This is a genomic window from Bradyrhizobium sp. IC4060, assembly GCF_020193715.1.
GTDB lineage: Bacteria > Pseudomonadota > Alphaproteobacteria > Rhizobiales > Xanthobacteraceae > Bradyrhizobium > Bradyrhizobium yuanmingense.
Map to the genome: position 1 here is coordinate 230,686 of NZ_JADYVJ010000003.1, position 55,032 is coordinate 285,717.

Sequence of the window (55,032 nt, forward strand, 5' to 3'; positions counted from 1 at the left end):
GAAAATAGCGATGCGAGCACTGCGCTGCATGCCGCGCGCGTGATTAATCTTTCAAGCGGGGAAGCGAATGAGGATGGAATTTTTCTGCACGCGAATGTGAGAGCTCCACGGATTTGGTCGAGCGGTCTTTGGCGCGAAACATAAAACGCGAAAACAACCCCATGCACAGTAGACGAGACGTGCAAGATCAACGACTTACGAATTATCCGAAATTTGTTTGACCTGTCGGGCAAAACAGCGGCAGAATGGCACGATTGCAGCCTTGGGGGAGAGGCTCCTTACCGGCCTATTGCTCCCACCTCACCGGCAGATTCTGCAGCCCGCGGAAGGCCCAGCCGCCGATCCGCACCTCTTCGTCCTCGGCGAGCTCGATGCGCGAGGCCCGCGCGAACAATGTCGGCAGCGCGACGTCGGCGATCATGGCGCGCGAGGCGAAGGCGCCGGCGCAGAAATGCGGGCCCGCGCCGAAGGCGACGCTCTTGGAGGTGTCGCGCCGCACGTTGAACTGGTCCGCGCGCTCGAAATGCTTCTCGTCGCGGTTGGCGGAGCCGAACATCAGGAATACGCGTTCGTCGAGCTCGAACGCCACATCGCGAATGGTCCAGGGTTTTGCGATGCGGCGCGGCGACATGCCGATCGGCGAGATCCAGCGGGCATATTCCTCGAAAGCCTGCAGCCAGGACACCTCGCCGCGCAGGACCAGATCGAGCTGGTCGGGATGGGTCAGCAGCGCCCAGACCGTGCCGGCGATCGCCTTGCGCGGCTCGTTCTGGCCGCCGGAGATGGCAAGCTTGACGTTGGCGCGCACGCTCTCCATCGGCATGTCCGAGGCGAGCAGCACGCCCAAAATGCTCTGGTCGGGATGCTTGCGCATCACCGGCAGGACGTCGTCGATCGCGGCGTCGATGCCCGCGGTTGCTGCATGACAGCGCGCCTCGACCTCAGGGTCGCCGGCATAATTGGCGATGCCTTCGATCATGCCTTGCGACCACGCGTCCATGTCCTGAAAGCCGATATTGGTAAGGCCGGTGATCGACTTCAGGCATTCGCCGGAGAACGGCAGCGCGAAGTCGCGCATGAGATCGATCCGGCCCGGTTCGAGTGAAGCGATGATGCGATCCGCATGGGCCTGGAACTGTGCGGTCCAGTAGCCCTTCACCGTCTTCGGTGAGACCGTCGGAAACATCGCCCGGCGCTCGACGAGATGCGCCTCGCCATCCTTGCGCATCATGTTGTGGCCCATCAGCCGGTTCATCAGGCCGGCGGGCTGGTGCGAGGAGAACACGTCGATCTGCTTCTCCGAGATCGAGATGTCGTCGCGGCTCGTCAGCAGCGTCGAGCCGAGCTGCGGCACGAAGGCGATCGGCGCCTCCTTCCGCATCTTGGCGAGCATCGGATAGGGGTCGGCCCAGAAGGCAGCCGGGTCGATCTCGATGCGCGGCGCGGTGCTCAAGCTTCGCTCCCTTGTCGTCTCCTCGATGCCGAGGCTAGCGCCTTTCAGTTGCCGCCGTCTGTCCCCATGGATTGGGACAGGCGGGCCAAAAGCTGCCTTTGTCTGCTTTCAACTCAGATGGCAGCTCCGGCCAGCAAGAAAGCGCCGCCAAGCGCGACCATCACAAGTCCAGGCCAGTTCGATTTGACGCCGAAACCGCTACCGGGCCTTTCAGGCTCCAGCGTGTCACGTCCGGAGCGAAGCCACTTCCCACCACTGAATCGACCTCGCCAAATGGGCTGAAACGCCATTTGGAGTACGCCGCCGAAAACAAGGAGCACTCCAAGCCATATGAGGATCATGCTCGCCTCCTCTACCCGCGAACGCCGATAGGTTGATGCGCCGAGAACCGTGGTCCATTCAGCGCTGCCCCCGGCTTACGGGATCAGACCGACCTTGAAAGCCGCCGGGACAACCTCTGACCTGTCAAATAGTTGATATATGGACATGATTTCTGCTAGCCGTCCATCCGGGCCGGCTTGGGAAATAGTAGCAATTGGTTCCGCCGAAGCGGATTGGTATCAAGGGCCTTGGGCGGGCGAAGCACGAAGGCTGCTGCAGAAATGCACGCCGCGCGTCTGAAAGATCGGTCGAATCTGATGGGTCCAGCGCAGCAATGACGGGCATCGATTTCGAGCAGATCGTGGACCGCATCCACGAGGCAGCGACCGTTCCGGAGCTCTGGCCGGACGTCCTGGAGAACATCGCTCATGCCGCGGGCGCGCATGGCATGGTCATGATCACCTCGGACTCCGATCAATGGTCCGGTGTCTGGAATGGTGTCGTGACGTCGCCGTCGATCCGCGAGGCTTTCTCGGCGTTCCTGCGTGGCGACCTCTCCAGCCGGACGGAGACGACCCCGCGACTCCTGGCGCTTGATCACCCCGGCTTCGTCGGCGAACACGAGGCATTTTCGCCGGAGGAATGGGAGCGCGATCCCTATCGGGTGGAATGGAACAAGAAGTGGGGCTTCGAACACGCCTGCGCGACGGCGGTCCGCAGCCCGTCCGGTGAGATCATCGTCTTCCACATGGAAAGACTGGCCGGCCGCCCCGCCTTTTCGCGGCAGGATCTCGATTTTCTCGACCGCTTTCGCCCCCATCTCGCGCGGGCGGCTTTGCTGTCGACACGCTGGCGCCTCACCCGGATGCGGGCGGCAACCGAGGCGCTGTCGCTGGTCGGCTTGCCGGCCCTCGCGATCACGCGCTCCGGGCGGGTTCTGACCGCCAACGCCTTGATCGAAGCCATGACTGACCTTCTGCAATGGTTGCCGAAGGACCGGATCGCGATCAAGGACCGGGCGGCCGACACCCTGCTGCGCGCCGGCCTCACCCAACTCGATGTGCCGGACAAGGCCGTGTGCTCCTTCGCCGCGCGTCGCGCCAGCGATCTCGATCGGGTGGTGCTTCATCTCGTGTCGATGCCTGGCGAAGCCCGCGATCTCTTCGATGGGGCGGTTGGCCTCCTCATCGCAACGCCGGTCGCCGCCTCGCAGGCACCGAGCCTTGCCCTCATTCGTGGCCTGTTCGATCTCACCCCGAGCGAGGCGCGCGTTGCGCGCGGAATTGCGCAAGGACAGACGATCGGCGACATCGCCGCGCATCACGGGCTCAGCCGCGAAACCATCCGCACGCAGGTCAAGGCCGTCCTCGCCAAGACGGGAACGCGGAACCAGAAGAGCGCAGCCGCCCTCTTCGGCGCGATCCCCAAATTACCGCTGAGAGATTGACGCCGGACTTGTCCGGTGGCGTGCGTCGGCAGGGACAAGCTTCGCTTCACCCAAATGGGTGAAGACACAGGCCGGCGCTCCGGGTTCAACTCCGCCCAAATTGGATGTCTGGCGAGAAGCGGCGGCGATGGCGGGACCGGAATTTCCGATTTTCGAAGTGACCCTGGCGCAGCGCAGGCGCAGGACATGGAGCTGGAGCGTCTGCACCATTCAAGGCGCGGTGGTGATGCAGGGCCGGGAAGCCAGTCGACCCGCAGCAAAGTACCAGGCCGAGAGAGCGCTGTTCATGCTGCTGCTCACCGCGCCCTATCGTTCCCGACTTTCCGCATAGCAAGGGGGCTCCTCGAGCGCTGCAGGGTTGCCGACGCCTTAGTTCAGCTGGCGCGTCAGCAGGCGCAGCACGATCGCAAACAATTCGCTCTGCGAGGAGATGCCGAGCCGCTCATAGGCGCGCTTGCGGTAGGTCAGGATCGAATGCAGGCTGATGCCGAGCGCCTGCGAAATCGCCTCCGAGCTGAAGCCTCCGAGGATATGGCGGCAGACCTCCTGCTCGCGCAGGGTGAGCGCGGAGAGCGGCTTGCGCGTCGCGAACAGGGACGCAAGATCGGACGTCGGCTTCTCCTGGAAATGGCGGGCGACGCTGGCTGCGATCGCCGGTGCGATCGCCCCGAGCCGCTCGCGCTGGGCGGCGCTGAAGCGGCCCTGCGCGGCGATCCGATAGAAGTTGACGTAGAAGCAGGTGTCACCGGTCCAGATCGCGGTCGCACATTTGTCGACGATGCCGGAATCCTGGAAGAAGATCTTGCGATAGCGCGCGCCGTACATGCGCGGCGCGAAGCGAGGCAGCATGATCGGCGCGCCGCCCTCGCCTTCGAACAGCGCATCGCGGTTGGGATCCGTTTCGTGGAACTGGCCGGCATAGGCGGCGCCGAGATCGGCGCCGATCGGGATGTTGCCGGCATCGAGCAGGCAGCTTGCCGCGCCTGCCCGGCTCAGCGCGAACACCATGCAATGGCCGACATCGGCCTGCCGGCGCAGCGTGTCGATGAGCACATCGGGAAAATCGGAGCGGCCGATGGCGAGCACCGCGGGCGTGACATCGCCGGCCGACGGATGAAAGGTTGTCCCGTTGGGTCGCACCGTATTCCTCCGCAAGACGCTCTTTTGCGAGAGGATAGCAGCAACGGAATCTTACCGGAAGCGCTCACGAGCACCGCCCAAGGCCGCTCGGCTGTTGCAGACACCATTGGCGGGTCTCACGCTGCGCCTCCCCCTTCGAGACGGCATCGTCGCGATTTTCTCAGATGAGGCTTATCCGATGGCCCCACCGAGTCACTTCACCCTGTGCCTGAAAGCAATCTCGCGCAGATGACTGAAAAGCTTTGAGAGCCGCTTCAAGCGCTCACTGACCAGCGCGCAAAGAAGCATCAGCCACGTTGCGAGCGCGACACACCACAACAGAAATTCCAATGCTGCGGGCATGAGGGCACCTTTCGAAACGAGTTGCGAAACAAAGGCGGGGCACTGATGCTCGGTTAAAAACGCGAGCGCTGCGTCTGCGTTATCAGCCTTTATGGCCTCTCGCGCTGCCGCGATCATGATCGCCTCCGCTGCCGACCGCATTCGAAGGCTATTACGACCTCCTGAATTGCACTAGAATTAATGCTGAAAGTCACAATTCCATTTCGGGGAATGATCCGATGGACAGGCTCGATGAACTTGCGACATTCGTCGCGATAGTTGAGGTTGGAAGTCTGGTAGGCGCAGCAAAGCGATTGAAGCGTTCGCCTCCCGCGGTCACTCGCGCGCTTGCGGCCCTCGAGGAAAGGGTCGGAAGACGATTGGTGGAGCGAACAACCCGCCGCCTTGCACCGACGGATGCCGGACGCCACTTTGCTGAGCGCGCCCGCGAGCTGGTCAACGGCTACTCGACCGTCATGAGCAGGCTTGTCGAGACGGAGGGGGCTCCGCTGCACGGTATCCTGCGAATAGCCGCTCCCACCATCTTCGGACGCCGTCATGTCGCTCCGATCGTATCGAGCTTCCTTGACGCTCATCCGGCGATCCGTATCGAGCTCGTCATGGGCGAAAGATCGCTCGACCTGATCAGTGAAGGCATCGATGTTGCGGTCAGGATAGGTCAGCCGCGCGACTCGCGCCTCGTCGTCAGATCAGTGGGGTCGGTCCGTCGCGTCCTGGTCGCCAGCCCTTCGTACTTGCGCAGGCAACCTGAGCTTCGACATCCGCGAGACATACCGAAGCACGATGTCGTGTTCTTTTCCGGATTTGCGGGGCCGACCGAACTGCGTTTTCAGAATCGAGGTCGCTTGCACACGGTTCGCATGATGCCGCGCCTCATGACGACAGATCTCGACACGGTCATTGCCGCCGTGACATCGGGCCAAGGCATCGCTCGACTGTTATCCTATCAGGTCGAAGCCGAGATTTCGTCAGGCAAGCTCGTGCGTCTTCTTCCGGCCTATGAGCCGCCGGCCGTACCGGTTCAAGTCGTGATTCCCGGTTCCCGGCGCACCGCACCGGCTGTGAGGGCATTCGCGGATCACGCCGCTGCGTCGCTCCGTACCCTTTCGATCATCCGCCATTGACTTCAAGGGAGCTGCGCGGGGCGGGGTGTCCGGTTCTCTGCCTGCAGCCAAACCCATCAGTTCCCCCGCGAGGAACGATTGCAGCCCCGCTTTATTGGTCCGTATCTTCAAGGCTTGATCAGGGCGTTGCCCAGGCCGCTCATCGAAGGATCAGTCGATGCGCATCCTTCTCGTCGGGGCTACAGGACTTATCGGATCGGCGATCCACGCCAGACTGTCCGCCGAAGGACATGACTGCATCTTGGTGTCGCGTCATCCCGCGGCGGCGCACGATCCTCGCCACGTCGCGCTCGACGTCGCCCGGACCACCGATGTGTCGAAATGGAAGGGCCTTCTCGCCGGCGTCGATGCCGTGATCAATGCAGCGGGTGCGCTGCAGGGACAGGACATGCAAGGCGTTCATGTCGCCGGCAGCGCGGCACTCTATGCGGCCTGCGAGACCGCCGGGGTCCGCAGGGTCATCCTGTTCTCGGCAATCGGCAGCAATGTCGATGCGCTCAGCGATTTTTCCCGCACCAAGCGCGAGGGCGAAGCCGCCTTGATGGCGCGGGAGCTCGATTGGGTGGTGCTGCGGCCTTCTGTCGTGGTCGGCCGGCCCGCCTATGGTGGCAGCGCGCTGCTGCGCGGGCTGGCGGCGCTGCCGGTTCTGCCGGTCATGCCGGACACGGCGGCGATTCAACCGGTGCATCTCGACGACGTCGTTGAGACCGTGCTGTTCTTCCTGCAGCCCGGCGCGCCTTCACGGGTCGCGGTCGATCTGGCCGGCCCGCGGCGGATCGCCTTCAGCGATGCGGTCGCGCTGTTTCGCGCCTGGCTGCGCTGGCGCCCGGCCTATCGCCTGCAGCTGCCGCGCTGGGCGGCTTCAATTGCCTATCGTGCGGGCGACGTTGCGCAGATGCTGGGATGGCCAACGCCCATCAACACGACGGCACAGGCGGAAATGCGCCGCGGTGCGACCGGCGATCCCGAGCCCTGGCGTCGATTGACCGGCACTCCACCGCGCGATCTCGAAGTCGCGCTCGCACGCGAGCCTGCGTCGGTGCAGGAACGCTGGTTTGCACAGCTGTATGCGCTCAAGCCGCTGATCTTTGGCGTCTTCGGCGCGTTCTGGATCGCCACCGGCATCATCTCGCTGAGCGCGGGCTGGAATATCGGCATGTCGTTGCTGCTTGAAGGCGGGCTGCAAGGGAACGTCGCGGCGCTCGTCGTCACCGCGGGCGCGCTCGCCGACATCGTCATCGGCATCGCCATTCTCTGGCGGCCTCTGAGCCGCTACGGACTCTGGGCCGCACTGATCATCTCGCTCACCTATGCCGTGATCGGCACCGTCCTGGTGCCACGGCTGTGGGCCGATCCGCTGGGACCGATGCTGAAGATCTGGCCGGTGATCATGCTCAACCTGGTCGCCATGGCCATCCGCGAGGATCGCTGATGCTCTACTTCCTCGTGAAGATGGCGCACATCATCGGCGCTGCCGTGCTGCTCGGCACCGGGGCCGGCATCGCCTTCTTCATGCTGGTGGCGCATCTGCGCGGCGACCCGCGCGAGATCGCGGGCGTCGCGCGGACGGTGGTGCTGGCCGACTTCCTGTTCACGGCGAGTGCCGTGATCCTGCAGCCGATCACCGGGACATGGCTCGCCTGGTCGAGCGGCTATTCCCTCGGCGACGGCTGGGTGGCGGCGTCGATTGCACTGTATCTCGTGATCGGCGCCTTCTGGCTGCCGGTGGTGTGGATGCAGATGCAGATGCGCAATCTCGCCGTCGCGGCGGTCGCGAACAACGGCAAGCTGCCCGCCCGCTATCACCGTCTCTTCTGGTGGTGGTTCGCCTTCGGCTTTCCGGCGTTCGCGGCCGTGCTGATGATCTTCTGGCTGATGATCGCCCGTCCGGCCATTCCATACTGGGATTAGGTTCGCCTTCAGGACAACCCACCTGCCTGATCACCCAACCAGAGCGAGGCGCGTGGCCACGCACCCCGCTCTCCCTCGCCTCATTTAGGGAGCCTTCACCTCGGCCCGGGCAGCTGCCGCGGCGTCCATCCCGGCCTGCTTGACCCGATCCACAATTTCGGCGCCGGTATCGCTGATTTCCGAGAAAACCGTGTCCGAGGCTTCGCGCATGGCCTGCGAGACCGCACCGGCGCGCCGGTTCAGGTCGGCCTTCACGTCGTCGCTGACGTCTCCGATATACTGGTTCTCGATCTCGGAGGCGCGGAACGCGCCTGCCACGGCCGCACCAATCGCGATGCCCACGACCCCCAGCACGAGCGGTTGCCGCTCCAGCATGTCCGCCAGTGACGACTTCGCACTCGTCACGGTGTCCTTGTTCGGAAGCGCATTGCCCAGCTTGCTGAATTGCTCCTGCGCGAAGGCGACGCCCTCGTCGAAACGATCCCGGACGCCCTCGGCGGCCTGCGAGACAGTATCGGAAGTGGCGGCGGTCGCGCCACGCGGGGTCTCCCCGAACCCTTGCGAGCTGTCGTTGTCCATTTCGGGGGCGGTCGGCGGCGCCACGGTCCGCTTGATCGCGGATGCTGCCGAGCTGAAGCCGCGCGTCCCTAAGTCGGCAACGGGTTCGACGGCCTCGGCAGCAGAACGCGCTACAGTCTTTAACTTCTGGTCGCCGGCCAATAGCCAAAGCGCGCCGCCTCCGATGAGGGCCGCGGCAAGCGGATTGTCCCTGGCGGCCGTTACCAGATTGTCGATAAAACCGGTCTTTGTGCTGCTCATCGCACCATTCCCTTCACGGTGTCCTTGTCTTTTTCCAGCTGGCCGATCGTTTCGCGGGGAGCCAGCTGACGCATATCAAGCCGGTTCATGCCCATGGCGACCAGCGCGGCGGCGATGGCCGCAGCGATGACTGCCGATGTCAGATATGACAGCGGCTGCGACCATCCTGCGGAGATCAATGCGGCGGATAGAGCGAATAAGGCCATGACGATGGCCGGGATCACCAGAACGGCGCCGCCTACGATCAAGCCGACGGCGCCGCCGATCTTCTGGAGCTTCTCGCCAACTTCTGCCTTTGCCAGGTCGATCTCGTTCTGGAACAGCTTGGCGAACTGCGACATGGCATCGCCGAGCAGCGTCGAGATTTCCCTGAACTCGCTTTTGCTGGTTTTGATATCGCGCTCGATGCTCATGGTAACGTGCTGCCCTGGAAGGATGAGGATTGTTGCGTATGGGGGTTACGGGTCCCGGACTCCCGATTCCAGTTTTGCTCTCCCGCCGAAAACGGTCTCCCGCCCGACGTTTGCCCGCTCCCCGACGTGCTGCCGGGGGTGTTGCGCTGCCCTTGGGATGACGACTGTCCGCCCGATGCCTTCAGGAAGCGAACGGCCGCGAAGCCAGCCAGCACCGATATGCCAAGAAAGGCGGCCGGCTGACGTTTGGCGAAATCGGTCGCGCCTGCGACAAGATCTCGGAAGCTTCCGTCCCGAATCTTCTGGGCGGCATCCTCGACATAGTCCGCCGCCGAACCGATGCCGCGTGCGGCGAACGGTACGTCGCTCTCGAAAGCCCGTCCGGCCTCGCGGATGTTGGCCGCGAGGCGCTCGACGAAATCGGCGCCCGATCGCTGCTGTTCGCGCGCCTGGCTCTGAATCTGGTCCATGGTTCCGTCCGCGACGCCCTTTGCTGCATCCGCGGCCTCGCCGAACTTGTCTCGCGCGACGTCGGCCGATGCCCGGAACGCATCGCCGGCGCGCTGCTTCATCTCCGCTCCGGCATCGCCGATCTGCTCTTTCATGTCCTTCGCGGTGCCCTTGTCCTGGTTCTTTGTGAACTGCTTCACGTTCTGCGGGTCCAAATCGCTCATGATGGTTTCCTTCAGGTGTTGGTTTGAGAGGGGCTAAAGGCAGCTTTGACCACGTCGTCCGCAGCCTCCTTCAGAGTGTCCGCCATGTTCTGCGTCATGCGGCTGGCATGGGTGCCGAGATCAGCATCGGCGACCCTTTGCACCGCAGCATCGGCCGCCGACGTGGTGGCGTCTTTCGCGGCCTCGAACCCGGATTGCGCCGCGGCGGCAGCAGCCTGCTTCACCTCGTCGCTCGTCCGGCCCATAACCTTAGCTTCGACCTTGGTCTCGGGAAGAGCAGCCGCAATGATGGCGCCGATCGCGATGCCCAGGCCGCCGATGAGCGCAGCATTGTCGCCAATGGCCTGCCGGGCCTGGTCAGGCGCGCTCGCCGCGGCATCCCTGGTTGCATTCATGCCACTCTTGAGCTTTTCACTCGCAAAACTGGCAGCACGCGCCGCGCTCTCCCGCAGATCGGCGGCAATGCCGGCGGCCTTCTCCTGCGCGTCATCAGCCATGCCAGCGGTTCGGCTTTGCGCGGAGGATAGCGTCTCCTTGGCGTCACCCTGCATCGCCCGTGCGCTCTCGGCCACCTCCTCAAGCATGTGCCCGGCTTTGTCCATGACCGGGGCGGTGACGTCTGCAGCACGATCGCGCACCGTCTTCGAGGTCAGAGCGAGTCCTGCGCCGATCATGAGAAGTGGCAACGGCGTACCTCGCACCAACCGAAGCAACGGAACGCCCACTGCGGCGCCGGCGGCCACTGCGCCCATCGGGTTGTCCATGATCTGTTGCTTGAGCCCTTCGACCCAGCTCTGGGTCTTGTGGCTGACGTATTCGGTGACTTCGGATTTGATGTGCTGCGGCGAGACTTTGTGGCGAATGTCCTCGGCGGTGTCCGATATCTGCTCCTTCAACCGTCCGACCGTTGCCGCCAGCTCCGCGCGGCTACGCTCGGACTCCCGTCTCAATTCCTCCACGGATCGTGTCATCGCGTTACCCTCTTGCTTTGTTTCTTGGATTTGAGGTCGAACTCACGCTGTGTTGAATCGTTCCTCGCGCCGCTTGGGCGCTTGCTGGGACGACGATATGCGTGAAGCAGCGCAAGGGAGAGCGACGTCGAGCGCCCAGCCATTGCTGGATGCAGAGAGTTCGAAAGGTCTGCTCCGGGTCAAAACGCCGCACTCCTGCGCGGCTCACCGCACCGGCTTCAGCGCCAGGAAGCAGGACCTGTCGTTGCTTACACGCTACCCCGCCGCCGCCTTCGCGGGGGCCACGTTGATCGCCAGCTTGCCGTAGCGATCGGTGAAGGCCTCGGTATCGATCTCTTCCAGCTCGATCTCGCCGCTCATCACGCCCTGCTTCCAGGCCGCCTGCGCCGGATCGTTCTGGAACTCCGGCATCACCTCGCGGCCGAACAGCTCCAGCGACTCGCAGATATGCTCGTGGCTGTTCTTGCCGGCCTGGTTGAGCAGGATGACCTGATCGATGTGCGAGGACTGGAAGCGCTTCAGCTTCTTGCGGATCGTGTCGGGTGAGCCGATCAGGCCGCCACGCAGCGCCGCCTCCTGGGCTTGCGGATTGTCGCGCTTCCACTTGTTGTACTCGTCCCACATGTTGACGGTGTAGGGCGCGGGGCGCTGGCGGCTCTGCGAAGCGCCGTAGAAGCGCAGCGCAAACTGGAAGAAGGTGGCGCCGTCGGCGCGGGCGCGCGCCTCCTCGTCGGTCTTGGCGCACATGAAGAACGAGACCAGCGCCATGTTCGGATTGATCTCGTAGTCGGCGAGCTTGTGCAGCCGCTTGGTGATGGCGTTGTAATAGGCGTGCACCCAGGCATGCGCGGCATCGGCGCTGACGAACTGGAAGCCGAGCGCACCGAAACCGTGGCGGCCGGCACGTTCGATGGTCGGCAGCTGCGAGCAGGCCATCCACAGCGGCGGGTGCGGCTTCTGCACCGGCTTGGGCACGACGTTGCGCAAGGGGATGTCGAAATATTTGCCGTGATGCTCTGAGCCTGCGTCCTTAAACATCGGGAAGATGGCCGCGACCGCCTCCTCGAACACCTCCTTCTTGGTCTCCATGTCGCGGCCGAACGGCTCCAGCTCGGTGATCGAGGCGCTCTCGCCCATGCCGAACTCGCAGCGGCCGTTGCTGAGCAAATCCAGCACTGCGACGCGCTCGGCAACCCGCGCCGGATGATTGGTGGTGAGCTGGAGGATGCCGTGGCCGAGCCGGATGTTCTTGGTGCGCTGGCTTGCGGCAGCCAGGAACGATTCCGGCGAGGGCGAGTGCGAATATTCTTCGAGGAAGTGATGCTCGACCACCCAGGCATGGTCGTAGCCGAGCTTGTCGGCGAGCTCCATCTGCGAGAGCGCATTCTGATAAAGGGCGAGTTCGTCGCCGGCCGCCCAGGGCCGCGGCAGCTGCAGCTCGTAGAAGATGCCGAACTTCATGGCGTCGCTCTCCCGCTTATTGTTGTTAACGGCATCTTAATGCGCGAGGCGACGCTGTCTACGGATGCGCAATTCCGCCACGTGGGAGACGATCCATCCTCCGGCGCAGCGAGAAGCAGCCAACCGACATTGATCCAAATCAACGCGCTGTCGGGTGGAACGTATCTAAAGTGCAGCAAGGCGACGGCCCGGATGCCGTCACGATTCCCCACAGCTTCAAGAGACCGAATATGTCGGCCCCTGACGACACGACGTCGCGCGTGCGCCGTAAGCGCATGGAGATTTTCGCCTTCCTGTTCCTGACCGCGATCGTGATGCCCGTGCTCGCGGTCGGGACCGTCGGCAGTTACGGCCTTGGCGTCTGGATCTACCAGATGTTCGCCGGCCCTCCCGGCCCGCCGCCCTCCCCGCATTGATCGGCAACCAGCGAAAGACAGGCATCATGGCTCATGCCACACTCAACCGCCGCGCCTTGATCACCGGCCGGATGCTCAGCGCCGACCGCGTCATCGCGCCGCCGGGCGCCGAGATCGCCAGCATCATCGTGCAGGCGCGGCCCGAACGCCTTGCCGAACTCGAAGCCGAGATTGCCGCGCTGCCCGGCTGCGAGATCCACGGCCGCGACGCGCGCGGAAAGCTCGTCGTCGTGGCTGAAGCGGCGGATGCCGGCAGCCTTGGCACCATGCTCAACACCATCCAGTCGCTGCCGAACGTCTATTCCGCAGCGCTCGTCTTCCACGCCATTGAAACCGCCTGAGTCAGGAAGAGCCATCATGACATCGCCGAAGCTCGACCGCCGCCAGATGCTCAAGCTCGAGGCCGCCGCGATCGCCGCGGCCGCCGCCGGCCTGCCGGCACCGGCGCTCGCCGCCAACCTCGCCGCCGAGCGGAAGGAGAGCGAATTGAAATGGGACAAGGCCGCCTGCCGCTTCTGCGGCACAGGCTGCTCGGTGATGGTCGCGACCAAGGACAACCGCGTCGTCGCCACCCATGGCGACATCAAGGCCGAGGTCAATCGCGGCCTCAACTGCGTTAAGGGCTACTTCCTCTCCAAGATCATGTACGGCCATGACCGGCTGACGCAGCCGATGCTGCGCAAGACGGGCGGCAAGTACGACAAGAACGGCGAGTTCACGCCCGTCACCTGGACCGAAGCCTTCGACATCATGGAGCTGAAGTGGAAGGAGGCGATCAAGAAGCGCGGCCCCAACGGCGTCGCCATGTTCGGCTCCGGCCAGTGGACGATCTGGGAAGGCTATGCGGCCTCAAAACTGTTCAAGGCCGGCTTCCGCACCAACAACATCGACCCCAATGCCCGGCACTGCATGGCCTCGGCGGTCGCCGGCATGATGCGCACCTTCGGCATCGACGAGCCGGCAGGCTGCTACGACGACATCGAGGCGACCGACGCCTTCGTGCTGTGGGGCTCCAACATGGCGGAGATGCATCCGATCCTGTGGACGCGCATCGCCGACCGGCGGCTGTCCGCACCGCATGTCCGCGTCGCCGTGCTCTCCACCTTCGAGCACCGCTCGTTCGACCTCGCCGATATCGGCATGGTGTTCAAGCCGCACACCGACCTGTACATCCTCAACGCCATCGCCAACCACATCATCAAGACCGGTCGCGTCAACAAGGACTTCGTTGCCGCACATACCGTGTTCAAGCGCGGCCAGACCGACGTCGGCTACGGCCTGCGGCCCGAGCATCCGCTGCAGAAGAAGGCGACGGGCGCGGCGAAACCCAACGACGCCACCGACATGAGCTATGACGAATTCGCCAAGTTCGTGTCGGAGTACACGCTGGAGAAAGCCGCCCAAATGTCGGGCGTGCCGCTGAACCGGCTCGAGGCGCTCGCCGAGCTCTACGCCGATCCGAAGACGAAGGTGGTCTCGTTCTGGACCATGGGTTTCAACCAGCACACCCGCGGCGTCTGGTGCAACAACCTCGTCTACAACATCCACCTTTTGACCGGAAAGATCTCCGCGCCCGGCAACAGCCCGTTCTCGCTGACCGGCCAGCCCTCGGCCTGCGGCACCGCGCGCGAGGTCGGCACCTTCTCGCACCGTCTGCCCGCCGACATGGTGGTGACCAACAAGAAGCATCGCGACCACACGGAGCAGATCTGGCAGCTGCCCGAAGGCACCATTCCGGACAAGCCGGGCGCGCACGCCGTGCTGCAAAGCCGGATGCTGAAGGACGGCCTGATCAACGCCTATTGGGTGCAGGTCAACAACAACCTGCAGGCCGGTCCCAATGTCAACGAGGAGATCTATCCAGGCTTCCGCAACCCCGACAATTTCATCGTGGTCTCCGATGCCTATCCAACCGTGACGGCGCTCGCCGCCGATCTGATCCTGCCCACCGCAATGTGGGTGGAGAAGGAAGGCGCCTACGGCAATGCCGAGCGGCGCACCCAGTTCTGGCACCAGCTCGTCCCCGCGCCGGGCGATTCGAAGTCGGATCTCTGGCAACTCATGGAGTTCTCCAAGCGCTTTAGAATCGAGGAGGTCTGGCCCGCGGAGCTGATCGCCAAGAAGCCGGAATATCGCGGCAAGACCCTGTTCGACGTGCTCTACAAGAATGGCCAGGTCGACAAATTCCCGGTCACCGATATCGAGCCGGGCTATGCCAACGACGAATCCAAGGCGTTCGGCTTCTACGTCCACAAGGGCCTGTTCGAGGAATATGCCCAGTTCGGCCGCGGCCATGGCCACGACCTCGCGCCGTTCGACACCTATCACCGGGAGCGCGGCCTGCGCTGGCCCGTCGTCAACGGCCAGGAGACCAAGTGGCGCTTCCGCGAAGGCAGCGACCCCTACGTCAAGCAGGGCACCAACGTGCAGTTCTACGGCCATGCCGACGGCAAGGCCCGCATCTTCGCGCTGCCCTACGAGCCGCCGGCGGAATCGCCCGACAACGAATATCCCTACTGGCTCTCGACCGGCCGCGTGCTGGAGCACTGGCATTCCGGCACCATGACGCGCCGCGTGCCCGAACTGTTCAAGGCTTTTCCAGAAGCGGTCTGCTTCATGCATCCGGACGATGCGCAGGAGGCGAAGCTGCGCCGCGGGGACGAGGTGAAGGTGGTCTCCCGCCGCGGCTTCATCCGCGCCCGCGTCGAGACGCGCGGCCGCGACCGGCCGCCGCGCGGCCTCGTCTTCGTGCCGTGGTTCGACGAATCCAAGCTGATCAACAAGGTGACGCTCGACGCCACCGATCCGATCTCGCTGCAGACCGACTTCAAGAAATGCGCCGTGCGCATCGAGCGGGTGAACATGTCATGATGAAACGATCCGCAATCATCCTGCTCGCCTTCGCGATCGCAGCGGGCACGAGCTCGCTGACGGCGCAGACGGTGAGCTCCGGCCTGCGCGGCCCGACCCCGCTCAACGACGAGGGCCCGGCGCCGCCGATGCTGCCGAACCGCAACACCTCCGAGAAGGAGGTGCGCAACTATCCGGAGCAGCCGCCCGTCATCCCGCATAATATCGACGGCTACCAGGTCGACCTCAACGGCAACAAATGCCTGTCCTGCCATGCACGGGCGCGCACGGCGGAGTCGCAGGCGCCGATGGTGTCGATCACGCACTTCATGGATCGCGACGGCCAGTTCCTGGCCTCGGTCTCGCCGCGCCGCTTCTTCTGCACCGAATGCCACGTGCCGCAGAACACCGCCAATCCTCCGGTCAGCAACGATTTCACCGACATCGACACGCTGCTGTCACGCGCAAGCCCGGGTGGCCGCAGATGACGACGACTGCCGACGATCCCAACGCGGAGCTGAATGCCAAGCGCGGCGTCATCGCGCGCAGCCGGGCGTTCCTGCTCGAGCTGTGGCAGGTGCTGACCCGGCCGAGCTCGGTGTTCGCGCTCGGCACCCTGGTGCTGGCCGGTTTCGTCGCCGGAGTGATCTTCTGGGGCGGCTTCAACACCGCGCTGGAGATCACCAACACCGAGAAGTTCTGCACCGGCTGCCACGAGATGAAGGACAATGTCTACGCCGAGCTGAAGTCGACCGTCCACTTCACCAACCGCTCCGGCGTGCGCGCGACCTGCCCGGACTGCCACGTGCCGCACAACTGGACCGACAAGATCGCGCGAAAGATGCAGGCCTCCAAGGAGGTCTGGGGCAAGATCTTCGGCACGATCGACACCCGCGAGAAATTCCAGGATCACCGGCTCGAGCTCGCCGCGCACGAATGGGCGCGCTTCAAGGCCAACGACTCGCTGGAATGCCGCAACTGCCACAGCGCCGATTCCATGGACATCACCAAGCAATCGCCGCGGGCCTCGGTGGCGCACCAGCGCTTCCTCTTCACCAAGGAAAAGACCTGCATCGACTGCCACAAGGGCATCGCCCACCAGCTGCCCGACATGCGCGGCGTTCCCGGCTGGCAGTAGGGTTTGGCGACGCCTCAGTGAACGCCTCGTCCTTCGAGACGGCTGCTTCGCAGCCTCCTCAGGATGAGGCTCAACGGCATCTTGCCCGCCAAAAATGCCGCCGCGCACTCAGCCCTCATCCTGAGGGCCCGCCAAAGGCGGGCGTCTCGAAGGATGGCGGCCGGGAACGGACTTCAATGCGACGGGCCCGCGCTTGAACCAGCGGGGCGAATGGTTAGTTTTGGGGGAAGGCGAATCGCCTCATTCGCCGCTCCCTCAAGACAGACATGGCCACTTTCACCCCGCATCAGGATGCTGCGCTCAAGGCCGTCGGCGACTGGCTCAAGGCCAAGCCGGGACGGGGCGGCACGCCGCCGGTGTTCCGCCTGTTCGGCTTTGCCGGCACCGGCAAGACCACGTTGGCGCGGCACATCGCCGAGGGCGTCGACGGCGAGGTGAAGTTCGCCGCCTTCACCGGCAAGGCGGCCCTCGTCATGCGCAACAAGGGCTGCGACGGCGCCTCCACCATTCATTCGTTGATCTACCGCGCCCGCGAATCCGGCGAGGAGCAGCCGAGCTTCGAGCTGTGGGACGACGCGCCCGCCTCCAAGGCCAAGCTGATCGTGATCGACGAATGCTCGATGGTCGACGCCGAACTGGGGCGCGACCTGATGTCGTTCGACTGTCCCCTCCTCGTGCTGGGCGATCCCGCGCAGCTGCCGCCGATCCAGGGCGGCGGCTTCTTCACCAATTCCGAGCCGGACGCGATGCTGACCGAGGTGCATCGCCAGGCCCAGGACGATCCGATCGTGCGGATGTCGATGGACGTCCGCGAGGGACGCGAACTCGACATTGGCCGTTACGGCGAGAGCGAGGTCGTCTCGCGCAAGGAGCTCGATCCCGATCGCGTCATGGGCGCCGACCAGATCCTGGTCGGCCGCAACAACACGCGCCGCGCCTACAACATGCGGGTGCGCCAGCGCCAGAACATCGAGGACCAGTTCCCGGTCGCCGGCGACAAGCTGGTGTGCCTGCGCAACAACCGCAAGAAGGGCCTGTTCAATGGCGGCCTGTGGCGCGTCAAGTCGCGCAACACCTCGCGATCGAAATCGCGCATCCTCTCAATGCGGTTGTCGCCGGATGAGGATTTCGGTCACAAGGTGACCAAGGTCTCAGTGCGCGCCGATTGCTTCGAGGGCGGCGTCGAGCAGATCGCTTGGGAGCAGCGCAAGCCCTATGACGAGTTCGACTACGGCTACGTCCTGACCGTGCACAAATCGCAGGGCTCGCAATGGGACGACGTCGTGCTGTTCGACGAGAGCTTTGCGTTCCAGGATTCGCGGGCGCGGTGGCTCTATACCGGCATCACGCGTGCCGCGAAACGGCTGAGCGTGGTGGTATGAAGCTGCCGTAGCGCGGATGAGCGTAGCGATATCCGCCGCTTGTAGCTGCGCTCATCCGCACGGACCCGCACAATGAGCAGCCACGACGAGGTGCGTTCACCGCCCGCTAGGCTTTGTGCTGTATCAGCTTGCGATCTGCCTCGGAGTGGAACGCATGACCTCTCGCGCGACAAAGCCTGATGACCTCGATCGCCGGCTCGATGATGTTGCAGTGAGCCGCCGGAGCTTCCTCAAGTCCGGAAGCGCGGCAGCGGGCCTTGCGCTCTCGACCACAATTCCGGACACCGCTTTTGCATTGCCGGCGCAGGTACGACGCACGGATGCGGGCAAGCCTGTGCGCGTCTCCAAGGAACGGCTCAATACGCTGGCCGCAAAGTTCTATGCCGTCTTCAACGAAGGCAATATCCTGCCAGCTGCCTTTCCCGAACGATATGCGGCACGAAACGACGTGGAGCTGCGGCGCATCGTCACCTTCACGCGCATCCCGGATACCGGAGAACGCGTCAAGGTCAGCGGCCTGCTTGCGGTTCCGGTCGGCGCGCGCGGCACCTTGCCGCTCCTGTCATGGCAGCACGGCACGATCCTCTCCTTCGACCAGGTCCCGTCGAACCTGCTGCGGCTGAAGGACGAAAATTACGAGCTGCGCGACAATGTCGATTCGATCGAGACCCTGTTCAATATTCAGCGCTTCGCCGGCAACGGCTATGCGGTCGTCGCGGCCGATTATGTCGGCAAGGGCCCTTATCGCAACGGTCGGAGCGAAGCCTATGCCGTGAAGGGCGCGACGGTGCAATGCTGCCTCGACATCCTGACGGCAGGGTTGCACGAATTGCGGACACTGAGCCTGCGCCAATCAAACCTGTTCCTGAACGGTTGGTCGCAAGGCGCCTTGAACACGCAGTGGCTGAAACAGGAGCTGCAGCGCCGCGGCATCAAGGTGCGGGCGACCGCCACACAGAGTCCGTTCAATGATCTCGCCGAGAGCTTTCACTATTGGACGAACCCCACGGCCTATATTCCGGCCTCGGAAACCTCCTACCCGATGCCGCCGGCCTGGATCACACCCTGCCTGATCGTCCTGCTCGGCAGCTATCGCCGCTACTACGGGCTGACCGACTTGTTCAAGACGGCGGTCAAGCCCCATATCAAGCCTTCGCGGAGAAATACTGGTCCGATTACAGCCTCGAGGGCGAGATCGCGAAGAGCATTCCGCCCGCCGGCGATTTCCTGGTCGAAGGCTTCTTCGATCGCTTCACCAACGAGACCAACAGCGCATTGCTGCGCCGCCTTGGTGGCAATGGTGCGACGTACTGGCAGTACGATTCCCCGATCAGATTTTACTACGGGCTGGCCGATGAGGCGCTGCATCCCCGGCTGGTGCGGCCCGCAATCGCCGCCGGCGGGCATTTCGCCGCGGGCGTCGCGGTCAATGGCGCAAGCCATCGCGGCACGTTCCTGTCGAGCCTCTATGGCGAAGCGGCCGTTCTGAACGGACACGCGACGGCGTTCGACTGGTTCAATTCGCTGGCGTGAGCGCGGCTATTTCCCCGCGACGAAGTAAAAATCTTCCCGCCCGGGCGGCGACCCATAGGTGAACGGCTGCTGCTCGTGCCTGGTCGCGGCCCAGACGTCGTCGCGGACGATGTCGAACAATTTTCGGATCTCGACCTTCGGCTGCTTGATCTCGCGCGCGAGCGCGGTGGCGAACGGGCTGTTGGGGCTACCATCGCCATCCATCGCGGTCTGGCCGTGCTTGGCGGCGTAGACCACCATGAAGCCCGCACCTGGCTCGATGTTGGAAAAGCCCTTCTCGACCAGCTTCAGCGACAGCGTGCGCTGCATGGCCGGCGCGAACGGATTGTCGCGGCAGGCATCGAGGACCACGAGGCGCACTTTTCGCGCCGCGCCGACCGCGGCGATCACCTGCTCGAGCGCGACGGCCTCGGTCTCGGCGTCCTTGTCGGCGGTGAGCTTGGCGTCGACCGGAACGAGATAGTTCACCCCGCCGATCTCGAAACCATGGCCGGCATAATACACCATGGCCCAATCGGCCTTTTCCGCTTCCTCGGCGAAGGCCTTCAGCGTCTGGAAGAACGCATCGCGGGTGAGGTCCCTGGTGTCCATCACGGTCTGGAAGCCGAGGTCGCGCAGCACGCCCGCGATCAGCTTCGAGTCGCGCGGCGGATTGGGCAACGCATGGACGTTCTTGTAGGCGCCATTGCCGACCACCAGCGCGACGCGACGGCCGGTCGTCGCGCTCGCCGCCTCCTTCGGCGTCAGGGCGGCGAGCCGCTCCTGCGCCATGGCGCGGGCACGCGCAACCTCGGTCTCGTCGAACCTCGTCAGCGAATAGGCGGCGGCGCGATAATCGGCGCGGGCCTGCGCGAGATCCTTCCTGCGCTCGTAGATCTGGCCGCGGCCGGAATGGGCGCGGACATTGTTCGGGTTGATCTGGATGACCGTGTTGTAATCCTTCAGCGCCGCGTCGAGATCGCCCTTCATCATGTTGACGTCGGCGCGGTTGTTGATCGCGAACGCGTTCCTGGGCTGCTTTTCGATCAGGCCATTGCAATCGGCCAGGGCGCGGTCGAACTTGCCCATCATGCCGTAGGTGACGCAGCGGTTGCCGGCGATCTGCGGCGCAGCCGCATCAATCTTCTCGGCCTCGGCGAAATCGGCGATGGCGCCGTCGAAATCCTTCATCAGCGTGCGCGCGCGGGCGCGATTGGTCCAGGCGAGCAGGAATTTCGGCGTGTACTTGACCGACAGGCTGAAATCGTCGATCGCGCTCTGCAGCGCACCGCGGCGTGCGTGGATGACGCCGCGGTTGTTGTAGGGAACGCCATAGGCCGGGCGTTTCCGGAGCGCGAGGTTGTAGTCGGCCATCGCGAGATCCTCCTGCCCGCTCCGCTCATAGGCGAGGCCGCGCAGGTTGAGCGCGACGACGTTGTCGGGATCGAGGTCGATGGCCATGGACAGCGTCTCGATCGCGTGGACATGGTCGCGCTTGTTGAGCAGGACATTGCCACGCGCGGACAGGGCGATCGCCTTGTCCTTGGCGGTGAGGCGATCGGCGCTCAGCAGATTCTCGCAGGCGGCGGCGCGGGCCTGCAGCTCAGCCTGGCGGTCGCGGCACAAAGCGAGATCGTCGCCGGCTCGGGGATCGGCCGCGGCAAAGCAAGTGCCGGCGGCGAGGACGGCCAGGATCAGGAGTACGACGCGCAGCATATTGTCAGGCCAGCTCCAGCCACCATTTGGTCGATCACCGATCGCGCCGGTTCATCTAGCGCGGAGTTCCGCATCCCGCCAAGCCGGCCCGTCGCCGCGTCAGCCGCGTCCTCACGGTCTCGTGTCCGCCCCGGCGTAACAATCTGCGGTACGGCCCGTATCTCGGATGATGCGAAAACGCGGCCGGGCAGGCTGTTCGCCCGGTCCCGACCGCCCTAGACTGTCAGCCCTTCCGAAAGAGGATGCCATGCGCCGAACCGCCCTCGCCACCCTGCTCGCCGCAACCACCGCCCTGACGCTGGCTTTCGTGATGCCGTCGCGGGCCGCGGAGGAGGCGGTCGTGATCCCAGCCCCTACATTGGACGCGGCGCCCGCGAGCGGCGTCCAGACCGCCGTGCTCGCCGGCGGCTGCTTCTGGGGCGTGCAAGGCGTCTTCCAGCACACCGCAGGCGTGGTCAACGCGGTCTCCGGCTATGCCGGCGGCACCAAGGCGACCGCCGATTACAAGACCGTGTCGAGCGGCCGCTCCGGCCATGCCGAGGTGGTCGAGATCAAGTACGACCCGAAGAAGATCTCTTACGGCAAGATCCTGCAGATCTACTTCTCGGTGGTGCACGACCCGACTCAGCTCAACCGCCAGGGTCCCGACGTCGGCCCGCAATATCGCTCGGCCATCTTCACCACGTCGGACGAGCAGAAGAAGGTCGCGGAGGCCTATATTGCCCAGCTCAACGGCGCCAAGGTGTTCAACAAGCCGATCGTGACCAGGGTCGGCGCGCTGGAGGCGTTCTACCCGGCGGAGGCCTATCACCAGGACTATATGACGTTGCACCCGAACCAGCCCTACATCGCCTTCAACGACATCCCGAAGGTCGAGAACCTGAAAAAGCTGTTCGCGGATAACTACATCGAGAAGCCGACGCTGGTGAATGCCGGCAAGGCCACCAACTGATCGCGAGATCCCAAAGCAACGGGAGACCCATGCCCGACACCAAAACGAAAGCGACCGACGACAAGGTCATCAAGAGTGAAGAGCAGTGGCGGCGCGAGCTGACGCCGATGCAATACGCCGTGCTGCGCGAGAAGGCGACCGAGCGTCCCTTCTCGGGCGAATATGAGCACGACCACCGTACCGGCACCTATGTCTGTGCCGGCTGCGGCAATGTGCTGTTCGAGTCGGATGCCAAGTTCGATTCCGGCTGCGGCTGGCCGAGCTTCACCCAGCCCGCGGTCGAGAGCCACATCGACGAGGAGCGGGACACCAGCCACGGCATGATCCGCACCGAGGTGCTCTGCTCCAAATGCAGCGGCCATCTCGGCCACGTCTTCCCCGACGGCCCCGGGCCGACCGGCCTGCGCTACTGCATCAATTCCGCGGCCCTGAAGCTCGAGCCCAAATAACCCAAGCCCGCCGTCGGGTTCCCCCGTGGAACCCGGCGGCGCGATGTGCTTTTCTGCTCTGGCGGTGCGGCCGATCATCGCATTTCGGTGGCCGCCAGGGAGGATGCCATGGCGCTTGGGACCATCCTGATCATCCTGGTGATCATCTATCTCGTCGGCGGCCTGTCCGGCCGGTTCGGCGGCTACGGCTATGGCCTTGGCCATTCCGGCATCGGGATCGGCGGGGTCGTGCTGGTGATCCTGGTCGTGCTGCTGCTTCTTGGCAAAGTTTAAGCCATATAAGTCTTTGAAACATTGATAAGTTTCGTCTCCGCGGGGCTGCCATGCGCTGATTCATCATCTCGCATCGCGGGGGTCGCATTTTTGTCAAATCGGCCTATATTAGAGGGCGACAACGACATGCGGCGGGCCCGCTCGATTGCGGCCCCTGCCCTCCCCAACCCCACGCGCTTAAAGCCCCAGAGAAGATCACGAGGTCTTTGACCATGCGTCCACTGCGTCCGTTCAACTTCAACACCTCCGCCGAGCTCTTCCCCGCCGCCATCCGCAAGAAGAAGCGCGCGGGCTTCACCTATCGGCGGTTCGGCACTGCGGCCGAGGCCGTGCAGTTCGCGATGGAGCAGTTGCCGACGGACTCGCTGAACGGCGCCTATCTCCAGGTCGAGGAAGCGCGCTTCGACCAGAACGGCATCCGCTCGCTGTACGAGAGCGATGCCTTCCCGCTGCCCCGCCGGCCCAAGCCGGCCCCGGCCGCGGAGACCGACGCCGACGCGGCGTAAGCTTTCGCAACAAAGTTCGATGTGCGCAGAAGGCGCGATGGCCGAAAGGTCGTCGCGCCTTTTGTGTTTGGGGGCTTTCTCACCCGCTATCTCTCATCCGTCATTGCGAGCGCAGCGAAGCAATCCAGCGTCCCTCCGCGGAAAGATTCTGGATTGCTTCGCTGCGCTCGCAATGACGACGCAGGGAGATCGAGCGCATTGTCGACCAGTCGGACTCGCGGCGAGCGCTCTCAGCCAGGCTACATCCGCGGCTGCTTTTCCAGCCAGCGCTGGAGCAGGCGGACGTTGCGCGTGTTGGCGCGGAACATGACGTCGAAGGCGTCGCCCGCGAACGGGACGAGGCCGACCACGCCGTCAACCGCGACATTGCCGAGCATGCGCGCCGTGATGTGCCAGGGCGCGCCCAGCGCGCGGGCTTCGCGCACCAGCCACAGCGAGATCGCGGTGGTGATGATGTCGCCGACGACGGGAATCAATCCGATCAGCCCGTCGATGCCGTAGCGGATGTTGGTGCCGGGCAGGATGAAGGCGACGTCGAGCAGCTTGGCGATCGCCTCGAGCCGCGCGATCCGCTGCTCGCGCGTCAGATTGCCGAACGGGCTGCCTTGACCGAACTCGAAACGAAACTCGCGAAATCCCTGCTCCAGGCTTTCCGGCCTGATCTCGTGGCCGTCCTGATCGATGATCGGGCCGCGCGCCTCGTCGCGCGAAAAGCGCGCATGCGAGCCGCTCCCGGAACGGGATTTGCGCGGAGCGAGGATGTCGTCGTCTTGCATGGCCATGGCCTTCAGTGAACGCGCCAGCGCGGCGGAGGTTGCGGCCGCGCCCGAACGCCGCGCGTCAGGTCGGCACCGGCGCGGCTTGCGGCTCCTCGACGTAGCGATGCACCAGCCAGGATGAAATCACCGCCGGCACGAAACCGACGAGCCCGTACAGGATGAACTGCACCGCGCCCGAATCCGGCCCGCGCGAGCTGTGGGTGAGCGAGGCCAGAGCGAAGGCGAACAGGCCGACCAGGAGCATCCGCAAGACCGGCCCAATCCGGCGGATGTGGATCAGGATGTCATCGACTGCGCCGATCATCAGCGCAGGCAAGAACCCGAACAGGTAACTGTATTGGAGCGTCTTGAAGAACACCGCGAACAGCTTGCCGACCTCGCCGAGGTTGGTCTGGGCCCAATAGCCTGACTGGTAGGTCGTCGTCAGCAGCAGCAGGAACCCGCCGATGAATGGGACGACCAGCGCAAATACCAGATAGCGTTTCATCAAGCACCTCACACTCTGCAGGCGTTATAGCAGCGCAGCGGGAACCTTGAACAGCGGGCGCCGGGCTCCTTAAGGGGAACAAGTGGCAAGGCGATGAGTTCATGCTGGACCTGAATTGATCCCTGGCAGACTGGAGCCGCCGATGGCCCGCAAATTTCTCCTGGCGACGATCGCGCTGGCGGCCCTGAGCAGCCTGCCGACGGCACCCGCGCTGGCCCAAGGCCAGATGGGCACGCCGCAGGAGCGGCAGGCTTGCACGCGCGATGCGCAGCGCTTCTGCCGCAAGGACCTCGGCAATGACGGCGCGGTGCAGAGTTGCCTGCAAGCCAACCGGGCCAAGCTGTCGAAGTCCTGCAGCAAGGTGTTTCAGAGCCACGGCATGTGAGGACGGACCCATACCCGCGAACGGAGAGTGACGCCATGTTGCACGACGAAGAGCTCTCGATCCTGCGGGACATCAGCCAGTCCGTTGCCTTTGCCGACGACCGGCAGGGCAAGATGGGGCAATTGATCGCCGACGGCTACGTGATGAAGGACGGCGATCTGTTCGAGCTGACGCCCAAGGGCGTTACCGCTGTCGAGGAGCACGCCGCCGCTCTCGGCGCGAGCGATGAGGAACAAGCGTCTCCGATCGGCTGATCCGATCGCGCGACGTGACTGGCGTGCAACAATTGCGAATTCCTTTGTGCCGGCCATTGCGGGCGCGTGACAATGGCGCATACTTCGCTCGGGCGGCGCAGCACTTTCGATTCGAGCATCAAGAAGTCGAGCGACCACACGCGGGATCGAAGCTCCCGATGTGAAGGCTGCGACATGCGGCAGATCAAGCCGCGTGCGGCGCCCCAAAACCAAGCGGCTCAAGCCTTAAGGGAACTCGGGGATCCATTCCACATGACACGCCTTCAGACCATCGCTTCGCTCTTCGCAGTCGCCACCACCTTCGCTCTCCAGACCTCACCCAGTCTCGCCTTCACGCAAGAAGCCCAGCAGATGTGCTCGGGTGACGCCATGCGGCTGTGCTCCAGCGAGATTCCCGACATCCCGCGGATCACCGCCTGCATGGTGCGGAACAAGGCGCAGGTCAGCCCCGGCTGCCGCGCCGTGATGGACCGCCAGCACGCCGCCGCCGCGGCATCGCGCAAGCGGGAAGCCGCGGCGCAGTAGACCTCTCGGACGTCATTCCGGGGCGTGCGAAGCACGAGCCCGGAATCCATCGGGCGGCATGTGACGCGGTGAAATGGATTCCGGGTTCGCGCTATGCGCGCCCCGGAATGACAGAAGAGCCTTAATCGCCCCACTGCGCGAAGGCGTCGTTGAAGGCGCGCTCGCCGGGGGCGCCCTTCTCGATGGCGATGATGGCACGGCGCTGGTTGGCGTAGACCAGCGGCACGTCGAACCAGGAGCGCTCCTTCAGGAGCTGGACGTTGCGGGCGCGGTCGGCGTCGACATTGGAGAGGCCGACCAGGAAGAAGCCGTCGGTGACCTTGACCGCGAGGCCGGCGAGCGGCGTGCCGCGGGCCTGCTCGTTCGACTTCATCAAGATGCCCGGCACGTTGGAGACGCTGCCGCCGGGGAAATCCTGCGGCAGGATGAAGGTCAGCTCCGCCGTGTGGCTCGCCGGCAACGAGGAATCGGTGTTGCGGCGGAACGACATCGTCATCTTGAACTTGCGGTCGGGAATCTCGATGTCGGCGCGCACGGCGACGTCGGCCTTCTGGTTGCCCGAGGCCTTGATCGGCTCGAGCCGCCACACCACCGAGCCGACATATTGCTTGCCCTTCGGATCGGACGGATCCTCGTCGTAGAGCACGACCTTCTGCGCCACCGGCGCGACCGGCTGGTCCGCCGAGGGCTGACCGACGCGATCGGGAATCTTGGGCTTGCTCTGCGGCTGCGCCGGCGTCGTCGGCGTGTCAGCAACTTGCGTCGCGGACGGCTTGAGAAAGCCGTTGACGATTTGGACCAGTTGCTTGCCCCAGAGAATGCCGGCGCCGACCAGGATGAGCACGATGCCGACGGCAATCGCGCTCTTGAACGGAAAGGCGGAGCCGGTGCGGGCGCGCTTCTTGACGTCGCGATCGGGGGCGATGCGCGGACGCGGCGACGGCGGCTGCGGCGCGTAGCGCTCGGCCTCCTCGATCGACTCGTCGTAGGAATAGGGCGCTTCGGTCTCGCCGGCGCGGTTTTCCAGGCTCGGCTCCAGCCGGTCGAATTCCGGCGAGGGCGAGGGCACGTTGGCGTAGGTGCGGCGCGCGGCGCGGCTGGCCTGCGCGGCAGCACCGCCGAGATCGTTGGCGTCGGCCGTGATGTCGCGGAAGCCGCGATCGCCAGGGTGGGCGCGGGGCGTCGAAACGGGGCGCGCGCGGCGGCCGCGGGGCCTCGCCTTGATCATCAACGTTGAAGGACGGGCGGTCGGCGCGCGGCGGCGTCGGGGCCGGACGCGTGCGCGGCGGAGCCGCAGCCGGGCTCGCCTCGGTGGCACGGGTGCTGGCGCGGCGGAAGGCATCGCCACTCGAGCCGGAGCGGGCGGCGCCACCGGGACGCGAGGCCTCGCGGGCCCGCTGGGCGGCCTCCGATTCGACCTTGCGGACGGCCTCCTCGAGCGACAGCCGTTCCCGGGTGATCTCGGATTCGGAGAGCGGCGGCTGCACGCTGCGCAGCTGCGCGATCAGGGCCGTGCGCGCCCGTTCATAGAGCGCGCGACGGCTTTCGCCGGGAGCGTTGGGGTCCAGGGCGGCAATAGCGCGGGCGATCAGCGGATAGTAATCAGCCATTTCTACTCAACTATACGCGCGTCCCGGTAAGATATCGTTAAGCCTCAAACGGATTTTGCACCAGGATAGTATCTTCGCGTTCCGGGCTGGTGGAAAGCAGCGCGACCGGACATCCCACCAATTCCTCGATCCGCCGGACATATTTGATGGCCTGCGCCGGCAGGTCGGCCCAGGACCGCGCATTGGCGGTCGGCTCCTTCCAGCCCTCGATGGTCTCGTAGATCGGCTCGACCCGGCTTTGCGCGCCCTCGCCGGCCGGGAAATGGTCGATCTCCTTGCCGTCGAGCCTGTAGCCGGTGCAGACCTCGATCGAATCGAAGCCGTCGAGGATGTCGAGCTTGGTCAGCGCCAGGCCGTTGATGCCGCAGGTCCGGACCGCCTGGCGGACCAGCACGGCGTCGAACCAGCCGCAGCGGCGCGGACGGCCGGTATTGGTGCCGAACTCGCGGCCGCGCTCGCCGATCTTGCGGCCGATCTCGTTGTCCTGCTCGGTCGGGAACGGGCCCTGGCCGACGCGGGTCGTGTAGGCCTTGCACAGGCCGAGCACGTAGCCGACCGCGCCTGGCCCGAGGCCGGCGCCGGTCGCGGCCTGCGCCGCCACCGTGTTGGACGAGGTGACGTAGGGATAGGTGCCGTGGTCGACGTCGAGCAGCGCGCCTTGCGCGCCCTCGAACAACATGCGCTTGCCGGCGCGCCGCTCGATATCGAGCAGCCGCCAGACCGTCTCGGCATAGGGCAGCAGCTGCGGCGCCATCGCCATCAGCTCCTTCAGGATCACCGCGCCGTCGAATTCCGGTAGGTTGAGGCCGCGGCGCAGCGCGTTGTGGTGCGCCAGCAGGCGGTCGATCTTGTGTGGCAGCGTCTGATGATCGGCCAGATCCATCAGGCGGATGGCACGGCGGCCGACCTTGTCTTCATAGGCCGGCCCGATGCCGCGGCGGGTGGTGCCGATCGCGGTGGCGGCGCTGGCGGATTCGCGGTGCGCGTCGAGCTCGCGGTGCAGCGGCAGGATCAACGTGACGTTTTCCGCGACACGCAGGTTGTCGGGGCCGACATCGACGTCCTGCGACCTGAGCCTGGCGACCTCGTCGAGAAAGGCGGCGGGATCGAACACCACGCCGTTGCCGATCACCGACAGCTTGCCCTCGCGCAGCACGCCGGAGGGCAGGAGCGCGAGCTTGTAGGTCTTGCCGTTGATCACCAGCGTGTGGCCGGCATTGTGGCCGCCCTGGAAGCGGACGACGATATCCGCCTGCTCCGACAACCAGTCGACGATCTTGCCCTTCCCTTCGTCGCCCCATTGGGCGCCGACGACGACAACATTGGCCATTCGCGGGTAATCCTGTTCAATCTGTCTCTAGAAGGCATGATCCTCGCGGAAAACCGGTGCCCACTCTTCCGGGATCACGCCTGCGCCCAGCCCAATCGGCAGCCGGAGCCGCCCGCACGCAAGGCAGCCAACCGGATAAAGGAAGCAGCCCTTCTAGGCAAGCAAGAACGGGGCTTTTTCGGGGTCCAACGTCCGGTCCAAGCCCTTGATATCCGCGGAAAATCCCGGGCCCTGGCGGGCCGGCGCAGGCGGCTTCGACCAAAGCGGGAGAGGCTGCCTTCGCCGCCAGCATGGTCGCGATGCGCCCGTCCCCGTTGATGCAACCTGGTTTTCCGTGTCTTTGGACCTGCCGGGTGATCAGCCGGCCCGGACCTCGCCGGGCCGGAGGGCTCGGCGTACTCGACGCGGGGCTCAACCATCACAATGTCCGCCACCGGCCAGACCACGCCCGCGGAAACATCCGGCCACAGCTGGATCGCCAACCAGCCTTACCTGCTGCTCAGCATCACCGCGCTGTGCTGGGCCGGCAACGCCATCGTCGGGCGGCTCGCTGCCGGCCACATTCCGCCGGTGACGCTGTCGTTCCTGCGCTGGTTCTTTGCCTTCCTGCTGGTGCTGCCGTTCGCCTTCAAGCACCTCGTGCAGGACTGGCCGGCGATCCGCGGCAAGCTCGGCCTGATGGTCACGCTCTCGGTCACCGGCATCGGCGCCTTCAACACGCTGCAATATTGGGCGCTGGAGCACACCCAGGCGCTCAACACGCTGCTGCTGCAGTCGGCCGCGCCGCTGCTGGTGGCGTTGTGGTCGCTGGTCATCCTCGGCATTCGTCTCACCGCCGCGCAGGCCTTCGGCGTGCTGCTGTCGATGTGCGGCGTGCTGACCATCCTGCTGCACGGCGATTTCACCACGCTGTCGAGCATCGACTTCAACAAGGGCGACCTGATCTTCCTGCTCGCGCTCCTGATCTTCGCGCTCTATTCGGTGCTGTCACTGAGGCGGCCGCCGATGCACGGCCTCTCGTTCCTCGCCTTCACCTTCGGCTGCGGCGCCGCCTGTCTCATTCCGCTGGAGATCTGGGAACTGTCCGCTCGCCCGGTGATGAAGCTCGACGGGCCGAACCTCCTGACCCTGTTCTACGTCGCCGTCTTTCCCTCGACGCTCGCCTATCTCTGCTTCAATCGCGGCGTGCGCCTGATTGGCGCCAACCGCGCCGCACCGTTCTTCCACGTCGTGCCGGTGTTCGGCTCGATCATGGCGATGGCGTTTCTGGGCGAGCACCCGCAGGCGTTCCACTTCATCGGTTTCGCATTGGTGCTGGCGGGCGTGTTCGCGGCGTCGCGAAAGCAGGCAAGTTAGGCGGCTTCATCGAAGCGCTCGCTGCACTTCCCTTCTCCCTTGCGGGAGAAGGTGGCGCGAAGCGCCGGATGAGGGGTTGTCTCCGCGCATTCAATTGGGAGTGGACTCGCGGAGAGAGACCCCTCACCCGTCTCGCCGCTACGCGGCGAGCCACCCTCTCCCACAAGGGGAGAGGGGAAAAGTGCACGCGCTGCTACTTCGTCTTGAACTTGCTGTACGCCTCGCTCGTCGCAATGATCACGTGCTCGGCGCAGCCGTTGACGCGATGCGGATCGGCTTCGCGCTCGTAGGCTTGCGAGGTCATCATGTCGAGAAAGGCCGAGACGGACGGGTAATGGACCAGCGCGACGAAGTCCCAATCGTTGCCCGCGTGCGGACCGAGTGCGACCGCCTTGCCTTCACCGGTCCAGAGCAGCGTGCCGCCGCGCGCCTTGATCATCGGCACCGTGATCGCGCTGTAGCGCAAGTATGCGTCCCAGCCCGACCCGTCGCCATCGAGCGAGCGCGCGTGGAAGCGCATCAGGTTCAGCATCACCACCGGCGCATTCGGATCGAGCCGCTCCAGGCCCTCGATGTTCAACATATTGACCGCCAATGGCACCTCCTTAGGGCTCGGCTGCATTGTAGCATTGCGGCGCTGTGACTTGTGCCATCGCGGCAATCGGGCGCAAGTTGTATCCAACGCCCATGACGACCGCTTCGCCCGCGCCACCGGCCGCCAATCCGGCCAGCTGGCTCAACAACCAGCCTTATCTGCTGCTCAGCCTTAGCTCGCTGTTCTGGGCCGGCAACATCGTGCTCGCGCGCCATGTCGGGGCGCATGTGCCGCCGCTGACGATCACCACGATCCGCTGGTTCGGCGTGTTCCTGATCCTGTTGCCGTTCGCCTGGCCGCATCTGAAGCGCGACTGGCCTGCGTTGCGCAAGAGCATGCCCCTGATGCTGTTCCTGTCGCTGGTCGGCTTTGCCTTCAACAACGCGATCTCGTACTGGGCGCTGCAATACACCGAGGCGCTGAATGCGCTGCTGATCCAGTCGGCGGGTCCGCTGTTCGTGGCGCTGTGGTCGCTGGTGCTGTTCGGCGTGCGGCTGACCGGCGCGCAGCTCGGCGGCATCGCGATCTCGCTGCTCGGCGTGCTGATCATCATCCTGCGCGGCGACCTCGCGGCGCTGGCAAGCATCAGCTTCAACAGGGGCGACATCATGTTCGCCTCCTCGCTGGTGGCGTTCGGGCTCTACTCGGCCTTCATCCCGCGCCGGCCGAAGATCCACCAGCTCTCCTTCCTGTCCTTCACCACCTGCTGCGGCGCGACGATGCTGCTGCCGACGGCGATCTGGGAGGCGGCGACCGGCCGCGTGCTGCAATTCGACGCGACCACGCTGGCGACACTGGGCTACATCCTGATCTTCCCCTCCACACTCGCCTATCTCTTCTTCAACCGCGGCGTGGCGCTGATCGGGCCGAACCGGGCGGCGCCGTTCTTCCATCTGGTGCCGGTGTTCGGCTCGGCGCTGGCGATAGTGCTGCTGGGCGAGAAGCTGCAGCCGTTCCACCTAATCGGCTACGCGCTGGTGCTCGCCGGAGTCGTGCTTGCATCGCGGCGGGGCTCGGCGATGACATAATTCCGCGCGACGGACGCGGTCACGACCTATAGCCATCTTCCGATTCCCCTTTGGACAAGCTAGGTTCCCCGCCAACCAAAAAGAGGGAACGACCGACATGATTTCAGGGCTGATTCGAAACCTGCGGACCGTCGCCGCGGCCGCGCTATGCCTCACGGCAGCATCCACCGCTCACGCCGACACCTATCCCAGCCGCAACATCACGCTGGTGCTGCCCTTCGCGGCCGGCAGCGGCACCGACACCACGACGCGGCTGATTTCGCAGCATCTGTCGCAGGCGCTCGGCGTTCCCATCGTGATCGAGAACAAGGCGGGGGCCAACGGTATGCTTGCCGCGACCTATGTCGCGAAGGCTGCTCCCGACGGCTACACGCTGCTGGTGACGACCAACACGACGCATTCGGCCAATCCCTATCTGCTCAAGAGCCTCACTTACGATCCGGTCAAGGATTTCACCCCGATTGCCCGCACCGGCGATCTGCCCTTCATGCTGGTCATCAATCCCGAGGTGCCGGCCAAGACGGTCGGAGAGCTGGTGGCCTATGGCAAGGCCAATCCGGGCAAGCTGAGCTACGCCTCGGGCTCCTCGGCGGCGATCGTATCGGGCGCGACCTTCGCGCACAATGCCGGGCTCGACCTGCTGCACGTGCCCTACAAGAGTTCGCCGCCGGCGCTCAACGACGTCATGGGCGGCCGCGTGTCGATGATGTTCGTCGACATCCTGACCGGCCTGCCCCATGTCAACGGCAACGCGCTGCGCGCGCTCGCCGTCACCACCAAGAACCGGACGCCGCTGGTGCCACACCTGCCCTCGATGCAGGAGGCCGGCGTGCCGGACTTCGACATCACGTCCTGGCAGGGCTATTTCGGCCCGGCCGGCATGCCGAAGGAGATCGTGACCCGGCTCAACACCGAGATCCGCAAGATCATCGAGAACCCGGAGATCAAGGCCAAGCTCGCCACGCTCGGCATGGACGCTTTTTCCGGCACGCCGGAGCAGCTCGGCACCTTCGTGAACGAGCAGCTGGTGCTGTGGGAGAAGCTGATCGCCAACGCGAAGATCGAGAAGCAGTAGTACGGTCTCGTAGGGTGGGCAAAGCGCAGCGTGCCCACCGCGGAGTCTCCGCGAACTCAAAAATAAAAAGGTGGGCACGACGCTTCGCGTCTTTGCCCACCCTACGAATTCAGCGCAAGAATTTACGCCGCGCGGACCTTGGCGAGGAAGCCATCGACGGCATCGCGCAGCGCGCCGGACTGGGTGTCCAGCTCGCGGGCGTTGGTGAGCACATCGCTGGCCGCGCTGCCGGTCGCTTCGGCGGCCGAGGTGACGCTGCCGATATGGGCGTTGATCTCGCTCGAGCCGGCCGCGACCGACTGGATGTTGCGGGCGATCTCGCGCGTCGCCTCGCCCTGCTGCTCGATCGATGCGGAAATGCCGGCGGTGATCTCGCTCATCTCGGCGATCGTCTGGGTGATGCCGGAGATGGCCGACACCGCATCGCTGGTCGAGGTCTGCATCGCCGCGACCTGGGCGGAGATCTCCTCGGTCGCCTTCGCGGTCTGGTTGGCGAGCGCCTTGACCTCGGAGGCGACCACGGCGAAGCCGCGGCCGGACTCGCCGGCACGCGCCGCCTCGATGGTGGCGTTGAGCGCGAGCAGGTTGGTCTGCGCCGCGATCGAGTGAATGAGCTTGACCACCTCGCCGATCTTCTCGGCACCGGTGGAGAGCTCCTGCACCGTGGCGTTGGTGCGCTCGGCATCGCTGACGGCACGGCTCGCAACTTCAGTCGAGCGCGTCACCTGGCGGGAGATTTCCGCAACCGAGCTCGACAGCTCTTCGGCGGCGGCCGCAACGGTGCCAACATTGCCGGACGCCTTCTGCGAGGCGGCACCGACGGTCGCCGCGCGCGAGGAGGCATCGCTGGCGGTCGCGGTCATCGATTGCGCCGTGGTCTGCATGCCGGCTGCGGCCGAGGAGACCGAGCGGACGATGCCGTTGACGCTGCGCTCGAAATCGTTGGCGATCTCCTCCATGGCGCTGCGGCGATCCGCCGCGGCGCGTTCCTTGGCGTCCGCGTCGGTCTTCTCGAGGTCGCGGATGCGGATCGCGTTGTCCTTGAAGATCTGCACGGTCGATGCCATCGCGCCGATCTCGTCGCCACGACCGACGCCGGGGATGTCGCCTTCGAGCTTGCCGTCGGCCAGCTCCCGCATCCGGGTGCCGAGCAGCCCGAGCGGAGCACTGATGCTGCGGCCGATCATCCAGGCGACGCTGCCGGCAACGATGACGATGCCGAGCACCGCCAGGCCGAGCAGCCAGTAGACCGGACCCATCTTGGCGTCGATGTCATCCAGATAGGCGCCGGTGCCGAGATACATATCGAAGCCGGGGACCGCGACCGCGTAACCGATCTTGCGGATCGGCGTTTCCTGGCCGGGCTTCATATATTCATAGTGAAGCAGGATCTCGCCGTTGGCCTTGACGCCGTTCATCAATTCCAGCGACAGCTTGCGGCCGTTGGTCACGACGTCCATTCGGTTGGTGCCGATCACCTTCGGATCGGGCGCAAGCTGGGTGAGACCGTCATAGGACGTGCCGAACAGGTAGCCGGCACCCTTGTCATAGGTCATCGCGTTGCCGTAGCGGCGAAGCTCGGCCATAGCGGCGTCCTTCGTCATTTCGCCGGCATCGACGCGCTTCTTCAACGCGGCGGCATAGTTGCGCGCCAGCTCGACGATCGCCTTGGCCTGGTCGATGCGCGCATTCACCATCTCGCGCTTCATCAGATAGCCAGCGAGAACTCCGGAGATGCAGAGGCCGAACAGCGTGACTCCAACGAGAATGCCAAGCTTCGGGGCGATCTTCAGATTGCTCAACTTCACGGGGTTAGCTCCGGCAATATTGGGGTGCGGGCGCATGTCGAGATCGATCAAATTCGAATCAAGTCTTAGTGGCGGAGCCCTTAGCAAGTTACTTACGCACCTCCGTAGAAGCCCGGGGCTTGCACGGAAAAACGGAAATATACCTCGCCCGCAACAACCGTGAATTGTACGCACTTGCCCGAATTTCGCGTAAAAGACGCAAAGGCCCGCTCGTCGAGGCGGACCACGACAAGAAACCAAATCGGGAGCAGATAATGCCGAAATACAGGGTGGTGACGCCGAAGGGTGCGAGCTTCACGGTCGCCGGCAGCGATTATTCCTATGAGCGCGAGGCGCTCGATCCGATCGATGCCGAGATCGTCGAGGCGCCCGCCGACGAGGCCGGGTTCATCGCCGCCGCGAAGAACGCCGACGCGATCTACGCCAAGGGCATCCCGATCACCAAGTCGATCATCGACGCGCTCGAGAGCTGCAAGGTGATCACGCTCGGCTCGGTCGGCGTCGACAGTGTCGACGTCAAGGCCGCCACGGCCCGCGGCATTCCGGTCACCAACATTCCTGACACCTTCATCGAGGAGGTCGCCGACCACGCCATGATGCTGCTGCTCGCCGGCTTCCGCCGCCTGGTCGAGCAGGACCGCATGGTGCGCGACGGCCGCTGGGCCGAGGGCCGGCCGGCGCTGCTGAAAATCCCGAGGCTGATGGGCCAGACGCTCGGCTTCATCTCGTTCGGCCGGGTTGCGCGTGCGGTCGCGAGACGCGCCGCGCCTTTCGGCCTGCGCATGATGGCCTACGATCCCTTCATCCAGGAAACGCTGATGTACGAACACGGCGTGATCCCGGCGACGCTGAACGAGGTGCTGTCGCAATCCGACTTCGTCTCGATGCATGCCCCGGCGCGGCCCGAGGTGCATCACATGCTGACCGAGAAGCACTTCCGACAGATGAAGAAAGGCTCGATCTTCATCAACACCGGCCGCGGTGCCACCGTGGACGAGGAGAGCCTGATCAAGGCGCTGCAGGAGGGCTGGATCGCGCACGCCGCTCTCGACGTGCTGGAAAAGGAGCCGCCCTCGCACAACAATCCCCTGCTCGGCATGGAGAACGTGACCCTGACCGCCCATGTCGCCTCGGCCTCGGCACGGTTCGACGAGGCGCGCAAGCGCCGGGTGGGCTACGAATTGTCACTGGTGCTCCAGGGCATGTGGCCGGTAAGCTGCGTCAATCCGTCGGTGCTGCAGAACACCGCGCTCCGCCGCTGGCAGCCCGTCAGCATGGACCGCGGGCCGAACAGCTAGGCGGGCGGCGCGAAGGCGCCAAGGACCAAACGGCCCCTTCACCGGCGATCAACGCCGGGAAGGGAGACATCATAGGGAGGTACTGATGAGGAACGACATCACACGTCGTGATGCCTTGGCGCTGGGCCTGTCCGCTGCAACGCTCGCGGCCACCGGTGCTGCAGCGCAAACGTCCGCTATCAAGGCTGCCGACGTCCCGGCACCCAAGCGCGAGATCGAAAAGGGCGCGTCCTTGCGCATGCTGCGCCCGGTGCGCTTCGTCCAGGCGGACGAGGACGTGTTCCGCGCCAATGCGGCAAAGTTCACCAAGGACACCGGGGTCGAGGTCAAGGTCGACTTCGTCGGCTGGGAGGACATCAACCAGCAGACCGCGGTGACCTCGAATTCCGGCGCCGGCCCCGACATCATCATCGGCTTCTCCGACGCGCCTCACATCTACATCGACAAGCTGATCGAGCTCACCGACGTCGCCGACTATCTCGGCAAGAAGTACGGCGGCTGGCTGCCGCTGGCGCAACGCTACGGCAAGAAGAACAAGAGCGAGTCCTGGATCGGACTGCCGTTCGGCGCCACCGCAGGTCCCCTGATCTACCGCAAGTCGGTCCTGCAATCGGTCGGCTTCGACAAGGTTCCGGAAGATCATGCCGGCGTGCTCGACCTCTGCCGCAAGCTGCAAAAGGCCGGCAAGCCGGCCGGCTTCGCACTCGGCAACGCCAAGGGCGACGGCAACGGCTTCGCCAACTGGGCGCTGTGGTCGCACAACGCCTCGCTGCTCGACGAGGAGGGCAACGTCACCATCAACAGCAAGGAGACGATCGCCGCACTCAACTGGGTCAAGGAGCTGTATCCGACCTTCATCGCCGGCACGCCGTCCTGGAATGACGTCAGCAACAACCGCGCCTATTCCTCGCAGGAGATCGCGCTGACGGCCAACGGCGTCTCACTGTACTTCTCGCTGAAGAACGACCCGGCCACCAAGTCCATCGCCGAGGACAGCGAGCATCAGCTGCTGCCCAAGGGCCTCGCCAAGGTCTCGCCGATGGCGGGCCTGACATTGAACGCCATGGTGTTCAAGCACAGCCCGTACCCCAATGCCGCCAAGGCCTTCCTGCAGTACATGCTGGAGAAGGACCAATACGAGCCGTGGCTCAATGCCAATTCGGGCTACTGGTCGCAGCCGCTGGCCGCCTATGCCGAGGCTGCCGTGTGGTCGCAGGATCCGAAGGTGAGCCTGTTCAAGAACACGATGAACAGCACTTACTATGACGGCTACAAGGGGCCGATCTCGACGGCCACCGGCGCAGTCAGCGCCGATTACGTGCTGATTCAGATGTGCGCGTCCGTCGCCACCGGAGCCGCCACGCCGGAAGCCGCGGCTGCGGAAGCCGAGCAGCGCTGCAAACGCTACTTCCGGCGGCAGCGGTAGAGCGCGACGACGACAGAGCCGCCGTCATTGCGAGGAGCACTTGCGACGAAGCAATCCAGACGATCACTGCGGAGACAGACTGGATTGCTTCGCTTCGCTCGCAATGACGGTGTCGTGACACTTCAGACGGGACAAACCAATCTATGTCCGTGACCACCCTCTCCTCCCACGCACTGGCGCAACGACAGCCGAACTGGATCGTGCGCCTGTTCGACTACAAGCCGTTCCTGATCGTGATGTGCCTCGCGCCCGCGCTCGGGCTGCTCACGGTATTCCTGACCTACCCGCTCGGCCTCGGCGTCTGGCTCGCCTTCACCGACACCACGATCGGCCGTCGCGGCATCTATGTCGGGATCGAGAATTTCCAGTACCTGCTCACGGATCCCTTGTGGTGGAACGCGGTGTTCTACAGCGTGTTCTACACGGCCGTGGCGACCTTCGGAAAATTCGCGCTCGGCTTCTGGCTCGCCCTGCTGCTCAACAACCATTTCCCGTTCAAGAGCCTGCTGCGCGCCATCGTGCTGCTGCCCTGGATCGTCCCGACGGTGCTGTCGGCGCTGGCGTTCTGGTGGATCTACGATCCGCAGTTCTCGATCATCTCCTACCTGCTGGTCGACGTGCTGCATTGGCGCGACAGCAATATCGACTTCCTCGGCTCGCCCTGGCCGGCGCGGTTCTCGCTGATCGCCGCCAACATCTGGCGCGGCATTCCCTTCGTCGCGATCTCGCTGCTGGCGGGCTTGCAGACCATCTCGCCCTCGCTCTACGAGGCCGCGATGCTGGACGGCGCCAGCGCCTGGCAGCGCTTCCGCTACATCACCTTCCCGATGATGCTGCCGATCCTCGCCATCGTCATGACGTTCTCGATCATCTTCACCTTCACTGACTTCCAGCTGGTCTACGCCATTACCCGCGGCGGTCCGGTGAACTCGACGCATTTGCTGGCGACGCTGGCGTTCCAGCGCGGCATCGCCGGCGGCGAGCTCGGCGAAGGCGCGGCGATCGCGGTGTCGATGATCCCGTTCCTGGTGTTCGCGACGCTGTTCTCCTATTTCGGCCTAGCACGCCGCAAATGGCAGCAGGGAGAGGCCAATGACTGAAACCGTCGCGCAATCGACCGTCGCGGACGCAAAAGCGCCGCCCGACACCATGGCCTGGGATTCCGGGCTGCGGCGGCTGATGATGATCTACCTGCCGCTCGGCTGCTTCGTTCTGATCCTGCTGTTTCCGTTCTATTGGATGGCGATCACCTCGTTCAAACCGAACGCGGAGCTGATGAACTACCGGGACAACAACCCGTTCTGGATCTCCTCGCCGACCCTGGCGCACATCAAGCATCTGTTGTTCAACACCGCCTATCCGCAATGGCTGAAGACGACGATGCTGGTCGCGATCGGCTCGACCACGCTGTCGCTGATCGCGAGCACGCTGGCGGCCTACGCGATCGAGCGCCTGCGCTTCCGCGGCAGCCCCTATGTCGGCCTCGGCATCTATCTCGCCTATCTGGTGCCGCCGTCGATCCTGTTCATTCCGCTCGCCACCGTGGTGGTGCAGTTCGGCCTGTTCGACTCGCCGCTGGCCCTGATCCTGGTCTATCCGACCTTCCTGGTGCCGTTCTGCACCTGGCTCCTGATCGGCTATTTCAAGTCGATTCCTTACGAGCTCGAGGAATGCGCGCTGGTCGATGGCGCCACGCGGCTGCAGATCCTGCGCCGGATCACGCTGCCGCTCGCGGTGCCCGGGCTGATCTCGGCCGGCATCTTCTCCTTCACGCTGTCCTGGAACGAGTTCATCTACGCGCTCGCCTTCATCCAGAGCGGCGCCAACAAGACGGTGCCGGTCGCGATCCTGACCGAGCTCGTCACCGGCGACGTCTATCAATGGGGTGCGCTGATGGCGGGATCGCTGCTCGGCTCGCTCCCGGTCGCGATCTTCTACTCGCTGTTCGTGGATTACTACGTCTCTTCGCTGACGGGTGCGGTGAAGGAGTAGCCCCGCTCTCTCGTCCCCCTCTCCCCGTTCTCACGGTCTGCAGGCGGGGAGAGGCGAAGAGCGCTGCGGCCTTTGGCCCGGCTTCACAATACTGCAACATGCGATCCGCATAAGCGTTGCGTCCGCCAACAGGAGACGCACATGCGCGCGACTTTTCTTTGCACCGTCGCCACGATCATCCTCACCGCGAGCACAGCGCTCGCGCAGAGCGAGGGCGAATTCCCCGCCAAGCTCGCCGGCCACGCGGTGATGCCCGCCGAAACCTTCATCGAGGCGCCGGCTGATGCCCCCGCCGATCTCAAGGCGGCGGGCAAATATACCACCGGCAAGCGGGTCGACGCGCTCGGCACCGTGATGGGCAAGTCCTTCGAGCGTCCGACCGGCGTGTCGCTGCCGTTCAAGGGCCAGCCGCTGCAGGGCCATTCCGGCATCAAGACCCTGCCCGACGGCACGTTCTGGGTCCTCACCGACAACGGCATGGGCGCGCGCGCCAACTCGCCGGATTCGATGCTGTACCTCAACCGCTACAAGATGGACTGGGCCAGCAGTAAGATGGAGCGGCTGGAGACCATCTTCCTGCACGACCCCGACAGACGCGTCCCCTTCCGCATCGTGCACGAGGACACCCAGAAGCGCTATCTCACCGGCTCCGATTTCGACACCGAAGGTTGCCAGATCGTCGGCGACACCTTCTGGATCGGCGACGAGTTCGGCCCCTATGTCCTGAAGGCGGACAAGTCAGGCAAAATCCTCGGCGTGTTCGATACGGTCGCCGACGGCAAGCCGGTGCGCTCGCCCGACAATTGGGCGGTGGGGACGCCGGCCGCGCCGGGCGCGACCTACACCAATGTCAATCTCCGCCGCTCCAAGGGCTATGAGGGCTTCGCCGCGTCCAAGGACGGCAAGTTCCTCTACGGCCTGCTCGAGGGACCGCTGTGGGACGCGGAGAAGAAGGAGTGGGAGAAGGTCGACGGCAAGGAAGCCGCCCGCATCCTCGAATTCGACGTCGCCGCCGAGAAATTCACCGGCCGGTACTGGCACTATGTGTTCGAGCAGAACGGCAACGCCATCGGCGACTTCAACATGATCGACCAGGCTTCCGGCCTCGTCATCGAGCGCGACAATGGCGAGGGCACCGCCGACAAGGCCTGCCCGCAAGGCCAGCGCGGCGAGAACTGCTTCCCCGACCTCGCCAAGTTCAAGCGCGTCTACAAGATCGAGCTGACCGACGCCAATGTCGGCAAGCCCGTGCGCAAGATCGGCTATATCGACCTGATGAAGATCAGGGATCCCGACAAGAAGGCGCGGAAGCCGCTCAACGACGGCGTCTACACCTTCCCGTTCTTCACCATCGAGAACGTCGATCGCGTCGACGACACCCACATCATCGTCGGCAACGACAACAACCTGCCGTTCTCCTCCAGTCGCGATCCCAACAAGGCCGACGACAACGAGTTCGTGCTGCTCGAGGTCGCGGATTTCCTGAAGGCGAAGTGAGGCGAGGCTCGCTCTCTCTCCCTCCCGCTTTTCCGCGGGAGGGAGAGTCATTGCCCATGGCTACTTCCCGAAAATCACCGGGACGTTGATGGGTATGGTTGCATAACTGATCTCGGCCGGCACCGGCGGGAATGGTTGGGCCTGGCGCACCATGGCCATCGCCTGGGCATCGAGCGCTGCGACGCCCGAGGAGCCGCCGAGGCGGCTGGACAATACCTGACCGTTACGGCCGAGCGTGAAGCTCACCTTGACCACGCCCCTCTGGCCATTCGCGCTCGTCGGATACTGGTGGAAGCGCATGAGATGCGCGCGGACGCGCTGATAATAGGTCGCCATCGCAGACGCGAGCGAGCCGGCATTGACGGCAGAGGCCAGCGGAGCCTGCCGCTCCGTGCGCGGCGGTGCGCTGGTGCGCGGCGCCGGAAGGGCATCCGACGGCTTCCGGGCGTCGAGGCGGACCGCCTTGGGCTTCGCCGGGGCGGGCTTCTCCACGGGCACAACTTTCGCGGGCTCGGGCTGCGGCGGGCTCGGCTCGAGCTTCTGTTCCGGTGGAGCCAACACCTCCGGCCGCTCCTGCGGCGGTGTCGGCGGGATCATTTCCTCGACAGCCTGCTGCTGCACCGGCTCGGGCGGTGACGCATCCGCCTGCTGCATCATCGGTCCCGGCGCGATGTCCAGCGGCGTTGACTGCGGTGCCGACGTCTCCGGCGTCATGTCGATCAGGATGGCCGGCATGTTGACGCCCTCGTCCGGCACCTGCTTCAGCCAGTTCATCGCAAGCAGCGCGGCGCCGAGATGCAGCGCCACGATCATCGCCGCCGAGGCGCCCCAGCGCGCGCCCTCCCGCTCGTCAAGCGGCTGATGCAAGGCAAAGGCGTTCGCTGCCATCAGCTGCGTCCGTCGAGCCCGACGAGGGCGACCTTGAGATAGCCGGCGTTGCGCAGGGTGTTCATCACCTCCATCAGGTCGCCATAGGAGACGGCCTTGTCGGCGCGCAGATAGATGCGCTCGTCCTTGCGGCCCTTGGTGGCGGCATCGAGTGAGGTGCTGAGCCCGTCGCGAGCGACGATATCCTCACCCACGGCGATCGAAAGGTCCGGCTTGACGGTGACGAAGACCGGCTTGTCGGGCCGCGGTGCCGGCTCGGCGGCGGTCGCCGGGAGATCGACGCCGATGTCGACGGTGGCGAGCGGTGCGGCCACCATGAAGATGATCAGGAGCACCAGCATCACGTCGATGAACGGCGTGACGTTGATCTCGTGGGTGACGTCGAAATCCCTCGTCTCGCCGCGCGAGCCGAGCTTCGATGTTCCGAGCTTGACGGCCATGGCTACTCCGCTGCCCGCGCCAGACGGAAATGGCTGTGGTCGCGCTGGCGGCTCACCAGCAGCATGAGCTGCGCCGAGGCGTCGCCGAGCAAAGCGCGGTAATTGGCAATGCCGCGGACGAGGTGATTGTAGATCACCACCGCCGGAATCGCGGCGACGAGACCGAGCGCGGTCGCGAGCAACGCTTCGGCAATGCCGGGCGCGACCACCGCCAGACTGGTGGTGTGGCTCTCGGAGATGCCGATGAAGGAATTCATGATGCCCCAGACGGTGCCGAACAGACCGACGAACGGCGCGATGGCGCCGATGGTCGCGAGCACGCCGGTGCCGCGCGCGATCTGCCTGGACATCGCCGCCTCGACCCGCTCCAGCCGCAACGCGACGCGCTCCTGCAGGCCGTCGTCGAGAATGCCGCCGGAGAGCTCGGCCTCCCTGGCGCAGGACTGGATCAGCTGAGCGACCGCGTCGCGCGCGTCGCCGGTCCGCGCGGATGCCTCGGCCAGCGTCATCTCGCCCTCGAGGGCGCGCGTTCGCTGCAGGGCGAGCGAGCCCTTGCGGCGCAGCTCGATGCTCTTGGCGAGCCACACCGTCCATGTCACCAGCGAGGCGACGGCGAGCCCGACCATCACGATCTTCACGACGATGTCGGCGCCGAGGAACATGCCCCAGGGCGACAGATTGCGCGGCAACAGCGCCGCGTCGATCGCGAACGCCGGTGCCGGCGCGAGCGCCAGCGCGCTTGTTAGGATCACATGGCGAAGCGTGCGATTGCTCTGCATCCTGATCTCCCGACAGGTTGAAGCAAGCTAGAGCGCAGGCGCGATCCGGTCCGCAAGCTGCCGGAACCGCGCCAACTGATCCGCCCGTAGCGCCCTGGTCTCGTCACGGCCGACGAAGACCTTGAACATGATGCCGCCGTCGGCGTTCACGAAGGCGACGAAGGCCGACATCTTGCCCATGAAGGGCCGCTCGACGAAGGCAATTCCTGCGCAGCGCTCGTGACGGAGATGGCCGTGCAGACCTTTCGGCTGCATCAGGTTGAAATAGCCGCGGCCGATCTCGCCCGCGGGAACCGGGCCTGTGAACTCGAAGATCGCATCATCCGTGTGCACGATCAGCGTCACCTCGCCCCATTCCGAAATGTCCTGCATGGCGGCGGCGAAATGCTGGCCGCCTCCCATGCGCACCATGGACGGCGGCAGCGCCGCGATCACCGCGCGCGGCGAGACCTTGCGCTCGCGCGCGACGTCCTCGATCACCGCGCCGGGATTGTCGGCCATGTACGCCTTGAGATCGGCGAGATCGGTGCTCAGCATGTCCGGCTTCCTTCCATGATCGGCCGCGATCAGGCCGCCGCGCTCGCCTTGCGCTCGGTCATGATGACCTCGAAGCCTTCGAACTTGGGGTGGCCGAGATAGAGGCTCTCGCCGGTCTTATTGTCGGCGCGCGCATGAGCGCGGCGGAATTCCTCCGAGCGCGTCCAGGCCTCGAAAGCCGCCTTGTCGACCCACACGGTATGCGAGGAGTACAGCGTGTGGTCCTCGGCGACCGGCCCCTTCAGCAGATGGAATTCGACGAAGCCCGCCATGCTGCCCAGATAGGACTCGCGGGTCCGCCAGACGGTCTCGAACGCGGCTTCCGAGCCGGGCTTCACCTGGAAGCGATTCATGGCAATGAACATTCGACTTTTCTCCTGTGACTTGTAGATCGGCAATTGCCGATCGGATATTTCAGAACGGACCGAAAGCCACGCTGACGCATCAGCGTGGCTTTCGAGATCAGCTGGGCACCCCCCGCAGAGACCCTCCGGTGTCCCTCTCAGGTGCCGCCAAAGTGGTACTTGAGACCACCTTTAATCACGAGCCCGGCACCGGCGCTCGCCCACTTCACGTCGTTTTGGGGGTCGCTCGCGCTACCGACCGGAATGGCGTATGGACGATAGTAGCGGTTGAAGAGGTTCTCGACGGAGAAATTGAGCGTGAGATCGGGCGTCGGGTGATACTGCGCGTAGAGATTGACGAGGTCGTACGACGTCGCCGGCGTATAGGTCCTGGGGATGTCGTAATTGGCGATTGCCGACGTCCACATCATCGAAAGGATGAGGGTGCGGTCGAGCAGACGCACGCCGGCCGTCGTCGTGATCTTCTGCGGCGGAATGCTGTAGAGGCCGAAGCCGGTCTGGAGATTCTTTCCGCTCTGATAGGTCCCGGAGAGGCCGAAGAACCACAGGTTCGCGTCATACATCGCCTCGGCCTCGACGCCTTGAATGAGCGCGGACGCCACGTTCTGATACTGCAGGAACGGGAGCACCGTGATCAACGGTGCCGGTGGCGGCCCGGTCGGGACCACGAGCGGGTTTCCGTAAGCGACCTGATCGATGAAGTCGCTGATATCGTTGCGGAACACGTTGATCTTGCCGCGCAGCGTGTCGCCCGCTGTGAACAGATCGTTCTTCTTGATGTTGAAGCCGATCTCCTTGTTCTTGCCGACCTCGGGGCGCAGGTTTGGATTAGGCACGAAGCAGAAGGTCGAATCCGCGCCCGGTCCCGGCGTCCCCGACGGACAGCGGAAGAATGAGTCGCTGACCGTCGCGCCGGCATGAGGCCCGCTCACCAGCGTCTCCGTGATCGAGGGCGCCCGATAGCCTTCCGCGTAGCTGGCATAGGGGGTCACGACCGCGGTCGGAACGAGAGCAACGGTGATCTTCGGCGAGAGGCGATCGCCGCCCGACGACGAGGACGCCGATGAAAGCTGATAATTGTCGTAACGGAGCGCACCGATCACCTCGAGCATCGAGGTGTAGTTCGCCCTCCACTGCACGAACCCGCCGGACACCGTGCGCTGTCCGCCGGGCGTCGTCACTTCGGCGGTACCTGTCCTATCCTGCGTAGATACTTTGTCCTGGAAGGCGTCCAGCCCGTATGTCACCGCGTGGCGCCAGTTTCCGGTTTCGAAGCGCGTCGTATTGTGCACGTCGATGCCGATCGTATCGAGCAGATATCCGCGGTTGCTCCCGATGCACCCCGAAACGGCATTGCCCGGCACGCCGCCGCAATAAACGGACGGCGTCGTGAGGGTGTGCCTCGTCTTGATCTGGTCGTTCTCGGTGCGATTCCAGTAGATCTTCGCGTCCCAGTCGAACCACTGATCGTCCGGCTGCGAATATTTCCAGCCGAGCGTCGTGGTGTAGTTCTTGACGTTGGAGGCGTAGATCGACGTGCCGTTCAGATTGTTCGTGCCGTTCGCATTGGTCGAATTGGGATCGCCCGCGCGCCGCGGCGGCTGGCCCAGGCTGTAGATGTCTTCCTGGAAGATGGCGCCGAGCTTGACTTCGTGACCGTCGGCCGGACGAACCGTCAGCTTGGCGATGCCGCTGCTCAGACGGTTGCCGGTGTTTGCGACCTCGTAGCCAGTGCCGTCCTTGTAGTTCTCCTGAGTCGAATAGGTGCCGCCTGCGAATACGTCGACATTGGGGTTGACGTGGACACCGCCAAAGGTGGATCCGAGTGCACGTCCGTAGTTGCTGCCGAGGATGGTTTTCACGTCGACGCCCCAGCGCTCTCCAACGCGGACAACGTCCTCGATGTCCTTGGTGCGGAACGAGGCCACGCCGCCGATCGCACCGGAGCCGTAGATGTTCGCGGTCGGGCCGCGCACGATGTCGATGCCGCTGATCAGCTCGGGGTTGAGGAAGAAGGAGCCGTTGGCGAAGTGGCCGGTGCGTTGGTAGTTCTGCCGCGCACCATCGACGACGACGGCGACGCGGCCGAAATCCTGCAGGCCGCGAATGTTGATCGAGGTCGAGGGCTCGTCGCCGCGATTCTGAACCCATACGCCGGGCACGTTATAGATGAGGTCACCAACCGTGCTGGCCTGACGCCCCTCGATCTGCGCCGAGGTCACGACGCTGACTGGTGCCAGCGCATCCACGGCACGCTCCTCCGTCTTCGTTGCCGCGACCGTAATCGCATCGAGCGTGTGCACGGGCGCTGCGCCGCCCGCCTGGGCGCGGGCATTCATGACGCCGGCTGTGGCCTGCTGCACACGTTGCGGCGCCGGCTTGCGCTTGGCCTGCTTCGGCCTTTCCGACGACGCGTTTTCACTCTGCGGCGACGCGGTCTGCGCGAGACTGCCCTCCGCCGTCATTGCCGCGATTGAAACCACCGACGCGCCCAAAATCAGGGCGCGCGAAAACCTAGCCCCGTCAGCCATATCAGCCCCAGCCTGCACTTTGACTTTAGTTTTTAATGTCGTCTGGCTGGCGCGCGCTCGCGAGGCGAGCGACTGGCTGGCTGATTATCTCAAGAGGCGGGCGAGTTCCCCGCTGTCAGAAATGGTTACGTGGCAACACTCTGACGGTCAATGACATCGAGTTGCAGTTTATATCGATTGTAAACTGCGACGGTTGGAATGCGCTTGGCGCCGCCTGTACAAACGGGCGGTACTCCAGCTTTCGAAAGCGCATCACACCGACAATGTCAGCAACATCAGGAGACAGCAGCGGCATCGCGGCAGGACCGGCACAAGGCCCTGCAGCAACGCGAACTCTCACCATGCGCGGCAGCCGGATCGACAGCCGCGAGCTGTTTGCCGCCGAGCGCGAGATCATCATTGCGCATGGCGAGGACAGCTATCGTCTCCGCCTGACTTCGCAGAACAAGCTGATCCTGACGAAGTAACTGCAATGACACGTTGCCGCACCCTCGCCAGTCTCCTGCTCTCCGGCGGACTCGCGTTTGCGACTGCTGCGCAGGCCGCGGGCATCACCGTGCATGACGCGCGCAATCGCGACGTCACTGTTACCGATTTTGCCCGGACGGTATCGATCGGCGGCGCCATCACCGAGATCCTCTATGCGCTCGGGCTGGAGAGCCGGCTGGTCGGCGTCGACACAACGAGCCTCTATCCGGCGGCGGCGCTGCAAGACAAGCCGAATGTCGGCTATGTGCGCCAGATCTCGGCCGAAGGCGTGCTCGGTCTCAACCCGACGCTGATCCTGGCGATCCAGGGCTCAGGCCCGCGCGAGACCATGGACATCCTGGAGACGGCGAAGGTGCCGCTGGTGCTGGTGCCCGAGACCTTTTCCGAGGAAGGCCTGATCGAGAAGATCAAGCTGGTCGGCCACGCCATGGGCGTCGATGCGCGTGCCGAGTGTCTCAGCGCCGCGGTCGGCGCCGATCTTGCGCAGCTCCGTGCCCTGCGCGCCAAGGTGACGAAGCCGGTGCGGGTGATGTTCGTGATGTCGCTCCAGAACGGGCGGGCGATGGTGGCAGGCCACAAGACCGCGGCGAATGAGATCATCCAGCTCGCGGGCGCGGCCAACGCCGTCGACGATTACGACGGCTACAAGGTCATCAGCGACGAGGCGATCGTGGCCGCAAAGCCCGATGTCGTGCTGTCGATCGAGCGCGGCAAGGATTCGCTGCAGGCCGATGCAGTCTACACGCACCCCGGCTTTGCGCTGACGCCGGTCGCGGCCAACAAGAGCTTCATCACCATGGATGGGCTTTATCTGCTCGGTTTCGGGCCGCGCACTGCGGCGGCGGCGCGCGATCTCTCGGTCAAGCTCTATCCGGCCTTGGCCGAGGGCGGCGCGTTCGCATCGGCGCTGTCGACGGCGAATTGCCGGCAATGAGCGTGGCCGCCGGGATCGAAACACGGAGCCGGCGACACAGCGCGGGACGGCGGACCGCATCGTTCGCGATTCCCCTCCTGCTCGTCGTGCTCCTGGTCACCGCGATCGCGGCTCTGACGGTCGGCGCCGCCGGCATCCCACTCTCCCGGCTGCCAGCCGCGCTGGGCTTGGCCGGCGAAAGCACGGCCATGACGGCCCGCGACCAGCTCGTGCTGTGGTCGATCCGCATTCCCCGGATCGCGGCGGCCGCGATGATCGGCGGCCTGCTTGCCGCGGCCGGCGCGATCATGCAGGGGCTGTTTCGCAACCCGCTCGCCGATCCCGCCCTGGTCGGCGTCTCCAGCGGCGGCGCGCTCGCAGCCGCGAGTGCGATCGTCTTCACCGATTCCCGCTTCGGCGAGGCGCTGCGCTTTCTCCAGACCGAGCTGTTGCCTCTCGCGGCCTTCGCGGGCTCGCTGGCGACCACCACAATCCTCTACGGCATCTCCAGCCGCTCGGGACGCACCTCGATCGCAATCTTCCTGCTCGCTGGCGTTGCCATCACCGCGATCGCCAATGCGGGCATCGGCCTCCTGGTCTTCATCGCCGACGACCGCCAGCTGCGCGACATCACGTTCTGGATGCTGGGCTCGATGAGCGGCGCGACCTGGACCAAGGCCGCCGTGCTCGCGCCGGTGCTCATTGCCGGACTCGCAGGCTGCGTCTTCGTCGCGCGCGGCCTCGACCTGCTGGTGCTCGGCGAGGCCGACGCCTTTCACGGCGGCGTCGACGTCGAGCGCCTGAAGCGGGTCTCGATCGTGATGGTCTCGGCCATGACCGGTGTCGCGGTGTCGATCAGCGGCGTGATCGGCTTCGTCGGCATCGTCGTGCCGCATCTGCTCCGTCTCGTGATCGGCCCGTCGCATCGCCTGCTGCTGCCGGCCTCGGTGCTATCAGGCGCGATCCTGATGGTCGGCGCCGACACGCTGGCGCGCACCATCGTCGCCCCGGCAGAGATGCCGATCGGCATCCTGACGGCAGCCGTCGGCGCACCTGTCTTTCTCTTCATCCTGCTGCGACAGCGCGGGCTCGCCGCGCTATGACCGCGGTGCTCGAAGCGCGACACTTGGGCAAGCGCGCCGGCCGCGCGACATTGCTCGATGGCGTCGGCCTGACGGTTGCGGCCGGCGAGATGATCGCCATCATCGGCCCGAACGGTGCCGGGAAGTCAACGCTGCTGCGGCTGCTCTCCGGCGATCTCCGCCCGAGCGCCGGCGAGGTGCTGCTCAAGCAGCGCGACATCGGCAGCTTCGCGCCGCGCGAGCTCGCCGCGCGCCGTGCGATGTTGTCTCAGCACATCAACGTCACCTTCCCCTTCACGGTCGACGAGATCGTGCTGATGGGCGCGGGCGAGCGCAGTTTGCGCGAGGCCGGCCCGCTCGTCGACGCCGCGCTGGACGAGGTGGGCCTGTCGCATTTCCGAGAACGGCAATTACCGACGCTGTCGGGCGGCGAGCAGCAGCGCGCTCATTTCGCCCGCGTGCTGGTGCAGCTCGCCTGCGGCGAGGCCAAGCACGGCCCCGGGCTCTTGCTGCTGGACGAGCCGACCTCGAGCCTCGATCTGCGCCACCAGATCGACCTCGTCGAAGCGGCCCGCCGCCGCGCGGCTGCCGGCACCGCCGTCATCGCGATCCTGCACGATCTCAATCTCGCGATCCGCTTTGCCGACCGGCTGGTCGTGCTGGCCGGCGGCAGGCTCGCCGCGGACGGCCCGCGCGCCGATGTCGTCACGCGCGAGAGGATCCGGGATATTTTCGAGATCGACGCGGACGTGCATCAGGTTGACGGCGTGCCTTATGTGCTGCCGCAGTCGATGCGGGCTGCTGTGCCGCCACGGTGAAGGTGGGCTCCCTCCCCCGCTTGCGGGGGAGAGTTGGGGAGAGGGTGTCTCCGCAACGGGACAATCCCCAAGAGGAAAGAGCCCTCACCCCCAGCCTCTCTCGCAAGCGGGAGAGGGAGCGCACCTCCTTGGTGGCGCGACCGCCCCTACCCCGCCGGGACGATCACCATGCTCTTGTCCTTCGGCCAGCGGATGCGCCAGGCGAAGTTGATGTCGCGGGCCTCGCCGGGCTTGGCGTCGAACGACCATTCCAGCACGCCGCGCTTGTCGCGGATGTTGTTGGCGGTCGGCTGCGTGCTCGAGGGCAGCATCTCGACGACGATGTCCTCGTTCTCGCTGACTGGCAGCTGATCCTGGATCGCGACGCGAATCGGGAAATCATGGCCGTTGCGGATCGTGGTCTTGAACGCGCGCTCGTCGGTCTTCGAGGTCGTGACCAAGAGACCGGCCGAGCCTTCGTTGCGCTTGAGCACCGCGCGTTCGATCTTGACCTTGTCGTCGGCGCCGAACCCGAGCCGCACGATGTCGTCCTTGGCGGACGCGGTGATCTTGCCGCGGCCGACGAAGGTGCCGTCGCGGTAGATCGCGACCTTGCCCGGCAGCAGGGTCGCCTCATCGGTCTGCTTGAAGCTGGCTTCCAGGAACGCGGTCGGATCCAGCACCGGCGCGGCGCGCACCGCGAGATCGGCGGGCACATTGACCGAAGCGATACGTAGGCTTTTGGCACCGTCGGCGGCGCCGAGGCTGACGCGGCCGGGAATCCTGAAGGTGGCCTGGAAGTCGCCGATCTCGGCGACGGCCTGTTGCTCGTCGGCGCGCTCGCGCAACTCGGTCGCTTCGGCAGCCTTGGACATGGGCTCGTACGAGCGCTGGCGAACAGTTGGCGCAGGCCGCGCTAGATCCGAGGCCGTGCCAAGGGCCATGGGCTTCGGCACTTGCGGATATTGCGCGACCAGCGAGCCCAGCTCCGGGGCACTGCCGCCGCGGCTGATGCGCACGGTGGAGACGCCGAGCGTCACGTTCGCCCAGTCCTCGCCGGTCGACTGCGTCACCTCGGCGCGGCGAACCAGTTCGAGCTGCGGCTTGCGATCCTTGGCGCCGGTATCGAGCCGGGCGTCGTAGAGCGGCACCCAGCGCGCGTTGCGCACGGCATAGGTTACGCGCAGCGTCGCCTTGGTCGCGGCGGCCGATGCGACGTCGATCCGCACTTCCAGCTTGCTCGGCGGCTTGGCCGAGCGCTCGGCTTCCAACTCCGCGATTTGGCGGTCGAGCTCGCGCTGTTTTCGTGTGGCATCGCGAATTGCGCCGTCGGCGGTCGCGATCTCCTCGGCAACAGCGGCAAAGGCCGCGCGCCATTCCGCGATCGGGCGCGCCTCGCCCTTCTCGCCGAGGCCGGCCGGCGACGCCTCGGCAAAATGCTGCGCGAACTTGCGCCGGGCAGTGGCGGAATCGATCGCGCCCTGCAGGTCGGCCCGTTGATCCCTCAAGGCTTCGATGCGCTTGTCGAGCTCTGGCTGGTTGACCGGCGGCGCGGCCTTCGGCGGGCGTGCATCGATCGTGCCGATGGTGAGCTTGGCGCCCGCCTCGCCTTCGACGCGGAGGGAGGATGGATCGAGCGAGAGCGGAAAATCCTTCGCCACCAGCGTCGAATCGCCGGCGGCGAGATCCAGCGAAATGACGCGGGTGACGGTGGCACCGTCGGGATAGACGGTGACCGTGTCGATCGTCGAATTGGCGTCCACATTGCCCGCCCATGACGGCGATGCCAGCGCCATGGTCACCAGGACCAGACCCGTGGTTGCCAAATATCTTGGGGTGATGCGCATGAAGTCCCTCCTGCCGGTACCGCCGCGCCGCCAGCCGGACGCGCGCGATGAGATGCCTCGCCATCGTGGTTGGACGCGGCAGGGAAGGAACCGGTTCGATTGAGACTTCCGTGGGGCGCCGCCGCGGCGGCACCATGTCTGCGGAACGCCCGGTGCTCCGGGCGGCTTCAGGCCTGGGTCTAAGAGCCCTGGCCGAAAATGCGCCGGAGCAGATCGGTTACGTTCTTGGCGCCGGCCTTCTTCAGGATGCTGGCGCGATAACCTTCGACCGTCCGCGCGCTCAGATGCATCCGCCGGGCGATGCCCTTGTTGGTAAGGCCGGCGGCAAGATGCTCGAGCACGTCGGCTTCGCGCGCCGTCAGAGGTTCGCAGCCCGGCAGCCAGCGTTGCCGGATCGCCCCGGGTTGCGCGAATTCATCGATAGCGGCATCGATCCGGTTGACGATGTCGTGGGTACGGAACGGCTTTTCGATGAAGTCGGCTGCGCCGCTCTTGATGGCGTCGACCGCCATGGCGATGCTGCCGTTCGCCGACGTCACCAGCACCGGCGCCATGCAATTCTCCTCGCGCAGCTGCCTCAGCACCTCGAGAGCGGAGCGATCCGGCGGCATCTCCAGCAGCACACAGGCCGGCATCCGCGTCTTCGCCTCCGAGAGCAGGGACGCCCCGTCTGCGAAGCAGATCACGTCATAGGCGCTCTGTTCGAGCGCGGCGGAAAGTTGTTCGCGGGAGGCGGCGTCGGTGTCGATGACGAATACCTCGCCCTTGGAAAGCATGTTTCCCGGCATAGTCCCGATCCAGCAATGTCTTGGTCAAATGGCCCGAGACGGCCGGGGGCTCCGTCGCGCCCCGCCGTCATGCGCACGGCATTCACGCCAGTGCTTCGGTTTTCCTTATGTATGTTCCATCCGGTTCCTGGATTTGACGGATCGGGACAGAAACTTTACATTTCGGGACATCTGCGGGAATGCTGGCAGGAACGGTTTGCATGACCGACCTCATTCGCAGCGCAGGATTGAGCTGTTACCCCGAGGTCGCCCGGTCGGTTGGGCTCGACCCCAGCCAGATGATGCGCAAGGTCAGGCTGCCGCTGGCCTGCCTCGACCAGCCCGACATTCCCATCGCCGTCACCGGCCTGCGCCGCCTGCTCGAACTGTCGGCAAAGGCCTCCGGCGCCGAGGATTTCGGCCTGCGTCTCGCCGAGCGTGGCGGCCTCACCAATTTCGGCGCGGTCGGCCTGATCGTGCGCGAACAGGCGACCGTCGGCGAAGCGATCGAGGCGTTTTCGCGCTTCATCCATATCCATCACGACGGCATGCGGCTCGACGTCACGCGTGACGAGCGGACCGTGACCATCACGCTGCATTTGCGCGGCCGGCAGCCGCGCGCGCCGCGGCAGTCGATCGACATGGCGCTCGGCAGCGTTCACCGCATCATCCAGTCGCTGTTCGGCAGCGATTGGCGGCCGCTGGAGGTGCATCTGCACTACCCGCCGCCGCTCGACCGCAAGCGCTACCGCGACTTCTTCGGCTGCCGGGTGAGCTTCAACGCGGACGACGATGCGATCCTGTTGTCGGCGCACGAAATGGAGCGCCGGATCCCGAGCGCGCATCCCTTGATCGCGAACTACCTGCGCAAGCGTATCGAGGCGATCGAGAGCAGGCCGGCAAGCTGGGAGGCAAAGGTCGACGAGGTGGTGCGGACCCTGCTCGCCAGCGGCGATTGCACGGTCGAGCGCGTCGCCGAGCATCTGGCCTGCACCCGCCGCACCATCCACCGCCGCCTCGCCGCGTCGGGCACCAGCTTCTCAGCCATCCTGGACGCGCAACGCGCCGATCTCGTGGTCCAGCTGATCGAGGATCCCGCCCGGCCGCTGGCCGACATCGCGGTGCAGCTCGGCTTCTCCGCACAGAGCGCCATGGCGCGCTGGTTTCGCGGCCGCTTCGGCTGCACCATCACCGAGTGGCGCAAGGGCGTGCGGCCGCCCTCGGCGAGTGCCGCCTGACTTCAGCGCGCCGGAGCGGGCACGCCCGTCGTGGCGAGCGCCCGCCGCCCGCTGCCGGCGAGCAGCGGACCGAACGCGACGGCAAATCCCAGGAAGGCGAGAATCCAGCCGCAGGCGGCGATGTGCAGCAGCACATCGCTATACGCGGGCAACACGACGGCGCCGACCCGGGCCAGAGCGGCCATGATGATTGCAGCATAGATTCCCTGGATCGCCGGCGAAGCCGTCAGCGCCTGTCCGGTATGGCCGAGGCTGGCGCGGGTCATCACCGCGAGCGTCATCGTTCCCGCCGCACCTGCCATCCAGGCATGGATGCCGGCGCTCGGCGGCAGCTCGCCGAAGGCGGCCACAGCGTTCAAGATGAAGCCAAGCGGCACGAAGACATAACCGACATGAAGGATCAGCAGCAGCCGCTCGCGCGTGGTGCGATCGCCGGCCCAGCGTGCAAGCCGAACCAGATGCAGCACGCCCACCGCCGCCATCGCGACGCCGGTGATCATGTTCAGCGGTGCCGCGATCCATGCGATCAGTGCCAGCGCGCTCAAGGCGATCACCGCGCCGTCAAATCGCCCGAACGGCACCGGCAGACGGCCGGGATTGAACTTGACGAGCCAGTTGCGGGTGAAGCTCGGAATGATGCGGCCGCCGATCAGGCCGATCAGCAGAATGACCACGCCGATGCCGATGCGGATGCTGATTTCGGCCGCGCCTGCGTAATGCGTCTCGACATGGAAGGCGACGTTGCCGGCGAGCAGAACCAGCACCAGCCCGACCACTGGCAGGTTGCGCCAATTGCCGCCTGCGATGATCTCGCGCGTCGCGGCAGCAACGACCAGGGCCAGGAACGCGGCATCGACGACCAGCGCAAACGCCCAGCCGGTATTCGCCGACAGCGTCACCACGACGCGCCCGGCGAGCCAGACCGTCAGCAAGGCCGCGAGCGGCCCGCCCTGGATCGGCAGGCGTCCCGTCCAGTTCGGGATGGCGGTGAACAGGAAGCCGGTGATGACGGCCGGCAGGAAGCCATAGAGCATTTCGTGGATGTGCCAGTCGCGCGGCGCGAACGCGGAGCTCACCGACAATTCGCCGTAGAACATCGGCAGCCAGGCCAGCATCGACAGCGCCGCCTGAATTGCGGCGAGCAGGAAAAAGGGCCGAAAGCTGTTCGCAAACAGCGGCCAGCCCGCAAAGTTGCGGGATCGGGCGCCAGCCATGGGATCAACTCCAATCAATTCAGATCGTTACTGGAAAAATACTGCCGCCGTGCCGCCTCGTTTTGCGCTAACGCAAACTACTCGACGATTGCAGGTGCCATCACACGCCCCGATGCCATGGAGGCAGAATGGCCAAGGTCGACACATCGCTGGTTGCGCATCTGCCGCTGTTTGCAGGGATGACGCCGGAAGCTCTCGACGAGATCCTGCGCGAGGCCCGCTCGGCGCGCTATCCCAGGAACAGTGCCATCTTCGAACAGGGGGCGGACGCGCAGTGCTTCTTTCTGCTGCTGCACGGCCATGTCCGCGCGGCGAAGACCAATCCGGCCGGCGAGCAGATCGTGGTCCGCTATGTCGCGCCCGGCGAAACGTTCGGGCTCGCGATGGCGATCGGAGCCGCGCAATATCCGGCGACGGCGATGGCGGTCGA

At 65.1% G+C, this 55,032-nt stretch carries 56 protein-coding genes and 1 pseudogene (1 of these 57 only partly in view); 33 read left to right on the forward strand and 24 right to left on the reverse strand.

The window, feature by feature from the left end:
* Positions 1-286: 286 nt before the first annotated feature.
* Positions 287-1,453, reverse strand: coding sequence for a cytochrome P450 (locus I6F16_RS12885; protein ID WP_035999015.1), 1,167 nt, complete (start codon positions 1,451-1,453; stop codon positions 287-289).
* Between the two features lie 655 nt (positions 1,454-2,108).
* Here I6F16_RS12885 and I6F16_RS12890 point away from each other — a divergent pair.
* Together I6F16_RS12890 and I6F16_RS12895 are read left to right on the forward strand one after the other, a co-directional pair.
* A complete protein-coding gene (locus tag I6F16_RS12890; RefSeq protein WP_035999013.1) occupies positions 2,109-3,221 on the forward strand; it encodes a LuxR C-terminal-related transcriptional regulator in 1,113 nt (370 codons plus the stop codon).
* Positions 3,222-3,348: 127 nt separating this feature from the next.
* Positions 3,349-3,552: a hypothetical protein gene (locus I6F16_RS12895; RefSeq protein ID WP_050995847.1), complete on the forward strand. Its 204-nt coding sequence runs from the start codon at positions 3,349-3,351 to the stop codon at positions 3,550-3,552.
* Between the two features lie 38 nt (positions 3,553-3,590).
* Here I6F16_RS12895 and I6F16_RS12900 read toward each other — a convergent pair whose 3' ends face one another.
* Positions 3,591-4,361: a helix-turn-helix transcriptional regulator gene (locus I6F16_RS12900; RefSeq protein ID WP_225114791.1), complete on the reverse strand. Its 771-nt coding sequence runs from the start codon at positions 4,359-4,361 to the stop codon at positions 3,591-3,593.
* A gap of 192 nt (positions 4,362-4,553) precedes the next feature.
* Complete coding sequence (locus I6F16_RS12905) at positions 4,554-4,820, reverse strand: hypothetical protein (protein WP_225114792.1); 267 nt, start codon at positions 4,818-4,820, stop codon at positions 4,554-4,556.
* Positions 4,821-4,921: 101 nt separating this feature from the next.
* Between I6F16_RS12905 and I6F16_RS12910 the strand changes: the two genes are divergently transcribed.
* From I6F16_RS12910 to I6F16_RS12920, 3 genes are all read left to right on the forward strand, one after another.
* Positions 4,922-5,827, forward strand: a complete 906-nt coding sequence (locus I6F16_RS12910; RefSeq protein WP_225114793.1) for a LysR family transcriptional regulator — start codon at positions 4,922-4,924, stop codon at positions 5,825-5,827.
* A gap of 157 nt (positions 5,828-5,984) precedes the next feature.
* Entirely contained in the window at positions 5,985-7,259 is a 1,275-nt protein-coding gene (locus I6F16_RS12915; RefSeq protein WP_036022129.1) for an SDR family oxidoreductase, read from the forward strand.
* Entirely contained in the window at positions 7,259-7,738 is a 480-nt protein-coding gene (locus I6F16_RS12920) for a DUF2269 domain-containing protein (RefSeq protein WP_225114794.1), read from the forward strand. Before I6F16_RS12915 ends, I6F16_RS12920 begins: the two co-directional genes overlap by 1 nt.
* An 84-nt stretch (positions 7,739-7,822) precedes the next feature.
* On the opposite strand, the gene I6F16_RS12925 is transcribed toward I6F16_RS12920, so the two are convergent.
* The 5 genes from I6F16_RS12925 to I6F16_RS12945 form a co-directional block, all read right to left on the reverse strand.
* On the reverse strand, positions 7,823-8,557 hold the full coding sequence (locus tag I6F16_RS12925; RefSeq protein ID WP_225114795.1) for a hypothetical protein: 735 nt from the start codon (positions 8,555-8,557) through the stop codon (positions 7,823-7,825).
* Entirely contained in the window at positions 8,554-8,970 is a 417-nt protein-coding gene (locus I6F16_RS12930) for a phage holin family protein (RefSeq protein ID WP_036022122.1), read from the reverse strand. Before I6F16_RS12930 ends, I6F16_RS12925 begins: the two co-directional genes overlap by 4 nt.
* Positions 8,967-9,644: a hypothetical protein gene (locus I6F16_RS12935; RefSeq protein ID WP_036022119.1), complete on the reverse strand. Its 678-nt coding sequence runs from the start codon at positions 9,642-9,644 to the stop codon at positions 8,967-8,969. Before I6F16_RS12935 ends, I6F16_RS12930 begins: the two co-directional genes overlap by 4 nt.
* 11 nt (positions 9,645-9,655) lie before the next feature.
* Positions 9,656-10,540 carry a DUF3618 domain-containing protein gene (locus I6F16_RS12940; protein ID WP_345960982.1) on the reverse strand — a complete coding sequence of 295 codons (885 nt, stop codon included), beginning with the start codon at positions 10,538-10,540 and terminating at the stop codon, positions 9,656-9,658.
* Between the two features lie 330 nt (positions 10,541-10,870).
* A complete protein-coding gene (locus I6F16_RS12945) occupies positions 10,871-12,076 on the reverse strand; it encodes an LLM class flavin-dependent oxidoreductase (protein ID WP_225114796.1) in 1,206 nt (401 codons plus the stop codon).
* Between the two features lie 230 nt (positions 12,077-12,306).
* Here I6F16_RS12945 and napE point away from each other — a divergent pair, with 230 nt between their 5' ends.
* From napE to I6F16_RS12980, 7 genes are all read left to right on the forward strand, one after another.
* The gene (gene napE / locus I6F16_RS12950; protein ID WP_018318384.1) at positions 12,307-12,492 is read left to right on the forward strand and encodes a periplasmic nitrate reductase, NapE protein; all 186 of its coding nucleotides are present in this window, start codon (positions 12,307-12,309) and stop codon (positions 12,490-12,492) included.
* Positions 12,493-12,518: 26 nt separating this feature from the next.
* On the forward strand, positions 12,519-12,833 hold the full coding sequence (locus I6F16_RS12955) for a chaperone NapD (RefSeq protein ID WP_225114797.1): 315 nt from the start codon (positions 12,519-12,521) through the stop codon (positions 12,831-12,833).
* Positions 12,834-12,849: 16 nt separating this feature from the next.
* Positions 12,850-15,363 (forward strand): nitrate reductase catalytic subunit NapA, encoded by a 2,514-nt coding sequence (gene napA / locus I6F16_RS12960; RefSeq protein WP_225114798.1) that lies wholly within the window; start codon positions 12,850-12,852, stop codon positions 15,361-15,363.
* A complete protein-coding gene (locus I6F16_RS12965; protein ID WP_036022095.1) occupies positions 15,360-15,830 on the forward strand; it encodes a nitrate reductase cytochrome c-type subunit in 471 nt (156 codons plus the stop codon). Before napA ends, I6F16_RS12965 begins: the two co-directional genes overlap by 4 nt.
* A complete protein-coding gene (locus I6F16_RS12970) occupies positions 15,827-16,480 on the forward strand; it encodes a NapC/NirT family cytochrome c (protein WP_035998932.1) in 654 nt (217 codons plus the stop codon). Before I6F16_RS12965 ends, I6F16_RS12970 begins: the two co-directional genes overlap by 4 nt.
* Before the next feature lie 266 nt (positions 16,481-16,746).
* Positions 16,747-17,862 carry an ATP-dependent RecD-like DNA helicase gene (locus I6F16_RS12975; RefSeq protein WP_035998929.1) on the forward strand — a complete coding sequence of 372 codons (1,116 nt, stop codon included), beginning with the start codon at positions 16,747-16,749 and terminating at the stop codon, positions 17,860-17,862.
* A gap of 154 nt (positions 17,863-18,016) precedes the next feature.
* Positions 18,017-19,351: a lipase family protein gene (locus tag I6F16_RS12980; RefSeq protein WP_225173806.1), complete on the forward strand. Its 1,335-nt coding sequence runs from the start codon at positions 18,017-18,019 to the stop codon at positions 19,349-19,351.
* Positions 19,352-19,401: 50 nt separating this feature from the next.
* Here the strand turns inward: I6F16_RS12980 and I6F16_RS12985 are convergent, their stop codons facing one another.
* Complete coding sequence (locus I6F16_RS12985) at positions 19,402-21,090, reverse strand: caspase family protein (RefSeq protein ID WP_225114800.1); 1,689 nt, start codon at positions 21,088-21,090, stop codon at positions 19,402-19,404.
* Between the two features lie 247 nt (positions 21,091-21,337).
* Between I6F16_RS12985 and msrA the strand changes: the two genes are divergently transcribed.
* The 4 genes from msrA to I6F16_RS13005 all read left to right on the forward strand — a co-directional run bounded on the left by msrA (position 21,338) and on the right by I6F16_RS13005 (position 23,270).
* Positions 21,338-22,042 carry a peptide-methionine (S)-S-oxide reductase MsrA gene (gene msrA, locus I6F16_RS12990; RefSeq protein WP_225114801.1) on the forward strand — a complete coding sequence of 235 codons (705 nt, stop codon included), beginning with the start codon at positions 21,338-21,340 and terminating at the stop codon, positions 22,040-22,042.
* 29 nt (positions 22,043-22,071) lie between these two features.
* Positions 22,072-22,491, forward strand: a complete 420-nt coding sequence (gene msrB / locus I6F16_RS12995; RefSeq protein WP_225114802.1) for a peptide-methionine (R)-S-oxide reductase MsrB — start codon at positions 22,072-22,074, stop codon at positions 22,489-22,491.
* A 108-nt stretch (positions 22,492-22,599) separates the two neighbouring features.
* The gene (locus I6F16_RS13000) at positions 22,600-22,764 is read left to right on the forward strand and encodes a DUF3309 family protein (RefSeq protein WP_035998916.1); all 165 of its coding nucleotides are present in this window, start codon (positions 22,600-22,602) and stop codon (positions 22,762-22,764) included.
* 212 nt (positions 22,765-22,976) lie between these two features.
* A complete protein-coding gene (locus I6F16_RS13005) occupies positions 22,977-23,270 on the forward strand; it encodes a hypothetical protein (protein ID WP_024337713.1) in 294 nt (97 codons plus the stop codon).
* Positions 23,271-23,509: 239 nt separating this feature from the next.
* Here I6F16_RS13005 and I6F16_RS13010 read toward each other — a convergent pair whose 3' ends face one another.
* Together I6F16_RS13010 and I6F16_RS13015 are read right to left on the reverse strand one after the other, a co-directional pair.
* On the reverse strand, positions 23,510-24,052 hold the full coding sequence (locus tag I6F16_RS13010) for a DUF4112 domain-containing protein (RefSeq protein WP_157288095.1): 543 nt from the start codon (positions 24,050-24,052) through the stop codon (positions 23,510-23,512).
* A gap of 58 nt (positions 24,053-24,110) precedes the next feature.
* Positions 24,111-24,536, reverse strand: coding sequence for a DUF5413 family protein (locus I6F16_RS13015; RefSeq protein WP_035998913.1), 426 nt, complete (start codon positions 24,534-24,536; stop codon positions 24,111-24,113).
* Positions 24,537-24,678: 142 nt separating this feature from the next.
* On the opposite strand from I6F16_RS13015, the gene I6F16_RS13020 reads away from it, so the two are divergent.
* From I6F16_RS13020 to I6F16_RS13030, 3 genes are all read left to right on the forward strand, one after another.
* The gene (locus tag I6F16_RS13020; protein ID WP_225115171.1) at positions 24,679-24,921 is read left to right on the forward strand and encodes a hypothetical protein; all 243 of its coding nucleotides are present in this window, start codon (positions 24,679-24,681) and stop codon (positions 24,919-24,921) included.
* Between the two features lie 35 nt (positions 24,922-24,956).
* Entirely contained in the window at positions 24,957-25,175 is a 219-nt protein-coding gene (locus I6F16_RS13025) for a hypothetical protein (RefSeq protein WP_192893089.1), read from the forward strand.
* A gap of 252 nt (positions 25,176-25,427) precedes the next feature.
* Complete coding sequence (locus tag I6F16_RS13030; RefSeq protein ID WP_035998968.1) at positions 25,428-25,700, forward strand: hypothetical protein; 273 nt, start codon at positions 25,428-25,430, stop codon at positions 25,698-25,700.
* 121 nt (positions 25,701-25,821) lie between these two features.
* On the opposite strand, the pseudogene I6F16_RS13035 reads toward I6F16_RS13030, so the two are convergent.
* Together I6F16_RS13035 and I6F16_RS13040 are read right to left on the reverse strand one after the other, a co-directional pair.
* Positions 25,822-27,310: pseudogene (locus I6F16_RS13035) on the reverse strand (hypothetical protein).
* 37 nt (positions 27,311-27,347) lie between these two features.
* Positions 27,348-28,640: an adenylosuccinate synthase gene (locus tag I6F16_RS13040; protein ID WP_225112907.1), complete on the reverse strand. Its 1,293-nt coding sequence runs from the start codon at positions 28,638-28,640 to the stop codon at positions 27,348-27,350.
* 423 nt (positions 28,641-29,063) lie between these two features.
* Between I6F16_RS13040 and I6F16_RS13045 the strand changes: the two genes are divergently transcribed.
* The gene (locus I6F16_RS13045) at positions 29,064-29,996 is read left to right on the forward strand and encodes a DMT family transporter (RefSeq protein WP_035998893.1); all 933 of its coding nucleotides are present in this window, start codon (positions 29,064-29,066) and stop codon (positions 29,994-29,996) included.
* A gap of 193 nt (positions 29,997-30,189) precedes the next feature.
* Here the strand turns inward: I6F16_RS13045 and I6F16_RS13050 are convergent, their stop codons facing one another.
* Entirely contained in the window at positions 30,190-30,591 is a 402-nt protein-coding gene (locus I6F16_RS13050) for a DUF1330 domain-containing protein (protein ID WP_036022067.1), read from the reverse strand.
* A 92-nt stretch (positions 30,592-30,683) separates the two neighbouring features.
* Here I6F16_RS13050 and I6F16_RS13055 point away from each other — a divergent pair, with 92 nt between their 5' ends.
* Positions 30,684-31,619 (forward strand): DMT family transporter, encoded by a 936-nt coding sequence (locus I6F16_RS13055; RefSeq protein ID WP_225112908.1) that lies wholly within the window; start codon positions 30,684-30,686, stop codon positions 31,617-31,619.
* 97 nt (positions 31,620-31,716) lie between these two features.
* Positions 31,717-32,694 (forward strand): tripartite tricarboxylate transporter substrate binding protein, encoded by a 978-nt coding sequence (locus I6F16_RS13060; protein ID WP_035998887.1) that lies wholly within the window; start codon positions 31,717-31,719, stop codon positions 32,692-32,694.
* Positions 32,695-32,816: 122 nt separating this feature from the next.
* Here the strand turns inward: I6F16_RS13060 and I6F16_RS13065 are convergent, their stop codons facing one another.
* Positions 32,817-34,502 (reverse strand): methyl-accepting chemotaxis protein, encoded by a 1,686-nt coding sequence (locus tag I6F16_RS13065; RefSeq protein ID WP_035998883.1) that lies wholly within the window; start codon positions 34,500-34,502, stop codon positions 32,817-32,819.
* Between the two features lie 254 nt (positions 34,503-34,756).
* On the opposite strand from I6F16_RS13065, the gene I6F16_RS13070 reads away from it, so the two are divergent.
* The 5 genes from I6F16_RS13070 to I6F16_RS13090 all read left to right on the forward strand — a co-directional run bounded on the left by I6F16_RS13070 (position 34,757) and on the right by I6F16_RS13090 (position 40,715).
* The gene (locus tag I6F16_RS13070; RefSeq protein WP_057028021.1) at positions 34,757-35,800 is read left to right on the forward strand and encodes a C-terminal binding protein; all 1,044 of its coding nucleotides are present in this window, start codon (positions 34,757-34,759) and stop codon (positions 35,798-35,800) included.
* 85 nt (positions 35,801-35,885) lie between these two features.
* Positions 35,886-37,226: an extracellular solute-binding protein gene (locus tag I6F16_RS13075; RefSeq protein WP_225112909.1), complete on the forward strand. Its 1,341-nt coding sequence runs from the start codon at positions 35,886-35,888 to the stop codon at positions 37,224-37,226.
* Positions 37,227-37,369: 143 nt separating this feature from the next.
* Positions 37,370-38,326 (forward strand): sugar ABC transporter permease, encoded by a 957-nt coding sequence (locus tag I6F16_RS13080; protein WP_035998865.1) that lies wholly within the window; start codon positions 37,370-37,372, stop codon positions 38,324-38,326.
* 49 nt (positions 38,327-38,375) lie between these two features.
* Positions 38,376-39,218, forward strand: a complete 843-nt coding sequence (locus I6F16_RS13085) for a carbohydrate ABC transporter permease (RefSeq protein ID WP_225112986.1) — start codon at positions 38,376-38,378, stop codon at positions 39,216-39,218.
* A 141-nt stretch (positions 39,219-39,359) separates the two neighbouring features.
* Positions 39,360-40,715 (forward strand): esterase-like activity of phytase family protein, encoded by a 1,356-nt coding sequence (locus tag I6F16_RS13090; protein ID WP_035998858.1) that lies wholly within the window; start codon positions 39,360-39,362, stop codon positions 40,713-40,715.
* 60 nt (positions 40,716-40,775) lie between these two features.
* On the opposite strand, the gene I6F16_RS13095 is transcribed toward I6F16_RS13090, so the two are convergent.
* The 6 genes from I6F16_RS13095 to I6F16_RS13120 all read right to left on the reverse strand — a co-directional run bounded on the left by I6F16_RS13095 (position 40,776) and on the right by I6F16_RS13120 (position 46,255).
* The gene (locus I6F16_RS13095) at positions 40,776-41,603 is read right to left on the reverse strand and encodes an energy transducer TonB (protein ID WP_225112910.1); all 828 of its coding nucleotides are present in this window, start codon (positions 41,601-41,603) and stop codon (positions 40,776-40,778) included.
* Entirely contained in the window at positions 41,603-42,043 is a 441-nt protein-coding gene (gene exbD / locus I6F16_RS13100) for a TonB system transport protein ExbD (RefSeq protein ID WP_035998845.1), read from the reverse strand. The genes I6F16_RS13095 and exbD overlap by 1 nt, the downstream gene beginning before the upstream one ends.
* Before the next feature lie 2 nt (positions 42,044-42,045).
* Positions 42,046-42,822 (reverse strand): tonB-system energizer ExbB, encoded by a 777-nt coding sequence (gene exbB / locus I6F16_RS13105; RefSeq protein WP_225112911.1) that lies wholly within the window; start codon positions 42,820-42,822, stop codon positions 42,046-42,048.
* 27 nt (positions 42,823-42,849) lie between these two features.
* Positions 42,850-43,359: a heme utilization cystosolic carrier protein HutX gene (gene hutX, locus I6F16_RS13110; RefSeq protein WP_225112912.1), complete on the reverse strand. Its 510-nt coding sequence runs from the start codon at positions 43,357-43,359 to the stop codon at positions 42,850-42,852.
* Between the two features lie 29 nt (positions 43,360-43,388).
* Complete coding sequence (locus I6F16_RS13115) at positions 43,389-43,724, reverse strand: antibiotic biosynthesis monooxygenase (RefSeq protein ID WP_035998838.1); 336 nt, start codon at positions 43,722-43,724, stop codon at positions 43,389-43,391.
* A 137-nt stretch (positions 43,725-43,861) separates the two neighbouring features.
* The gene (locus I6F16_RS13120) at positions 43,862-46,255 is read right to left on the reverse strand and encodes a TonB-dependent hemoglobin/transferrin/lactoferrin family receptor (RefSeq protein WP_225112913.1); all 2,394 of its coding nucleotides are present in this window, start codon (positions 46,253-46,255) and stop codon (positions 43,862-43,864) included.
* A 263-nt stretch (positions 46,256-46,518) separates the two neighbouring features.
* Between I6F16_RS13120 and I6F16_RS13125 the strand changes: the two genes are divergently transcribed.
* The 4 genes from I6F16_RS13125 to I6F16_RS13140 are packed head-to-tail and all read left to right on the forward strand — an operon-like array spanning position 46,519 to position 49,557.
* Positions 46,519-46,722: a hemin uptake protein HemP gene (locus I6F16_RS13125; RefSeq protein ID WP_225112914.1), complete on the forward strand. Its 204-nt coding sequence runs from the start codon at positions 46,519-46,521 to the stop codon at positions 46,720-46,722.
* A gap of 5 nt (positions 46,723-46,727) precedes the next feature.
* Positions 46,728-47,678: a hemin ABC transporter substrate-binding protein gene (locus I6F16_RS13130; protein WP_225112915.1), complete on the forward strand. Its 951-nt coding sequence runs from the start codon at positions 46,728-46,730 to the stop codon at positions 47,676-47,678.
* On the forward strand, positions 47,675-48,760 hold the full coding sequence (locus tag I6F16_RS13135) for an iron ABC transporter permease (protein WP_225112916.1): 1,086 nt from the start codon (positions 47,675-47,677) through the stop codon (positions 48,758-48,760). The genes I6F16_RS13130 and I6F16_RS13135 overlap by 4 nt, the downstream gene beginning before the upstream one ends.
* A complete protein-coding gene (locus I6F16_RS13140) occupies positions 48,757-49,557 on the forward strand; it encodes a heme ABC transporter ATP-binding protein (protein WP_225112917.1) in 801 nt (266 codons plus the stop codon). Before I6F16_RS13135 ends, I6F16_RS13140 begins: the two co-directional genes overlap by 4 nt.
* A gap of 146 nt (positions 49,558-49,703) precedes the next feature.
* On the opposite strand, the gene I6F16_RS13145 is transcribed toward I6F16_RS13140, so the two are convergent.
* A complete protein-coding gene (locus I6F16_RS13145) occupies positions 49,704-51,383 on the reverse strand; it encodes a mucoidy inhibitor MuiA family protein (protein WP_225173807.1) in 1,680 nt (559 codons plus the stop codon).
* Positions 51,384-51,562: 179 nt separating this feature from the next.
* Positions 51,563-52,171 carry a response regulator gene (locus I6F16_RS13150; protein ID WP_225112919.1) on the reverse strand — a complete coding sequence of 203 codons (609 nt, stop codon included), beginning with the start codon at positions 52,169-52,171 and terminating at the stop codon, positions 51,563-51,565.
* A 200-nt stretch (positions 52,172-52,371) separates the two neighbouring features.
* Here I6F16_RS13150 and I6F16_RS13155 point away from each other — a divergent pair, with 200 nt between their 5' ends.
* Positions 52,372-53,388 carry an AraC family transcriptional regulator gene (locus tag I6F16_RS13155; RefSeq protein ID WP_225112920.1) on the forward strand — a complete coding sequence of 339 codons (1,017 nt, stop codon included), beginning with the start codon at positions 52,372-52,374 and terminating at the stop codon, positions 53,386-53,388.
* A 2-nt stretch (positions 53,389-53,390) separates the two neighbouring features.
* Here I6F16_RS13155 and I6F16_RS13160 read toward each other — a convergent pair whose 3' ends face one another.
* The gene (locus I6F16_RS13160; RefSeq protein WP_225112921.1) at positions 53,391-54,602 is read right to left on the reverse strand and encodes an NnrS family protein; all 1,212 of its coding nucleotides are present in this window, start codon (positions 54,600-54,602) and stop codon (positions 53,391-53,393) included.
* 128 nt (positions 54,603-54,730) lie between these two features.
* Here I6F16_RS13160 and I6F16_RS13165 point away from each other — a divergent pair, with 128 nt between their 5' ends.
* Positions 54,731-55,032 carry the start of a Crp/Fnr family transcriptional regulator gene (locus I6F16_RS13165; RefSeq protein WP_225112922.1) on the forward strand. Its footprint extends 409 nt past the window's final position, so 302 of the gene's 711 nt are visible here — the first part of the coding sequence; the start codon lies at positions 54,731-54,733; the stop codon falls past the right edge of the window.

Coding starts and splice junctions, on each gene's coding strand:
- I6F16_RS13135 (WP_225112916.1), top strand. CDS start 47,675: ATGAGCGTGGCCGCCGGGATCGAAACACGGAGCCGGCGACACAGCGCG.
- I6F16_RS13070 (WP_057028021.1), top strand. CDS start 34,757: ATGCCGAAATACAGGGTGGTGACGCCGAAGGGTGCGAGCTTCACGGTC.
- I6F16_RS12985 (WP_225114800.1), bottom strand. CDS start 21,090: ATGCTGCGCGTCGTACTCCTGATCCTGGCCGTCCTCGCCGCCGGCACT.
- I6F16_RS13115 (WP_035998838.1), bottom strand. CDS start 43,724: ATGTTCATTGCCATGAATCGCTTCCAGGTGAAGCCCGGCTCGGAAGCC.
- I6F16_RS13060 (WP_035998887.1), top strand. CDS start 31,717: ATGATTTCAGGGCTGATTCGAAACCTGCGGACCGTCGCCGCGGCCGCG.
- exbB (WP_225112911.1), bottom strand. CDS start 42,822: ATGCAGAGCAATCGCACGCTTCGCCATGTGATCCTAACAAGCGCGCTG.
- exbD (WP_035998845.1), bottom strand. CDS start 42,043: ATGGCCGTCAAGCTCGGAACATCGAAGCTCGGCTCGCGCGGCGAGACG.
- I6F16_RS12970 (WP_035998932.1), top strand. CDS start 15,827: ATGACGACGACTGCCGACGATCCCAACGCGGAGCTGAATGCCAAGCGC.
- I6F16_RS13090 (WP_035998858.1), top strand. CDS start 39,360: ATGCGCGCGACTTTTCTTTGCACCGTCGCCACGATCATCCTCACCGCG.
- napE (WP_018318384.1), top strand. CDS start 12,307: ATGTCGGCCCCTGACGACACGACGTCGCGCGTGCGCCGTAAGCGCATG.
- I6F16_RS13080 (WP_035998865.1), top strand. CDS start 37,370: ATGTCCGTGACCACCCTCTCCTCCCACGCACTGGCGCAACGACAGCCG.
- I6F16_RS12980 (WP_225173806.1), top strand. CDS start 18,017: ATGACCTCTCGCGCGACAAAGCCTGATGACCTCGATCGCCGGCTCGAT.
- msrB (WP_225114802.1), top strand. CDS start 22,072: ATGCCCGACACCAAAACGAAAGCGACCGACGACAAGGTCATCAAGAGT.
- I6F16_RS12935 (WP_036022119.1), bottom strand. CDS start 9,644: ATGAGCGATTTGGACCCGCAGAACGTGAAGCAGTTCACAAAGAACCAG.
- I6F16_RS13040 (WP_225112907.1), bottom strand. CDS start 28,640: ATGGCCAATGTTGTCGTCGTCGGCGCCCAATGGGGCGACGAAGGGAAG.
- I6F16_RS12910 (WP_225114793.1), top strand. CDS start 4,922: ATGGACAGGCTCGATGAACTTGCGACATTCGTCGCGATAGTTGAGGTT.
- I6F16_RS13025 (WP_192893089.1), top strand. CDS start 24,957: ATGTTGCACGACGAAGAGCTCTCGATCCTGCGGGACATCAGCCAGTCC.
- I6F16_RS12890 (WP_035999013.1), top strand. CDS start 2,109: ATGACGGGCATCGATTTCGAGCAGATCGTGGACCGCATCCACGAGGCA.
- I6F16_RS13075 (WP_225112909.1), top strand. CDS start 35,886: ATGAGGAACGACATCACACGTCGTGATGCCTTGGCGCTGGGCCTGTCC.
- I6F16_RS12905 (WP_225114792.1), bottom strand. CDS start 4,820: ATGATCGCGGCAGCGCGAGAGGCCATAAAGGCTGATAACGCAGACGCA.
- msrA (WP_225114801.1), top strand. CDS start 21,338: ATGCGCCGAACCGCCCTCGCCACCCTGCTCGCCGCAACCACCGCCCTG.
- I6F16_RS12975 (WP_035998929.1), top strand. CDS start 16,747: ATGGCCACTTTCACCCCGCATCAGGATGCTGCGCTCAAGGCCGTCGGC.
- I6F16_RS12965 (WP_036022095.1), top strand. CDS start 15,360: ATGATGAAACGATCCGCAATCATCCTGCTCGCCTTCGCGATCGCAGCG.
- I6F16_RS12955 (WP_225114797.1), top strand. CDS start 12,519: ATGGCTCATGCCACACTCAACCGCCGCGCCTTGATCACCGGCCGGATG.
- I6F16_RS12915 (WP_036022129.1), top strand. CDS start 5,985: ATGCGCATCCTTCTCGTCGGGGCTACAGGACTTATCGGATCGGCGATC.
- I6F16_RS13095 (WP_225112910.1), bottom strand. CDS start 41,603: ATGGCAGCGAACGCCTTTGCCTTGCATCAGCCGCTTGACGAGCGGGAG.
- I6F16_RS13155 (WP_225112920.1), top strand. CDS start 52,372: ATGACCGACCTCATTCGCAGCGCAGGATTGAGCTGTTACCCCGAGGTC.
- I6F16_RS13125 (WP_225112914.1), top strand. CDS start 46,519: ATGTCAGCAACATCAGGAGACAGCAGCGGCATCGCGGCAGGACCGGCA.
- hutX (WP_225112912.1), bottom strand. CDS start 43,359: ATGCTGAGCACCGATCTCGCCGATCTCAAGGCGTACATGGCCGACAAT.
- I6F16_RS12945 (WP_225114796.1), bottom strand. CDS start 12,076: ATGAAGTTCGGCATCTTCTACGAGCTGCAGCTGCCGCGGCCCTGGGCG.
- napA (WP_225114798.1), top strand. CDS start 12,850: ATGACATCGCCGAAGCTCGACCGCCGCCAGATGCTCAAGCTCGAGGCC.
- I6F16_RS13045 (WP_035998893.1), top strand. CDS start 29,064: ATGTCCGCCACCGGCCAGACCACGCCCGCGGAAACATCCGGCCACAGC.
- I6F16_RS13140 (WP_225112917.1), top strand. CDS start 48,757: ATGACCGCGGTGCTCGAAGCGCGACACTTGGGCAAGCGCGCCGGCCGC.
- I6F16_RS13000 (WP_035998916.1), top strand. CDS start 22,600: ATGGCGCTTGGGACCATCCTGATCATCCTGGTGATCATCTATCTCGTC.
- I6F16_RS13005 (WP_024337713.1), top strand. CDS start 22,977: ATGCGTCCACTGCGTCCGTTCAACTTCAACACCTCCGCCGAGCTCTTC.
- I6F16_RS12925 (WP_225114795.1), bottom strand. CDS start 8,557: ATGAGCAGCACAAAGACCGGTTTTATCGACAATCTGGTAACGGCCGCC.
- I6F16_RS13145 (WP_225173807.1), bottom strand. CDS start 51,383: ATGCGCATCACCCCAAGATATTTGGCAACCACGGGTCTGGTCCTGGTG.
- I6F16_RS12930 (WP_036022122.1), bottom strand. CDS start 8,970: ATGAGCATCGAGCGCGATATCAAAACCAGCAAAAGCGAGTTCAGGGAA.
- I6F16_RS13130 (WP_225112915.1), top strand. CDS start 46,728: ATGACACGTTGCCGCACCCTCGCCAGTCTCCTGCTCTCCGGCGGACTC.
- I6F16_RS13160 (WP_225112921.1), bottom strand. CDS start 54,602: ATGGCTGGCGCCCGATCCCGCAACTTTGCGGGCTGGCCGCTGTTTGCG.
- I6F16_RS13020 (WP_225115171.1), top strand. CDS start 24,679: ATGGCCCGCAAATTTCTCCTGGCGACGATCGCGCTGGCGGCCCTGAGC.
- I6F16_RS13085 (WP_225112986.1), top strand. CDS start 38,376: ATGGCCTGGGATTCCGGGCTGCGGCGGCTGATGATGATCTACCTGCCG.
- I6F16_RS13015 (WP_035998913.1), bottom strand. CDS start 24,536: ATGAAACGCTATCTGGTATTTGCGCTGGTCGTCCCATTCATCGGCGGG.
- I6F16_RS13120 (WP_225112913.1), bottom strand. CDS start 46,255: ATGGCTGACGGGGCTAGGTTTTCGCGCGCCCTGATTTTGGGCGCGTCG.
- I6F16_RS12895 (WP_050995847.1), top strand. CDS start 3,349: ATGGCGGGACCGGAATTTCCGATTTTCGAAGTGACCCTGGCGCAGCGC.
- I6F16_RS13150 (WP_225112919.1), bottom strand. CDS start 52,171: ATGCCGGGAAACATGCTTTCCAAGGGCGAGGTATTCGTCATCGACACC.
- I6F16_RS13010 (WP_157288095.1), bottom strand. CDS start 24,052: ATGGCCATGCAAGACGACGACATCCTCGCTCCGCGCAAATCCCGTTCC.
- I6F16_RS12920 (WP_225114794.1), top strand. CDS start 7,259: ATGCTCTACTTCCTCGTGAAGATGGCGCACATCATCGGCGCTGCCGTG.
- I6F16_RS13055 (WP_225112908.1), top strand. CDS start 30,684: ATGACGACCGCTTCGCCCGCGCCACCGGCCGCCAATCCGGCCAGCTGG.
- I6F16_RS13030 (WP_035998968.1), top strand. CDS start 25,428: ATGACACGCCTTCAGACCATCGCTTCGCTCTTCGCAGTCGCCACCACC.